52 protein-coding genes and 1 riboswitch are annotated in these 51,425 nt (G+C 59.9%); of the genes, 35 read left to right on the top strand and 17 right to left on the bottom strand.

Going from position 1 to position 51,425, the window contains the following annotated elements; translation table 11 throughout:
• Window positions 1–104: 104 nt before the first annotated feature.
• Entirely contained in the window at window positions 105–1,079 is a 975-nt protein-coding gene (locus tag Q1W40_RS07785; protein WP_300710710.1) for an NADPH:quinone oxidoreductase family protein, read from the bottom strand.
• Window positions 1,080–1,233: 154 nt separating this feature from the next.
• Here Q1W40_RS07785 and surE point away from each other — a divergent pair, with 154 nt between their 5' ends.
• Genes surE through rlmD form a run of 5 tightly spaced genes read left to right on the top strand, consistent with a single transcriptional unit; the run spans window position 1,234 to window position 5,953 of the window.
• A complete protein-coding gene (surE, locus tag Q1W40_RS07780; RefSeq protein ID WP_300710708.1) occupies window positions 1,234–2,004 on the top strand; it encodes a 5'/3'-nucleotidase SurE in 771 nt (256 codons plus the stop codon).
• Window positions 2,001–2,837: a protein-L-isoaspartate(D-aspartate) O-methyltransferase gene (locus Q1W40_RS07775; RefSeq protein ID WP_300710706.1), complete on the top strand. Its 837-nt coding sequence runs from the start codon at window positions 2,001–2,003 to the stop codon at window positions 2,835–2,837. The genes surE and Q1W40_RS07775 overlap by 4 nt, the downstream gene beginning before the upstream one ends.
• Window positions 2,838–2,849: 12 nt before the next feature.
• Window positions 2,850–3,686 carry a peptidoglycan DD-metalloendopeptidase family protein gene (locus tag Q1W40_RS07770; RefSeq protein WP_300710704.1) on the top strand — a complete coding sequence of 279 codons (837 nt, stop codon included), beginning with the start codon at window positions 2,850–2,852 and terminating at the stop codon, window positions 3,684–3,686.
• Between the two features lie 9 nt (window positions 3,687–3,695).
• Window positions 3,696–4,493 carry a 3'-5' exonuclease gene (locus tag Q1W40_RS07765; protein ID WP_300710702.1) on the top strand — a complete coding sequence of 266 codons (798 nt, stop codon included), beginning with the start codon at window positions 3,696–3,698 and terminating at the stop codon, window positions 4,491–4,493.
• Between the two features lie 32 nt (window positions 4,494–4,525).
• Window positions 4,526–5,953 carry a 23S rRNA (uracil(1939)-C(5))-methyltransferase RlmD gene (gene rlmD, locus Q1W40_RS07760; RefSeq protein ID WP_300710700.1) on the top strand — a complete coding sequence of 476 codons (1,428 nt, stop codon included), beginning with the start codon at window positions 4,526–4,528 and terminating at the stop codon, window positions 5,951–5,953.
• A gap of 63 nt (window positions 5,954–6,016) precedes the next feature.
• Here the strand turns inward: rlmD and Q1W40_RS07755 are convergent, their stop codons facing one another.
• Window positions 6,017–6,709, bottom strand: a complete 693-nt coding sequence (locus tag Q1W40_RS07755) for a Bax inhibitor-1/YccA family protein (protein WP_300710698.1) — start codon at window positions 6,707–6,709, stop codon at window positions 6,017–6,019.
• 183 nt (window positions 6,710–6,892) lie between these two features.
• On the opposite strand from Q1W40_RS07755, the gene Q1W40_RS07750 reads away from it, so the two are divergent.
• Window positions 6,893–7,300, top strand: coding sequence for a heme-binding protein (locus Q1W40_RS07750; RefSeq protein ID WP_300710696.1), 408 nt, complete (start codon window positions 6,893–6,895; stop codon window positions 7,298–7,300).
• A 103-nt stretch (window positions 7,301–7,403) separates the two neighbouring features.
• On the opposite strand, the gene Q1W40_RS07745 is transcribed toward Q1W40_RS07750, so the two are convergent.
• The gene (locus Q1W40_RS07745) at window positions 7,404–7,709 is read right to left on the bottom strand and encodes a c-type cytochrome (protein WP_108322803.1); all 306 of its coding nucleotides are present in this window, start codon (window positions 7,707–7,709) and stop codon (window positions 7,404–7,406) included.
• Between the two features lie 190 nt (window positions 7,710–7,899).
• On the opposite strand from Q1W40_RS07745, the gene ilvD reads away from it, so the two are divergent.
• Window positions 7,900–9,756, top strand: coding sequence for a dihydroxy-acid dehydratase (ilvD, locus tag Q1W40_RS07740; protein ID WP_300710693.1), 1,857 nt, complete (start codon window positions 7,900–7,902; stop codon window positions 9,754–9,756).
• 60 nt (window positions 9,757–9,816) lie between these two features.
• Entirely contained in the window at window positions 9,817–10,620 is an 804-nt protein-coding gene (gene lgt, locus Q1W40_RS07735) for a prolipoprotein diacylglyceryl transferase (protein WP_300710691.1), read from the top strand.
• Window position 10,621: 1 nt separating this feature from the next.
• On the opposite strand, the gene Q1W40_RS07730 is transcribed toward lgt, so the two are convergent.
• Window positions 10,622–12,073, bottom strand: coding sequence for an amidase (locus Q1W40_RS07730; protein WP_300710689.1), 1,452 nt, complete (start codon window positions 12,071–12,073; stop codon window positions 10,622–10,624).
• 233 nt (window positions 12,074–12,306) lie between these two features.
• Between Q1W40_RS07730 and Q1W40_RS07725 the strand changes: the two genes are divergently transcribed.
• The 4 genes from Q1W40_RS07725 (at window position 12,307) to Q1W40_RS07710 (ending at window position 17,153) form a co-directional block, all read left to right on the top strand.
• The gene (locus Q1W40_RS07725; protein ID WP_300710687.1) at window positions 12,307–13,011 is read left to right on the top strand and encodes a GntR family transcriptional regulator; all 705 of its coding nucleotides are present in this window, start codon (window positions 12,307–12,309) and stop codon (window positions 13,009–13,011) included.
• Window positions 13,008–14,486: a malonyl-CoA decarboxylase gene (locus Q1W40_RS07720; protein WP_300710685.1), complete on the top strand. Its 1,479-nt coding sequence runs from the start codon at window positions 13,008–13,010 to the stop codon at window positions 14,484–14,486. The genes Q1W40_RS07725 and Q1W40_RS07720 overlap by 4 nt, the downstream gene beginning before the upstream one ends.
• 47 nt (window positions 14,487–14,533) lie before the next feature.
• Window positions 14,534–15,529 carry a tripartite tricarboxylate transporter substrate-binding protein gene (locus Q1W40_RS07715; protein WP_300710683.1) on the top strand — a complete coding sequence of 332 codons (996 nt, stop codon included), beginning with the start codon at window positions 14,534–14,536 and terminating at the stop codon, window positions 15,527–15,529.
• Window positions 15,530–15,590: 61 nt separating this feature from the next.
• Window positions 15,591–17,153 carry a malonyl-CoA synthase gene (locus tag Q1W40_RS07710; RefSeq protein WP_300710681.1) on the top strand — a complete coding sequence of 521 codons (1,563 nt, stop codon included), beginning with the start codon at window positions 15,591–15,593 and terminating at the stop codon, window positions 17,151–17,153.
• A 60-nt stretch (window positions 17,154–17,213) separates the two neighbouring features.
• Here Q1W40_RS07710 and Q1W40_RS07705 read toward each other — a convergent pair whose 3' ends face one another.
• Window positions 17,214–18,524 (bottom strand): ABC transporter substrate-binding protein, encoded by a 1,311-nt coding sequence (locus Q1W40_RS07705; RefSeq protein WP_300710679.1) that lies wholly within the window; start codon window positions 18,522–18,524, stop codon window positions 17,214–17,216.
• A gap of 94 nt (window positions 18,525–18,618) precedes the next feature.
• Window positions 18,619–19,062, bottom strand: a complete 444-nt coding sequence (locus Q1W40_RS07700) for a universal stress protein (protein WP_300710677.1) — start codon at window positions 19,060–19,062, stop codon at window positions 18,619–18,621.
• 106 nt (window positions 19,063–19,168) lie between these two features.
• Between Q1W40_RS07700 and Q1W40_RS07695 the strand changes: the two genes are divergently transcribed.
• The 9 genes from Q1W40_RS07695 (at window position 19,169) to Q1W40_RS07655 (ending at window position 27,049) form a co-directional block, all read left to right on the top strand.
• Complete coding sequence (locus Q1W40_RS07695; RefSeq protein ID WP_300710675.1) at window positions 19,169–21,508, top strand: cation-translocating P-type ATPase; 2,340 nt, start codon at window positions 19,169–19,171, stop codon at window positions 21,506–21,508.
• A 10-nt stretch (window positions 21,509–21,518) separates the two neighbouring features.
• On the top strand, window positions 21,519–21,656 hold the full coding sequence (gene ccoS, locus Q1W40_RS07690; protein WP_089960903.1) for a cbb3-type cytochrome oxidase assembly protein CcoS: 138 nt from the start codon (window positions 21,519–21,521) through the stop codon (window positions 21,654–21,656).
• Between the two features lie 70 nt (window positions 21,657–21,726).
• The gene (ccoN, locus tag Q1W40_RS07685) at window positions 21,727–23,163 is read left to right on the top strand and encodes a cytochrome-c oxidase, cbb3-type subunit I (protein WP_300710668.1); all 1,437 of its coding nucleotides are present in this window, start codon (window positions 21,727–21,729) and stop codon (window positions 23,161–23,163) included.
• 13 nt (window positions 23,164–23,176) lie between these two features.
• Window positions 23,177–23,803 carry a cytochrome-c oxidase, cbb3-type subunit II gene (ccoO, locus tag Q1W40_RS07680; protein ID WP_300710666.1) on the top strand — a complete coding sequence of 209 codons (627 nt, stop codon included), beginning with the start codon at window positions 23,177–23,179 and terminating at the stop codon, window positions 23,801–23,803.
• 12 nt (window positions 23,804–23,815) lie between these two features.
• Window positions 23,816–23,956, top strand: a complete 141-nt coding sequence (locus Q1W40_RS07675) for a cbb3-type cytochrome c oxidase subunit 3 (RefSeq protein WP_108330154.1) — start codon at window positions 23,816–23,818, stop codon at window positions 23,954–23,956.
• Window positions 23,957–23,992: 36 nt separating this feature from the next.
• Window positions 23,993–24,910, top strand: coding sequence for a cytochrome-c oxidase, cbb3-type subunit III (gene ccoP / locus Q1W40_RS07670; protein ID WP_300710662.1), 918 nt, complete (start codon window positions 23,993–23,995; stop codon window positions 24,908–24,910).
• A 72-nt stretch (window positions 24,911–24,982) separates the two neighbouring features.
• Entirely contained in the window at window positions 24,983–26,440 is a 1,458-nt protein-coding gene (ccoG, locus tag Q1W40_RS07665) for a cytochrome c oxidase accessory protein CcoG (protein ID WP_300710660.1), read from the top strand.
• Window positions 26,441–26,463: 23 nt separating this feature from the next.
• The gene (locus Q1W40_RS07660; protein ID WP_300710658.1) at window positions 26,464–26,727 is read left to right on the top strand and encodes a nitrogen fixation protein FixH; all 264 of its coding nucleotides are present in this window, start codon (window positions 26,464–26,466) and stop codon (window positions 26,725–26,727) included.
• A 28-nt stretch (window positions 26,728–26,755) separates the two neighbouring features.
• Window positions 26,756–27,049, top strand: coding sequence for a hypothetical protein (locus tag Q1W40_RS07655; RefSeq protein WP_300710656.1), 294 nt, complete (start codon window positions 26,756–26,758; stop codon window positions 27,047–27,049).
• 69 nt (window positions 27,050–27,118) lie between these two features.
• Here the strand turns inward: Q1W40_RS07655 and fnr are convergent, their stop codons facing one another.
• A complete protein-coding gene (fnr, locus tag Q1W40_RS07650) occupies window positions 27,119–27,841 on the bottom strand; it encodes a fumarate/nitrate reduction transcriptional regulator Fnr (protein WP_108322780.1) in 723 nt (240 codons plus the stop codon).
• Between the two features lie 209 nt (window positions 27,842–28,050).
• On the opposite strand from fnr, the gene hemN reads away from it, so the two are divergent.
• The 4 genes from hemN to Q1W40_RS07630 all read left to right on the top strand — a co-directional run bounded on the left by hemN (window position 28,051) and on the right by Q1W40_RS07630 (window position 30,965).
• A complete protein-coding gene (gene hemN / locus Q1W40_RS07645) occupies window positions 28,051–29,433 on the top strand; it encodes an oxygen-independent coproporphyrinogen III oxidase (protein WP_300710653.1) in 1,383 nt (460 codons plus the stop codon).
• Between the two features lie 51 nt (window positions 29,434–29,484).
• Entirely contained in the window at window positions 29,485–30,162 is a 678-nt protein-coding gene (locus tag Q1W40_RS07640) for a sulfite exporter TauE/SafE family protein (RefSeq protein ID WP_300710651.1), read from the top strand.
• Window positions 30,163–30,239: 77 nt separating this feature from the next.
• Window positions 30,240–30,797 (top strand): SIMPL domain-containing protein, encoded by a 558-nt coding sequence (locus Q1W40_RS07635; RefSeq protein WP_300710649.1) that lies wholly within the window; start codon window positions 30,240–30,242, stop codon window positions 30,795–30,797.
• 12 nt (window positions 30,798–30,809) lie between these two features.
• Window positions 30,810–30,965 (top strand): hypothetical protein, encoded by a 156-nt coding sequence (locus Q1W40_RS07630; protein WP_300710648.1) that lies wholly within the window; start codon window positions 30,810–30,812, stop codon window positions 30,963–30,965.
• 18 nt (window positions 30,966–30,983) lie between these two features.
• On the opposite strand, the gene Q1W40_RS07625 is transcribed toward Q1W40_RS07630, so the two are convergent.
• The 3 genes from Q1W40_RS07625 to Q1W40_RS07615 form a co-directional block, all read right to left on the bottom strand.
• Window positions 30,984–31,799, bottom strand: a complete 816-nt coding sequence (locus Q1W40_RS07625) for a sulfite exporter TauE/SafE family protein (RefSeq protein WP_300710646.1) — start codon at window positions 31,797–31,799, stop codon at window positions 30,984–30,986.
• A gap of 249 nt (window positions 31,800–32,048) precedes the next feature.
• Window positions 32,049–32,375, bottom strand: coding sequence for a cell division protein ZapA (locus Q1W40_RS07620; RefSeq protein WP_300710644.1), 327 nt, complete (start codon window positions 32,373–32,375; stop codon window positions 32,049–32,051).
• The gene (locus tag Q1W40_RS07615; protein ID WP_300710643.1) at window positions 32,372–32,602 is read right to left on the bottom strand and encodes a DUF904 domain-containing protein; all 231 of its coding nucleotides are present in this window, start codon (window positions 32,600–32,602) and stop codon (window positions 32,372–32,374) included. Before Q1W40_RS07615 ends, Q1W40_RS07620 begins: the two co-directional genes overlap by 4 nt.
• Window positions 32,603–32,673: 71 nt before the next feature.
• Window positions 32,674–32,921, top strand: a riboswitch (cobalamin riboswitch).
• Between the two features lie 50 nt (window positions 32,922–32,971).
• Here Q1W40_RS07615 and Q1W40_RS07610 point away from each other — a divergent pair.
• The 7 genes from Q1W40_RS07610 to Q1W40_RS07580 all read left to right on the top strand — a co-directional run bounded on the left by Q1W40_RS07610 (window position 32,972) and on the right by Q1W40_RS07580 (window position 40,220).
• Window positions 32,972–34,939, top strand: coding sequence for a TonB-dependent receptor (locus Q1W40_RS07610; RefSeq protein ID WP_300710641.1), 1,968 nt, complete (start codon window positions 32,972–32,974; stop codon window positions 34,937–34,939).
• 6 nt (window positions 34,940–34,945) lie between these two features.
• Window positions 34,946–35,752, top strand: a complete 807-nt coding sequence (locus Q1W40_RS07605) for an ABC transporter substrate-binding protein (RefSeq protein WP_300710639.1) — start codon at window positions 34,946–34,948, stop codon at window positions 35,750–35,752.
• 67 nt (window positions 35,753–35,819) lie between these two features.
• Window positions 35,820–36,698, top strand: a complete 879-nt coding sequence (locus Q1W40_RS07600) for a helical backbone metal receptor (RefSeq protein ID WP_300710637.1) — start codon at window positions 35,820–35,822, stop codon at window positions 36,696–36,698.
• Window positions 36,695–37,705, top strand: coding sequence for an iron ABC transporter permease (locus Q1W40_RS07595; RefSeq protein WP_300710635.1), 1,011 nt, complete (start codon window positions 36,695–36,697; stop codon window positions 37,703–37,705). Before Q1W40_RS07600 ends, Q1W40_RS07595 begins: the two co-directional genes overlap by 4 nt.
• Window positions 37,702–38,469, top strand: coding sequence for an ABC transporter ATP-binding protein (locus Q1W40_RS07590; RefSeq protein WP_300710633.1), 768 nt, complete (start codon window positions 37,702–37,704; stop codon window positions 38,467–38,469). Before Q1W40_RS07595 ends, Q1W40_RS07590 begins: the two co-directional genes overlap by 4 nt.
• Window positions 38,466–39,956, top strand: a complete 1,491-nt coding sequence (locus Q1W40_RS07585) for a cobyric acid synthase (RefSeq protein ID WP_300710631.1) — start codon at window positions 38,466–38,468, stop codon at window positions 39,954–39,956. Before Q1W40_RS07590 ends, Q1W40_RS07585 begins: the two co-directional genes overlap by 4 nt.
• Before the next feature lie 21 nt (window positions 39,957–39,977).
• Entirely contained in the window at window positions 39,978–40,220 is a 243-nt protein-coding gene (locus Q1W40_RS07580; protein WP_108322769.1) for a glutaredoxin domain-containing protein, read from the top strand.
• Between the two features lie 3 nt (window positions 40,221–40,223).
• Here the strand turns inward: Q1W40_RS07580 and Q1W40_RS07575 are convergent, their stop codons facing one another.
• The 5 genes from Q1W40_RS07575 to nth form a co-directional block, all read right to left on the bottom strand.
• Window positions 40,224–40,838, bottom strand: a complete 615-nt coding sequence (locus tag Q1W40_RS07575; protein WP_300710628.1) for a DUF2894 domain-containing protein — start codon at window positions 40,836–40,838, stop codon at window positions 40,224–40,226.
• On the bottom strand, window positions 40,835–41,470 hold the full coding sequence (locus tag Q1W40_RS07570; RefSeq protein WP_300710626.1) for an OmpA family protein: 636 nt from the start codon (window positions 41,468–41,470) through the stop codon (window positions 40,835–40,837). Before Q1W40_RS07570 ends, Q1W40_RS07575 begins: the two co-directional genes overlap by 4 nt.
• A complete protein-coding gene (locus tag Q1W40_RS07565) occupies window positions 41,470–44,067 on the bottom strand; it encodes a DUF802 domain-containing protein (protein WP_300710625.1) in 2,598 nt (865 codons plus the stop codon). Before Q1W40_RS07565 ends, Q1W40_RS07570 begins: the two co-directional genes overlap by 1 nt.
• Window positions 44,064–44,846, bottom strand: coding sequence for a DUF3348 family protein (locus tag Q1W40_RS07560; protein WP_108322766.1), 783 nt, complete (start codon window positions 44,844–44,846; stop codon window positions 44,064–44,066). The genes Q1W40_RS07565 and Q1W40_RS07560 overlap by 4 nt, the downstream gene beginning before the upstream one ends.
• Window positions 44,847–45,167: 321 nt before the next feature.
• The gene (gene nth / locus Q1W40_RS07555; RefSeq protein ID WP_300710622.1) at window positions 45,168–45,800 is read right to left on the bottom strand and encodes an endonuclease III; all 633 of its coding nucleotides are present in this window, start codon (window positions 45,798–45,800) and stop codon (window positions 45,168–45,170) included.
• 55 nt (window positions 45,801–45,855) lie between these two features.
• Here nth and Q1W40_RS07550 point away from each other — a divergent pair, with 55 nt between their 5' ends.
• Genes Q1W40_RS07550 through Q1W40_RS07540 form a run of 3 tightly spaced genes read left to right on the top strand, consistent with a single transcriptional unit; the run spans window position 45,856 to window position 48,091 of the window.
• Window positions 45,856–47,052, top strand: a complete 1,197-nt coding sequence (locus Q1W40_RS07550) for a PLP-dependent aminotransferase family protein (RefSeq protein WP_300710620.1) — start codon at window positions 45,856–45,858, stop codon at window positions 47,050–47,052.
• Window positions 47,053–47,055: 3 nt separating this feature from the next.
• On the top strand, window positions 47,056–47,871 hold the full coding sequence (locus Q1W40_RS07545) for an alpha/beta hydrolase (protein WP_300710618.1): 816 nt from the start codon (window positions 47,056–47,058) through the stop codon (window positions 47,869–47,871).
• 10 nt (window positions 47,872–47,881) lie between these two features.
• Window positions 47,882–48,091 carry a DUF3820 family protein gene (locus tag Q1W40_RS07540; protein ID WP_300710616.1) on the top strand — a complete coding sequence of 70 codons (210 nt, stop codon included), beginning with the start codon at window positions 47,882–47,884 and terminating at the stop codon, window positions 48,089–48,091.
• A gap of 129 nt (window positions 48,092–48,220) precedes the next feature.
• On the opposite strand, the gene serB is transcribed toward Q1W40_RS07540, so the two are convergent.
• Both serB and mfd read right to left on the bottom strand, forming a co-directional pair.
• Window positions 48,221–48,961: a phosphoserine phosphatase SerB gene (serB, locus tag Q1W40_RS07535; RefSeq protein ID WP_300710613.1), complete on the bottom strand. Its 741-nt coding sequence runs from the start codon at window positions 48,959–48,961 to the stop codon at window positions 48,221–48,223.
• A 32-nt stretch (window positions 48,962–48,993) separates the two neighbouring features.
• Window positions 48,994–51,425: transcription-repair coupling factor (gene mfd, locus Q1W40_RS07530; RefSeq protein ID WP_300710611.1), on the bottom strand; the 2,432-nt coding region annotated here is incomplete at its 5' end.

The raw sequence follows: 51,425 nt of genomic DNA, 5'->3' as shown, positions 1-51,425 counted from the left end.
CAGGATTGTGATTCCTGTTGTCGTGGGTTCGAGCCCCATCAGCCACCCCAAGTAAATCAAGCCCTTGCAGCAATGCAAGGGCTTTTTTCTTGGGTTGGCGAGGATCAGTTGACCATCACCAGCTTGCCCTTCACGCCACGTGAACCCATGTGGGCATAGGCTGCCTTCAGGTCGGCCATGGGCATGGTGCTGTCAATCACGGGTTTGATCTTGCCTTGGCCGTACCACTGGGCCAGCTCGGCCATCATGGCGGCATTGGCATGGGGTTCGCGGCGGGCGAAGTCGCCCCAGAACACACCCACCAAAGAAGCGCCTTTGAGCAAAGGCAAATTCAGGGGCAGGGTTGGAATAGGGCCACCTGCAAAGCCCACCACCAGATAACGGCCGCGCCAAGCGATGGAGCGGAAAGCCGGTTCTGCAAACTCGCCGCCCACCGGGTCGTAAATCACATCGGGCCCTTTGCCTTCGGTCAAGGTCTTGAGGGCTTCGCGCAGGTTTTCGGTGCTGTAGTTGATGGTGGCGTCTGCGCCCAAGGTTTTGCACAAAGCGCATTTTTCATCGGTCGATGCGGCCGCGATCACTTTGGCCCCCATCGCTTTGGCGATTTGGATGGCCGCTGTGCCAACACCGCCTGCAGCGCCCAATACCAGCACGGTTTCTCCGGCTTTGAGGGCGGCGCGATCCACCAGCGCATGGTGCGAGGTGGCGTAGGTCATGATGAACGCGGCCGCATCGACGGCTGGAAAGCCCGCGGGCAGCGGCATGCACAGCTTGGCGGGTGCCAGGGTGTGGGTGCCAAATCCGCCGGTGCCCGACAGGCATGCCACTGATTGGCCGACTTTCAGGTGGGTGACGCCTTCGCCCACGGCTTCGACAACGCCCGCGTATTCAGAACCCGGCACGAAAGGCAGCTCGGGCTTCATCTGGTACTTGTTTTGAACGATCAAGAGGTCTGGAAAGTTGAGGCTGGCCGCCTCAATTTTGAGCAGTACCTGACCCGCCGAGGGTGTGGGGGTGGGCAGCTCTTTCCAGGTCAGCGCGTCAACGCCAATGGGGTTTTCGCAAAGCCATGCGTGCATTCAATGTCTCCTGAGGTGTGTGTTTTGGACTGCGGACGATGGTAGGGATGGCGCTGCTGAATTTATGTCCCCCGAGCGACCGGGATTTCGCTGCGTTTTGTCACATCCGCCGAAGGAGGGCCCTCTACAATCGGAGTCCACACTGGAACCCCACATGAAAATTCTCATCTCGAACGACGATGGCTTTCGCGCAGAGGGGATCGTGGCGCTTTATGAAGCGCTCAAAACCATCGCCGATGTGGAGGTGGTCGCGCCCGAGCACAACAACAGCGCCAAATCGAACGCTCTGACTTTGCACACCCCGTTGTATGTGAACCGCGCTGACAATGGTTTTCGTTATGTCAACGGCACCCCCGCCGATTGCGTGCACATTGCTTTGACGGGTTTGCTCGGCTACCGACCTGATCTGGTGGTCTCCGGCATCAACAACGGTGCCAACATGGGCGATGACACCTTGTATTCGGGTACCGTGGGCGCGGCGATGGAGGGCTATCTGTTCGGCATCCCGGCCATCGCGGTATCGCAAATGGAAAAAGGCTGGGCCCATGTGGATGCTGCGGCGCAAAAGATCAAACAGCTGATCGCCCAAATGCAGTCGGGTGACTTGCTCCATGCACAGCCTTGGTTGTTGAATGTGAACATCCCGAATTTGCCACTGGAGCAGATCCGTGCACCTCAGTTGTGCCGTTTGGGGCGCCGCCACTCGGCAGAGCCTGTGATCACGCAGGTGGACCCCCGTGGCCAGACCATGTACTGGATCGGCAACGCAGGGCCTGCGATGGACGACAGCGAAGGCACGGACTTTCACGCGGCCAAACTGGGGCACATGGTGGTCACGCCGCTGAAGGTGGATTTGACCGAACACCAGTCGCTCGACCTGTGGTCGCGTGCATTTGAACGTTTACATGTGACGGAGCCTGCATGAGTCAGCGCCCCGGTTTCCCTGCCAAATTGCCCGCACTTGGGGCACCACGCACTACCCGTACCCCGGCGCCCCTTGTGGGCACTCAAAGACCTGTGGCCATGCCCACGCCTAAGCCTGTGCCCAGCAAGGCTGTGGCAGGCACTTCACCTGCGCAACGATCGGCGCCTTTGCGCTCGGGCTTGGGCATGGGCATGGATTATGGCCCTTTGCGTGCCCGCATGGTCAGCAACTTGGCCGCTCAGGGTTTGCAAGACCCGATGGTGCTGCAGGCCATGGGCTTGGTGGAGCGCCACCGTTTTGTGGAAACCGCCTTGGCAGTGCAAGCCTATGAAGACACCAGTTTGCCGATTGGCTTAGGGCAGACCATCTCCAAGCCCAATGTGGTGGCCCGCATGATCGAGTTGATGCGTGAGGGCATTTCGGGCAAATTGGGCCGCATTCTGGAAATCGGCACAGGGTGCGGCTACCAGGCTGCGGTGCTCAGCCATGTGGCCACAGAGGTTTACAGCCTTGAGCGCCTGCGTGGCTTGCACGAAAAATCGCGAGAGAATCTGCGTCCTTTGCGCTTGCACAATGTCCATTTGATTTTTGGCGATGGCATGCTGGGCTACCCCAAAGGCGGGCCATACGCAGGCATCATCTCGGCGGCTGGCGGTGAATCCGTGCCCCAGGCTTGGCTGGACCAGTTGGCTGTTGGTGGGCGATTGGTGGCGCCGACGATCACACCGGCAGGCCATCAGGCTTTGGTGGTGATTCTTCGGACCGCCGAAGGATTTGATCGCCAGGTGTTGGAGGCCGTGCATTTTGTGCCTCTAAAATCCGGCGTTGCTTAAATGAAAGAATTCATGATTGAACTTCAACGCATCTCATCCTTTTTTGCATTGACGATCGGTGCCGCTGTATTGGTGGGCTGCTCTTCAGCCCCCCGTGTCATGGCGCCCGTCGAAGACCGCATCGCCAGTTCGCGAACGGGCACCGGCGTTGTCGATGCGCCTGCGGCCCCTGCCAAGGTTTTGCCCGGTGCAGAAAATGCGGGCAAACCGGGCTATTACACCGTTCAACGCGGCGAGACCCTGACCCGCATCGGTTTGGAGCACGGTCAGTCCAGGCGCGATTTGGCGCGCTGGAACAACCTGAGCAATCCCGATGTGATCGAGGTGGGGCAGGTTTTGCGGGTTGCGCCCCCGGGCGCGGCTGTCGAAGCTTCGGGCGTCGTGGTTCGGCCCGTCACTTCGAGCGCAGAAATGCCAGCGGCCACCCCATCCGCCAAGCCTGCGCCTGTCAATCCGTCCGCTGCATCGGTGGTTGCCGACGAGGGCTTGGGTTTCATCTGGCCCTCGAATGGCACATTGATTGGTGGCTTTGACGATTCAAAGAACAAAGGGCTGGACATTGCGGGCAAGGCCGGTGATGCCGTGATGGCATCCGCAGATGGTCAAGTGGTTTACGCCGGTTCAGGTCTGCGTGGCTATGGCAACTTGATCATCTTGAAGCACAACAACACCTTCTTGACGGCCTACGCCCATAACCAGAAACTGCTGGTCAAAGAAGACCAGAAAGTGCGCAAGGGCGAAAAGATCGCCGAGATGGGCAACACCGATGCCGACCGTGTCAAGCTGCACTTCGAGGTGCGCCGTCAGGGTAAGCCAGTCGATCCGGCCAAGTTTTTGCCCGCCCGCTGAAAGTCCTGCATGGCTTGGCCTGTCCTGGTCTTTGACATTGAGACCATTCCCGACATGGCCGGCTGGCGGCGTCTGAATGGCGCATCGCCCGAGCTGACCGATGCCCAGGTGCATGCCCAGTGGAAGGCCGAACGCGCAGCCCAGGGGCAAAGCGATTTCATGCCCCTGTACCTGCAAAAAGTGCTGGCGATCAGCTGTGTTTTTCGCAATGCCGAGGGCTTGCGCGTCCATTCCTTTGTGGACCGCGATGGCCAAAGCGAAGGCCGCATCGTTCAGACCTTCTTCAACGTCATCGAAAAACACGAGCCGCAACTGGTGAGCTGGAACGGCAGTGGCTTTGACCTGCCGGTGCTGCATTACCGTGGCTTGCAGCATGGGGTGGTGGCCGACAAGTACTGGGACTTGGGCGAGGGCACGCATGGCAGCGACCGCGAGTTCAAGTGGAACAACTACATTTCGCGTTACCACATGCGCCATCTGGACCTCATGGACTTGCTGGCCAAGTACACCCCGCGCAACAACGCGCCCATGGACGCGATGGCCAAATTGTGCGGTTTCCCGGGCAAGCTGGGCATGGACGGCTCGCAAGTCTACGAGCAGTTTCTGGCGGGTCAAACCGAAGACGTGCGCCGTTACTGCGAAACCGATGTGATGAACACCTATTTGCTGTATTGCCGCTTTCAAAAAATGCGCGGCGGCCTGACCGAGGCCGAATACATGCAGGAAATCCAGTTCGTCAAAGACAATGTGGCCGCCTTGGCGGGCCAAGAGCCGCATTGGCAGGAATACCTGCAGGCCTGGGTCTGAATTTGCGCCTGGCCCAATGAGACAATCGGGGCATGAGCGAAAAACAAGAACTCTCCATCCCCCAACACGAAGCCCCCAACAGCGACGATTTGCCCGAAGGCTGGTTGCGCGTCGGCTCTCTGGACATGGATGCCCAAGGCATCGCCCGCCGCCCTGACGGCAAAGTGGTTTTCATCGAAGGCGCCTTGCCTTTTGAAGTGGTCTCTGTCCAGGTCGGTCGCAAAAAGAACAACTGGGAGCAGGGCACCGTCACCGAGATCCACTCGGAATCCTCCCAGCGTGTCACGCCTGGTTGCCCGCATTTTGGTTTGCACAGTGGCGCTTGTGGCGGCTGCAAGATGCAACATCTGGAGGCTTCTGCGCAAGTGGCCATCAAGCAGCGCGTGCTCGAAGACAACCTCTGGCACCTGGGCAAAGTCAAAGCCGACACCATGCTGCGTCCGATCGAAGGGCCCACATGGGGCTACCGCTACCGCGCCCGCATGTCGGTGCGCTATGTGATCAAGAAGGGCGAAGTCCTGATTGGTTTCCACGAGCGCAAGAGCCGCTACATTGCCGACATGAAGGTCTGCCGCATTTTGCCGCCCCATGTCAGCGCCATGTTGATGCCCCTGCGTGCCCTGATCGCTCAAATGGAAGCCCGTGAAACCTTGCCCCAGATCGAGCTGGCCTGCGGTGATGAGGTCACCGCCATGGTCCTGCGCCACCTGGAGCCTTTGAGCGAGGGTGATCTGGCCAAACTGCGCGCCTTTGGCGAGCAGCACCAGGTGCAATGGTGGCTGCAGCCCAAAGGGCCGGACACGGTGCATTTGCTCGAGACGGGCGGCCCACAGCTGAGCTACGGCTTGCCCGACTTTGGCATCACCATGCCGTTCCGCCCCACCGATTTCACTCAGGTCAACCCTTTCATCAACCGCGTGCTGGTGGCCCGTGCGCTGCGTTTGTTGCAAGCGCAAAAGAACGAACGCGTGATCGACTGGTTTTGCGGTTTGGGCAACTTCACCTTGCCGATTGCCACGCAGGCAGCCGAGGTGCTGGGCATCGAGGGCGCAGAGACCTTGGTGGCCCGCTCGCGCGACAACTACGCCCGCAACCAGGCCGATCGACCTGAAGGGCAGCCTCTGGCCCCCACGAGTTTTGTGGCGCGCAACCTGTTCGAGATGACGCCTGAGATGCTGGTCGCCGATGGCACGGCCGACAAATGGCTGGTGGACCCACCGCGAGAGGGTGCATTCGCTTTGTCCAAAGCCCTGGCCGAGCTGCACGAGAACCAAGAACTGCGCCAAGGCTGGACCCCGCCCAAGCGCATCGTGTATGTCAGCTGCAACCCAGCCACCTTGGCGCGCGACGCTGGCTTGCTGGTGCACCGCGCGGGTTACCGCTGCGTGAGCGCAGGCGTCATCAACATGTTTGCCCACACGGCGCACGTGGAGAGCATGGCGGTGTTCGAGCTGGCGTGAGGCTGGCGACGAACCATGAAAAAAGGCTCCCTTGGGAGCCTTTTTGCTGTGCGGGAAGGGTGTTCAGTCGCGCTCGCCGCCCATGATGCCCAAGAGGGCCAGCAGGCTCTGGAACACGTTCAAGATGTCCAGGTACAGGGCCAGGGTGGCGCTGATGTAGTTGGTCTCGCCGCCGTCAACGATCTGCTTGAGGTCGTACAGCATGTAGGCGCTGAAGATGCCAATGGCCATGACCGAGATCACCATCATGCCCACGCTGGAGCCGACGAACACGTTGATGATGCCGCCGATCATGATGGCCAAAGCGCCGACCATCAACCATTTGCCCATGCCCGACAGGTCACGCTTGATGGTACTGGCCAGGCTGGCCATGACGAAGAACACCCCGGCGGTGCCCGCAAACGCGGTCATGATCAGGTCAGAGCCGTTTTTAAAGCCCAGCACCATGGCGATCATGCGCGAGAGCATCAAGCCCATGAAGAACGTAAAGCCCAGCAGCACAGGCACGCCAGCGGCAGAGTTCTTGGTTTTCTCGATAGCGAACATAAAGCCAAAGGCCCCAGCCAGAAACACGATCAAGCCCAAACCACCTGTCAGTGTGGCGGTGATACCGGTGGCCACGCCCAGCCAGGCGCCCAAAACGGTGGGCAAGAGGCTCAGGGCCAGCAGCCAGTAGGTGTTGCGTAACACGCGGTTGCGTGTGGCGGCACTGTTGTGGCCCCAGTCGGTGGTGTTCAGTGTGCGAAGGTCGCTCATGTGTGTCTCCTGTTCAAACCCTGCATTCAGGGCCATTACATTGTAGGGTGGGCCAGTCGCAAGCTGGCAATATCCGCGAAGGAATGGGGTTATCCGGGTGAAGCACTTTTGCGCTCAAGTGTGCAATTCGTGCAGGTGAGCCCGTGTATGCTTGCCATTTGTTTTTTCCCTTTCAAACACATCATGAAAACACAATCCGTTCTCGAACTGTCCGACGTGCAAGCCATTGCCGCAGCCGCTCAAGCCGAAGCCCAGAAAAACAATTGGAACGTCAGCATTGCCATCGTCGATGCGGGCGGCCACCTTTTGCACTTCCAGCGCCTGAACGGTGCGCCTCCCATTTCTTCGCACATTGCGCCAGCCAAGGCTCACACAGCAGCGCTGGGTCAGCGCGAAAGCAAAGTGTATGAAGACGTCATCAACGGCGGTCGTTACTCCTTCCTGTCGGCTCCTGCCGTGGAAGGCATGCTCGAAGGTGGCGTGCCGATCATGAAAGACGGCGCTTGTCTTGGCGCAGTGGGCGTGAGCGGGGTCAAGTCCAATGAAGACGCCCAGATTGCCAAAGCCGGTATCGCAGCCATCGGCCTTTGATCTGATCGGGCATGGGGACCCACAGCGTGTGAGTTCCCAAAAACAAAAAACCCGCTGTTTTCAGCGGGTTTTTTTGATGAGGCCAAAGCCAACGGTGGGCTAATTACTTGGCGCTCAAGACCCAAGCGGCCAATTTTTTGGCTTCCGCTTCATTCACCTGAGGGTTGGCTGGCATGGGCACTGCACCCCAAACGCCCGAACCGCCTTTGACGATTTTGGTGGCGAGCTTGTCGACAGCCGACTTGTCAGCTTTGTACTTGGCGGCCACATCTTTGTAGCTGGGGCCCACCAGTTTTTTGTCAACTGCATGGCAAGCCATGCAGTTTTTGGAGGTGGCCAATGCCAGGTCAGCAAAAGCAGGGGCTGCGGCGGCAGCGGTCATGGCCAGGGCAAGAACGAATTTTTTCATGTCGGTACCTTGTGGGTTAAAAGGATCGGGGGGCGAGCCCAAGGAGCTCTTGGCTGCGAGTGTAGCTGGATCCGGATTTTGGGGTGATTGACTTACAGGTGACTGAGTCTTTGTCTTGCGTGACCAGCGCATGCTTGTGCTGGGCCATAATCCGATGACTTTTTTCATGTATTTCCGACAGGAGCCTTGAATGCCCGCTTACCGCTCAAAAACATCCACCGCTGGCCGCAACATGGCGGGTGCCCGTTCCCTGTGGCGCGCCACGGGCATGAAGGACGATGACTTCAGCAAGCCGATCATCGCCATCGCCAACTCCTTCACCCAGTTCGTGCCCGGCCACGTGCACCTGAAAGACCTGGGCCAGCTGGTGGCCCGCGAGATTGAAGCCGCTGGCGGCGTGGCCAAGGAATTCAACACGATTGCCGTGGACGACGGCATTGCCATGGGCCACGACGGCATGCTGTATTCGCTGCCCAGCCGGGACATCATTGCCGACTCGGTTGAGTACATGGTCAACGCGCACTGTGCTGACGCGATCGTCTGCATCTCCAACTGCGACAAGATCACCCCCGGCATGCTGATGGCCGCCATGCGCCTGAACATCCCGGTCATTTTTGTGTCCGGCGGCCCCATGGAAGCGGGCAAGGTGCGCCTGGCCAACCCCCAGACGCAAGTCATGGAGTTCAAAAAGCTCGACCTGATCGACGCCATGGTGATGGCGGCCGACGACAAGGTGAGCGATGCCGACCTGGCCGAAATCGAACGTTCGGCTTGCCCGACCTGCGGTTCCTGCTCCGGCATGTTCACCGCCAACTCGATGAACTGTCTGGCCGAGGCCTTGGGCCTGGCCTTGCCCGGCAACGGCACCGTGGTGGCCACACACGCTGACCGCGAGCAGCTGTTCAAGCAAGCCGGTCGCACCATCGTGGACATGGCCAAGCGCTACTACGAGCAGGGCGATGACACCTTGCTGCCCCGTTCCATGGGCTTCAAGGCCTTTGAAAACGCGATCGCGCTCGACATCGCCATGGGCGGCTCGACCAACACCATCTTGCACCTGCTGGCGATTGCCCAGGAAGCCGAGATTGAATTCACCATGGCCGACATCGACCGCATGTCGAAGATCGTGCCCCAGCTGTGCAAGGTCGCGCCCAACACCAACAAGTACCACATCGAAGACGTGCACCGCGCTGGCGGCATCATGGGCATTCTGGGCGAGTTGGACCGCGCAGGCCGTCTGCACACCGACGTGCCCACCGTGCACGCCAAGACCATGAAAGACGCGCTGGACCAGTGGGACATCGCCCGTAACCCGTCGGATGCGGTCAAGCACTTTTACATGGCTGGCCCTGCAGGCATCCCATCGCAAGTGGCTTTCAGCCAGAACACCCGTTGGCCAAGCCTGGACACCGACCGCGCCGAAGGCTGCATCCGCTCCATTGAGCACGCCTTCAATAAGGAAGGTGGCTTGGCCGTGCTGCGCGGCAACATCGCGCTGGACGGCTGTGTGGTGAAGACCGCAGGCGTGGACGACAGCCTGCTGGTGTTTGAAGGCCCGGCCCACGTGGTCGAGTCGCAAGACGAAGCCGTGGAGAACATCCTGAGCGACAAGGTCAAGGCGGGCGACATCGTGGTCGTGCGCTACGAAGGCCCCAAAGGCGGCCCCGGCATGCAGGAAATGCTGTACCCCACGAGCTACATCAAATCCAAAGGCCTGGGCAAAGCCTGCGCCTTGCTGACCGACGGTCGTTTCTCAGGTGGTACTTCGGGCTTGTCGATTGGCCACTGCTCGCCCGAAGCAGCAGCGGGTGGCACCATCGGTTTGGTGCGCAATGGCGACCGCATCCGCATCGACATCCCTAACCGTTCGATCAACGTGCTGGTGAGCGACGAGGAGCTGGCCAAGCGCCGTGTGGAGCAAGACAAGCTGGGCTGGAAGCCAGCCTTGCCACGCCCACGCAAAATTTCAGCGGCATTGAAGGCCTATGCCTTGCTGGCCACCTCGGCCGACAAGGGCGCTGTGCGCGATTTGTCGCTGCTGGGTTGATACAACTGTGTTGGACAGCATGCTGATGCGTGCCCCACATTGCGGGCACAATCGCTCCCCATGCTGATCCACCCTCAAATCGATCCCGTCGCCCTGCAACTGGGCCCTTTGGCTGTCCATTGGTATGGCTTGACCTACCTGGCCGCTTTTGCGCTGTTTTACTGGTTGGGCACGTGCCGTCTGCACCACTTGCCGTTCTCGCGTTTGTCCGAGTGGACGCGCCAGGATGTAGAAGACATCCTGTTCCTGGGCGTGCTCGGCGTGGTGCTGGGCGGTCGCATCGGTTATTGCCTGTTTTACAAACCCGGCTATTACGCCTCGCATCCGCTGGAAGTTTTGGCGGTCTGGCAAGGCGGCATGAGCTTTCATGGCGGCATGCTGGGCGTGATGGCCTCCATGGTCTGGTTTGCGTGGTCGCGCAAGCGGCCGTTCTTGCAAGTGATGGACTTTGTGGCGCCTTGTGTGCCCACGGGCTTGGCCGCTGGGCGCATTGGCAACTTCATCAACGGCGAACTCTGGGGTCGCGTCGCCGACCCGAGCCTGCCTTGGGCCATGCTGTTCCGTGGTACGGGTGATTTGCCCCGTCATCCCTCGCAGATCTACCAGTTCCTGATGGAAGGTGTCTTGCTGTTTGTGCTGCTGTGGCTGTACGCCCGCAAGCCTAGGGCGCAAGGGCAGGTGGCCTTTGCTTTCCTGTTCGGTTACGGCGTGTTCCGCTTCGTGGCCGAGTATTTCCGTGAACCCGATGCGCATCTGGGCCTCTTGAGCTTGGGCATGAGCATGGGGCAGTGGCTGTGTCTGCCAATGATCGTTTTGGGCGCAGCTTTCTGGTTCTGGTGTGGTCGACGAGCCGCTGCGACTTGAATCAAGAAGGTCGGCGTTGCAGCCAGTCGCTGCGCACGGCTTCGTAGGCCGCTGCCACCTGCAACAAAGCCACATCTCCTTGCGGCTTGCCAATCAGCTGGATACCCATGGGCCAAGGCTGGGTGGGGTGAAAGCCAGCGGGCAGGCTGATCGCGGGCAAACCCGCCAAGGTGGCGTAGATGGTGCACTCCATCCAGCGGTGATAGGTGTCCATCGGGCGTTCGCCGATTTTTTGCGGCCAGCGTTCTTCCAGCGGAAAAGGCCAAGCTTGCGCCACAGGCAGGGCCAGCACATCGAAGCGCTCGAACATCTGAAGCAGCTGGTTGTAGAACCTGGTGCGATGCTGGCTGGCCCGCTGGAAATCCATGTAGGACAGCGTGAGCGAGTTGTCGTATTCCCATAACACTTCAGGTTTGAGTGTTTCACGGGCGCCAGGCAGTTGCATCAGCGCAGCGGCTTTGGGGCCCACCAGCGCACGGCGCCAGACCAGCCAGCATGCCCACAAAGCCTCTGTGTCAAAGCCCGGCGCGGTCGACTCCACATGGGCTCCCGCTTTTTGCATCACACGCAACGCATCTTCGCAGACGTTCAAGATACCGTCTTCCATGGCCAGATGGCGGCCCAGATCTCCCAGCCATCCGACCCGCAATCCCTGGAGTGCATCTGGCGTGTACTGGATGTCCGAGACGTCCAGCGCAGCGTTGATTGACAGCGGCTGACGACGGTCGCGGCCCGACTGTGTGGCCAGGAGCCTTGCCAGGTCTTGCACGCTGCGGGCCATGGGCCCTTCGGTGCCCAGTTGGTCCACCCACACATCGGCACCCGGGCCGTAAGGCACCCGGCCTTGCGAAGGGCGCATGCCAAACAGGTGGTTCCAGCCCGCCGGGTTGCGCAGGCTGCCCATGAAGTCCGAGCCATCGGCCACAGGCAACATGCGTTGGGCCAGCGCCACCGCCGCGCCGCCGCTGCTGCCGCCTGCACTCACGCTGCTGTCCCACGCGTTGGGTGTGGCACCGAACAAGTCGTTGAAGGTGTGTGAGCCCAAGCCCAATTCGGGCATGTTGGTCTTGCCGATCACGATGGCGCCAGCGGCTTTCATGCGTGCGGTCATGATGCTGTCCGCCCGGGGCATTTGCTGTGCCAAAAGCCGACTGCCCAATGTGGAGGGAAAGCCCAGCGCATGCCCTGTGTCTTTGATGGCTTGTGGGATGCCATGCAGCCAGCCTCGGGATTGGCTCTGTGCCAGCTCCTTGTCGCACTGTCGAGCTTGAGCCATCAACGTGTCTGCAGGGGCCAGATTGACGATGGCGTTGTAGCGTGGGTTGAGCTTGTCAATGCGTTGCAGATAAGCCTGCATGACCTCCGTGCAGGAGATTTTTCCCTGGTGGATGCGCTCAGACAGTTCGCTGGCATTGAAGTCGGTGATGTCGGTGATGTCGGTGATGTCGGTCATGGGGGGCTGGTCAATAGGGACGCTGGTGTGACGAACATTTTGAAAGATGAAACCAACCGTGGCTGTCACACAGGGATCTGTGTGTGAACCGCAGAAGCCACCAGACAGCGGTGTGTTGTGGATGGCTTTGTCAGGGTTTTTCTGGATCTTTGGGTGCCGTCTGGCTATCGACAAGGAGCATGGACTTCCGTTGTAATTAGCTGTAATTACAGAAAATTATCCAAAGTCGCGACATGGCAGGACACATCAATTCATTGCACGATCAGGTGGCGCAGCAGTTGCGCGACTTGATTTTTGCGGGGGTCTTGCCACCCGGTGCATTTGTGGACGAGAGCCGCTTGTGCGAGCAACTGGCCATTTCGCGCACGCCGCTGCGCGAAGCGCTGAAAGTACTGACCGCAGAGGGGCTCATCCGGCATGAGCCGCGCCGTGGATGCTTTGTCAACGAGGTCACAGAGCAAGATCTGGACGATATCTTTCCAGTCATCGCCTTGTTGGAGGGGCGTTGTGCTTACGAGGCGGCTTTGCAAGCCAGTGATGCGGACATCCTGGCTTTGGAGGGCCTGCACCGGCAGTTGGAAGACAGCGCAGCGCAAGGCCGCATCCCCGACTATTACGCTGCCAATTTCGCCATCCATGAAGCCATCATCGCCATTGCGGGCAACAAGTGGTTGGCGCAGGTCATTGGGGATCTGCGCAAGATCCTCAAGCTCGCACGTTTGCAGCAACTCAAGGCACCGGGGCGTTTGACGCAGTCTCTGGCCGAGCACATGGCGATTTTCGCGGCCCTCAAAGCACGCGACGCCGAAGGCGCGGAGGCAGCCATGCGCACACACCTGACCCGGCAGCGCGAGGCCTTGCGGCAGCTCGCACGCCAGAACAAAAGCCGCATTGCCACGGTGAACACAGAACACGACAAGCTTGGGGTTCCCACATGAGCACTTCGGAATGGATTGGACGCACGGTGGCAGGTTGGTTGCCTGCGGGCAAGCGAGAAAGCAAGCAGCCTGTTGTGCCAGATGTCCAGCAGGAGGTGAGAGCGGCCAAAGCCGCGGCTGACAAAGGGCCTCCAGCGCGCTCTTCACGAGAACGCCTCAACGCCACTTTGCGTCAAAAAGAAGAGGCCTTGTCGCCGCGTGTTTTGCGGCGCACCCTGACCGAATTACAAGCCATCGTGGACCCCAGCGTGAGCGAGGTGGAAGGTGGCAAGCGGGCCAGGGGGGTGGCCCAGTGGTACAGCAAAGCCACGCCTGAGCAGCGACAGGACTGTTGGTTGCTGATGAGTGAACAATTTGCACCCGATGCGACCAAGGTCAGGGCAGCCCGTGAGCAATACGAGCTGGCTGTGGGCACGCCCGATGAAGGGGTTGCCGAAATCCGCATGCGCAAGGCCTTGGTGTCGCCCCGCACGCGCTTGTTGCAACGTTTTGCGGTGTTCCCGGAGGGCATGCGTTTTCTGGTGGATTTACGCCAGGACTTGATGCCCGCGCTCAAATCGAACAAGCGATTGCTGGCCTTGGAAGCCGAGTTGGAGAACCTGTTCACCACCTGGTTCGACGTCGCCTTTCTGGAGTTGCGCCGCATCAGCTGGGATTCGCCCGCCAGCTTGGTGGAGAAACTGATCAAGTACGAAGCGGTGCACGACATCAAGAGCTGGGGCGATGTGAAAAACAGGCTGGATTCGGACCGCCGTTGCTACGGCTTTTTCCATCCGCGTTTGCCCGATGAACCGCTGATTTTTGTGGAAGTGGCGTTCATGAACGAGATCGCCAGCAGCATCAGTCCTTTGTTGGACGAGTCGGCTGAGGCCGTGGATTTGAGCAAAGCCACGACCGCGATTTTTTACTCCATCAGCAACACGCAGCCCGGTCTCAAAGGGGTGAGTTTCGGGGATTCCCTGATCAAGCGTGTGGTCGAGACGCTGCGCTCGGATTTCCCCAAGCTCAAGACTTTTGCCACCTTGTCGCCCATTCCGGGTTTCCGTGGCTGGCTCAACAAAAACGCCAGCCGCATGCTGGAGGCCACGCCAGAAAAATTGAAATCCCAGTTGGGCCGTGCCGTGGGGTTTGAGCCTGCATCGGCCGAGCATGTGTTGTCGGCGCTGGATCTGATGCCCACTTTGCCGGAAAAGTCGGTCTTGCGTCAATGGCTTTTGGGCTGCGCGGCGCATTACCTGGGCAAAGAGCTGATCGAGGAACGGCCGGCCGATCCTGTTGCGCGTTTCCATTTGGGCAATGGCGCGCGCGTGGAGCACATCCATTGGGCGGCCGACATGTCTGGCAAAGGCGTCAAACAATCTTTTGGCTTGATGGTCAATTACCTGTACGACTTGCGCAAGCTCGATCGCTATCGCTTAGGCTTGGCAAAAGGCCATGTGCCGGTTTCGGACGACGTGGCGCGTTTGTATTTTTAGTTCCGTCATTTTTTCTATGGCAGATATTCATCAAAGAGGAGACAACCATGACAGCATTCAATTTCCAAACGGATCGCCGCGGCGTTCTCAAATACGCCGCTTCGATCGCGGCCACCGGGGCGGGTGTTGCACAGGCCCAAAGCGCCTGGCCTGCCAAGCCCGTGACCTTGATCGTGCCTTTTCCTGCTGGCGGTGGAACAGACGCTTTTGCGCGGCCCATGTCTGCGCAGTTTTCCAAATTGACGGGTAAGCAACTCATCGTTGACAACCGGGGCGGCGCGGGCGGTACTTTGGGCGCCGGGGTTGCAGCCAAGAGTACGCCCGATGGCTACAGCTATTTCATGGGCGCGGTGCACCACACCATTGCGCCTTTCATGTATCCCAAGCTTGACTATGACCTGGAGCGCGATCTGGTGCCACTGATCCTGGTGGCCAATGTGCCGCAGGTGCTGGTGGTCAATCCCAAGAAGTTTCAAGGTGCCGACTTCAAAGCCTTTTTGGACGAAGTCAAGAAGAACCCTGGCCGCTTCAACTATGGCTCGGCCGGTGGTGGCACCTCTCACCATTTGGCAGGCGAGTTGTTCAAGCTTCAAAGCAAGACCTTCATCACCCACATCCCTTACCGTGGTGCAGGCCCTGCATTGCAAGACCTGATCGCGGGCAACGTGGACATGATGTTCGATGGTTTGGGGTCTTCGGCGGCGCACATCAAGGGCGGTCGCATCAAGGCCTTGATGGTGTCGGGCAGCAAGCGCAATGCCGCTTTCCCTGACGTGCCGTGTTCCGCCGAGTTGGGTCTGCCCGACTACACCGTGTCCACCTGGTATGGCATCTGGGCCCCCAAGGGGACGCCTGCCGATGCGCAGACCCGCATGATTGAAGAGGTGCGCCGTGCGTGCATGGCTGACGAAGCCAAGGCCGTGTGGACCGGGCAGGGCGCTGAGTTTCCCAACCTGACGGGTGCGCAATTCGATGGCTTCATCAAGAAAGAATTGGCCAAGTGGTCACAAGTGGTCAAGGCCTCTGGTGCCAAGCTGGATTGATTTTTCAAGGGTTTCAAAGGCCCTTTGATCGGGGCTTTTTCTTCATATTTGCACACCATCCATGAGCTCACACAATTTGTTTTCGGCACTGCGTGCCGCATTTCCCTCTGACCTCCAGGCGACCGCCGTAGAGACCGATGAAGGCCTTCGCTACAGCTGGGCCGACTTGGAGCGTGCCACCGCCATGATGGCCAATTTGCTGAAGTCGCTCGATTTACCCGAAGGCAGTCGCGTGGCGGTGCAGGTCGAAAAATCGGTTGAAGCGATGATGCTTTACCTGGCCACCTTGCGGGCGGGTTATGTGTTCTTGCCATTGAACACGGCTTATCAAAGCGCCGAGATCGAGTACTTCATCGGCAATGCCGAGCCCGCCGTGGTGGTCTGCAGTGGTGCCAATTTCGGTTGGGTCAGCAAGATCGCTTTCAAGGCGGGCACGCAGCATGTCTTCACTTTGAACGACGACCGAACCGGCAGCTTGCTCGACCGTGCGGCGCACCACAGCGATCAGCACAAGACCGTCAGCCGAAAAGCCGATGACCTGGCCGCCATCCTTTACACCAGCGGCACCACCGGCCGCAGCAAAGGCGCCATGCTCACGCACGGCAACATGCTGAGCAACGCGCTGACGCTCAAAGACTACTGGGGCTGGAAGACGACCGGAGGACCTGATGGCCATGGGGACGTGCTGATCCACGCTTTGCCGATCTTCCATGTGCATGGCTTGTTTGTGGCCATCCACGGTGCGCTGATCAACGGCAGCAAGATGATCTGGATGGCCAAGTTCGATCCCAAGCGCGCCATCGCGCACATGGCCAAGGCCTCTGTGTTCATGGGCGTGCCCACGCTGTATGTGCGCATGCTGGCCGAGCCCAGCCTCAACAAGGCGGCGGTCAAGAACATGCGTTTGTTCATTGCGGGCTCTGCCCCCTTGCTGATCGAGACCTTCACCGAATGGCAAGCGCGCACGGGCCACACCATTTTGGAGCGCTACGGCATGAGCGAGACCGCCATGCTGACGTCCAACCCCTACGCGGCAGACAAACGCTATGGACAGCAGTCCGAGCGCCGAGGCGGCACGGTGGGCTTTCCTTTGCCGGATGTTTCGCTGCGCGTGCGCGGCGACGATGGTCTGGATTTGCCGGTGGGGGAGATCGGTGGCATCCAGGTCAAAGGCCCCAATGTGTTCAAAGGCTATTGGCGCATGCCCGAAAAAACGGCCGAAGAATTCACAGCCGATGGGTACTTCAAGACCGGTGACGTGGGCAAGGTCGATGAGCGAGGTTATGTCACCATCGTGGGTCGCAGCAAGGACCTGATCATCAGCGGTGGCTACAACGTGTACCCCGCCGAGATCGAGGGCTACATCAACGAGATGAAGGGCGTGGCCGAAAGCGCCGTGGTGGGCGTGCCGCATCCGGATTTTGGTGAAGTGGGGGTGGCCGTGGTGATCGCCAAGCCAGGCGCTGCTGTGCAGCCCGATGCCATCATCGCCGAGCTGAAAGCCAAGCTGGCCAATTTCAAGATCCCCAAGAAATGCTTTGTGGTGACGGAGCTGCCGCGCAACACCATGAGCAAGGTGCAAAAAAACTTGCTACGCGATCAGTACAGGGGCTTGTTCATCTGAGATCTGCAAGCGCCACAAAAAAGACCGCCTCGGCGGTCTTTTTTGTGGGAACAAGTGCGGTCACTTTTTCAGATACGCGTTCTTTTCGTGAATCCGCTGGATGTGCTCTGCGGCCTGCTCAGCGCTCATCTCTCCATTGATGACTTTCACGTTGACGTACCAGAGTTCTTCTTCCAATGAGGGCCAGACCCGGTTGAGTTTTTCGGCGTTCAATCGGATGGTGTCGTCGCAGCTTTTGCGCCAATCCAGCATCTCCTGGCTCAAGGGATCATTGACCACGACCTTGTGTTTGGACAAGGAAAAGAAGCCACTCAGCGTGTCCGTCAATAACTGGGCGAATTCCGCAGAGGCCAACCAGTCGATGAACAGTTTGGCCGCTTCGGGGTGTTTGGTGCTTTTGTTGATGCCGATCCCAAAGTCTGGGTGCACCGACAGATGACAGCGTTGACCCACAGCCTCCACAGGGGGCTTGAAGACGCCCATGTCAATTTTCTTTTTGTAGGCGAAGCTGGTGTTGCGCAGGAAGTCGATGTCCCATGAGCCTGTGGGGTAGACGGCCGCCAAGCCCGTGGCAAACAGGATCTGGATGTCGCTGTTGGACATCTCACTTTGTTTGGCGTGCATGTAGGGCTTGAGTTGGCCCATCATGCGCCATGCCCTGATGAATTCCGGATCGGTGAATTTCTTGCGGCCCTGAATCAATGCCAGCCGTGATTTTTCACCTTCCCAGAAGTTCGGCCCCAAGCCCGTGAAGATCACCTGGTTTGTTTCCCACATGTCTGCAGTGCCCAAGGCCAATGGGGTGACTTTGCCTGCGGCAGACACTTTTTGGAGCAAGGTCATCCACTCCGCAACGGTGTTGGGTGGCTCCAGCTGCAGGTCTTTGAAGATTTGTTTGTTGTAGAGGATGCCGTGGATCACATAGGCCACCGGCATGCAATACGTTGTTTTGCCATCGTCCGAAGTCCATGCGCGGCGGGCGTTTTGATCGAAATTTTGAAGTTGGGGCTCTGTCAGGGCTTGCAAGTAACCCTTGGCATTCAAGCGCATGCCGCCGTCAAAAGGGCGACAAAACACCAGATCGCCCGCACGTCGGGTGGACAGTCGGGCATCCAGACGCGGGTCGTAGCTGAGCGCTTCTTCGGGGGCAAATTTCAGCCGAATGCCCGGGTGCTTTCTCTGAAAAGCCGGGATCAATACTTTGTCCCAAAAAATCTGATCGTCTTTGCGCCAGCTTTCGATCACCAGCTCCTGCGCCTGGGCGCTGGCGGCCATGAAACTCAAGCTGAGCAAGCACAGGCGCCATGAGCGTTTGAGCGCCCCGCCGAACGCTTGCATCAGGCGTGCGAGGGTGTGTGTGGTTGTTTTCAAAATGGTGATGGCTGTATTTGTTTGAGTACTATTTTATGACGCCATTCAGGCGCCACCCATCACCTGCGGGAGCCCCGAGGGGCTCCCGCACAGATCAGCGCAGAACCAGCACAGGGATGTGCGAATGGGTCAGTACTTGTTGCGTTTCGCTGCCCAGCAGCAAGCGTTTGATGCCTTTGCGGCCATGCGAGGCCATGACGATCAGATCAGCTTTGTGCTTTTTGGCTGTGGCAATGATGGCGTCCGAGACCACATCAGACTTCACCGTCACGCTCTTGCTGACCACGCCTTTGGCTTTGGCTGTTTTTTGGACCGCATCCAGCGCGGCTTTGGCGGCTTCAGTCCACTGGCCTTCGATGCGGCTGACTTCCGAGGCGGACAAAGGAATGCTGCCTTCAAAGTAGGCTTGGGGGTAACGGGGCACGACTTTCAGGGCGACCAATTCGGCGCCGCAGGTGGCGGCCAGCGCGATCGCGTTGGTCACGGCTTTTTTGGACAGGGTGGAACCATCGGTGGCCACAAGAATGCATTTGTACATAAGGTGCTCCTCAGCGTCGTTGAAAACTTCAGTTTAAATCGCAGCGCTGGCCCGCTTCTTGATGCACATCAAGCTTCGTGTCAGGGCCTTGGCTTATCGTTCAGGCATGACTGAAGTCAATGTTTTGCCATCTCCACCTCTTGCCATCGCGCAAGAAGACGCATTGGAACGCGAGCAAGGTCTGAAATTGCTGGACGATCCGCAGGAGTGGGCCGCCTTCAGTCTTCCGGAAAAAACCCAGGCCGGTTGCTGGAGCTCCAGCGTGGTGTTCGAAGGCATGCATTGCGCGGCTTGCGCCATCACCCTCGAGGATGCCTTGCGCGCCGTACCGGGTGTGGGGGCTGTGCAAATCAATGCCGCCAGCCACCGCGGCCGCATTGTGTGGTCGCCGGAGCTCACCCGGCCCTCTGAATGGATGCGCTCGGTTGAGCGCTTTGGCTACAAGGCCATACCCGCCAACGATGCACATGCCCATGAAAGGCGCCGTCAGGAAGGGCGCCGCATGGTCTGGCGCCTGGCCGTGGCCGCGCTGTGCATGATGCAAGTGATGATGTATGCAACCCCGGTCTATGTGACCGAGCCGGGCGACATCACGCCCGAGATGGTGCATTTGCTGCGCTGGGCCTCCTGGGTCTTGTCTTTACCAGTGGTGTTTTTCTCGTGCACCCCGTTTTTGCGCAGCGCCTGGCGCGACCTGCGGCACCGGCAGGTGAGCATGGATTTGCCGGTGGCCTTGGGTATGGTGGTGACCTTTGTGGTCAGCAGCATCGGCACGTTTGAGCCCACCGGTCCTTTTGGGGCCGAGGTCTATTTTGACTCGTTGACCATGTTTGTGTTCTTTCTGTTGACCGGGCGTTGGCTGGAGTTGCGCATGCGCGACCGCACTGCAGGCGCACTGGAGGCGGTGCTCAACCGCTTGCCTGACAGTGTGCGCAAACGCATGCCCGATGGGCTGTGGGCATTGATCTCCATTCGCCGTTTGGCGGTGGGCGATGTCATTGAGGTGCTGCCAGGCGAGGCCTTGGCCGGGGATGGCCTGGTGCTGGCCGGTCAAACGCAGGTGGACGAGGCCTTGCTCACGGGGGAATCGAGCCCCTTATCGCGGCAGGTTGGCGATCGTGTGATTGCAGGCAGCCACAACCTGAGCGGCACGATCGAGGTGAAGATCGAGCAAGTGGGGGCTGCCACGCGTTATGCCCAAATCGTTTCTTTGATGGAGAGTGCTTCTTTGTCCAAGCCCTCCATGGCTTTGCTGGTGGACCGCTGGGCCAAGCCATTTTTGTTGGCCATTTTGTTGGTGTCTTTGGCTTCGGCCATTTATTGGTGGCCGACCGATCCTGCCCATGCCTTGATGGTGGCGGTGGCCGTGCTGATCGTGACCTGTCCTTGCGCGTTGTCTTTGGCGACCCCTGCGGCCATGCTGGCTTCGGCCGGTGCGCTGGCGCGAGGTGGGGTGCTGGTGCGCCGCCTGGAGGCTTTGCAAAATCTGGCGACCATTGACACCGTGATCTTTGACAAGACGGGCACGCTGACCCGTGATGCGTTTGAAGTGGCCAACATCCACACCCGGGTGGGCACCTCGCAGGCGCAAGCTTTGCAGTGGGCGGCAACCCTGGCCCGCCATTCCCTGCACCCGGTTTCGCGGGCCTTGTGGTCAGAAGCCCGTCAACGTGCCTTGGCCGAAGGCAGCCTTTCGAGCTTGGAGTCCGAGACGGCGCAGGCGGTTTCCGAGAAAGCGGGGCAGGGCGTGTCCGGGGTGTTGACCGTTTCGGGTCGCGCTGTGCCTTTGCGCTTGGGCTCGGCCGCTTATTGCCAAGCCCCCATTTATGAAGGCGCGCATTTGCAGGTCAGTTTGGCCGACGATGCCGGCTGGATCGCTACGTTTGAACTGGCAGAAGAGGTTCGGCCAGAGGCTCCTGCGGTGGCAAAGGCCTTGAAACAGCTGGGCTTGCAGCTCAAAGTGCTCTCGGGCGATGCGCAAAGCGCCGTGGCGCAGGTGGCATCCTGCGTGGGCATCGACGATGCCCGTGGGGCTTGCAGCCCGCAGGACAAATTGCAGGCGGTACAGGCTTGGCAAGCCCTCGGGCACAGGGTGGCCATGGTGGGCGATGGCCTGAACGATGGGCCGGTGTTGGCGGGGGCTGATGTGTCTTTTGCCTTGGGGCAGGCGGTCCCTTTGGCGCAATCCAAGGCCGATTTTGTGCTCATGGGGGGGCAGCTTCACGCGCTGGTGCAGACCCTGGTGCGAAGCCGTCAGACCCTGCGGATCGTCAAGCAAAACCTGGTGTGGGCCGCCCTTTACAACGCCGCGTGCATTCCTCTGGCCCTTTTGGGTTGGTTGCCAGCTTGGGCGGCTGGTTTGGGCATGGCACTGAGTTCCTTGCTGGTGGTCCTCAACGCCTTGCGCTTGTCCAAAGATGTGGCGTCCAGCACGCCTGCAGCATGAAAGAACAGCCATGGACATCCTGTATTTGTTGATTCCCCTGTCGGTCGGTTTGGTGTTTTTCATCCTGGCCGGTCTGTGGTGGGCCATTCACCGAGGGCAATTTGAGGACATTGAGGCCGAAGGCGAGCGCATTTTGCGCAACGATTGATTTTGATCAAGTGGGCTGGGTGTATACCCGGTCAAACTCTGGCAGTAGTTTTTAAAAAGAAGAGGTGAAAATGAAATTTGCCAATATGCAGGCGACTTCGTACAACGACACCGTTGTACGGCAGTTCGCCATCATGACGGTGGTCTGGGGTGTGGTGGGCATGCTGGTGGGCGTGATCATCGCGGCCCAGCTGACCTGGCCCGAGCTGAATCTGGGCATTCCATGGCTCAGTTATGGCCGCTTGCGCCCGCTGCACACCAATGCGGTGATTTTTGCGTTTGGCGGTTGCGGCTTGTTCGCGTCGGCCTATTACGTGGTGCAGCGCACCTGCAACGTCCGTCTGTTCAGCGACAAATTGGCCGCTTTCACCTTCTGGGGTTGGCAACTGGTCATCCTGCTGGCGGCCATCACCTTGCCTTTGGGTTACACCAGCGGCAAGGAATACGCCGAACTGGAGTGGCCGATTGACATCCTGATCACCCTGGTCTGGGTGGCGTTTGCCGTGGTGTTCTTTGGCACCGTGGGCACCCGCAAGGTCCGTCACATCTATGTGGCCAACTGGTTCTTTGGCGCGTTCATCATCGCCGTGGCCTTGCTGCACCTGGTCAACAGCGCCGCGCTGCCCGTGGGCATGATGAAGTCCTACTCGGCCTACGCCGGTGTGCAGGACGCCATGGTGCAGTGGTGGTATGGCCACAATGCCGTGGGCTTCTTCTTGACCGCAGGCTTCCTGGGCATGATGTATTACTTCATCCCCAAGCAGGCCGAGCGCCCTGTGTACTCGTACCGCCTGTCGATCGTCCACTTCTGGGCGCTGATCTTCACTTACATGTGGGCCGGTCCTCACCACCTGCACTACACCGCTTTGCCCGACTGGACCCAGTCGATCGGCATGGTCTTCTCGCTGATCCTCTTGGCACCCAGCTGGGGCGGCATGATCAACGGCATCATGACTTTGTCGGGCGCCTGGCACAAACTGCGTGACGACCCGATCCTGCGCTTTTTGATCGTGTCCCTGTCGTTCTACGGCATGTCCACCTTCGAAGGTCCGATGATGTCCATCAAGACCGTCAACGCGCTCAGCCACTACACCGACTGGACCGTGGGCCACGTGCACTCGGGTGCCTTGGGTTGGGTGGGTCTGGTGACCATGGGTTCGATGTACTACCTGATTCCTCGCCTGTTTGGCCAGAAAAAGATGTACAGCACCAAAGCCATTGAACTGCACTTCTGGACCGCCACCATCGGCATCGTGATCTACATCGCCGCGATGTGGATTGCCGGTGTGATGCAGGGCCTGATGTGGCGCGCTGTCAACGCTGACGGCACCTTGACCTACACCTTCGTGGAGTCGGTGAAAGCCACCTTCCCGTTCTATGTCTTGCGTTTGCTCGGTGGCTTGTTGTACCTGGGCGGCATGGTGGTGATGTTGTGGAACGTGATCAAGACAGCGACCCAGGGTCGTTCCGTCGAAGTCCAGATTCCAAGCTTGACAGCCCACGCCTGAGGAGAAATAAAACATGGCTGAAAACCAAAAATCGGGCGGTATGTCCCACGAGAAAATCGAAACCAGCAACTTCTTGATGATCGTGCTGATCCTGATCGTGTTGCTGTTCGGCGGCATGGTCGAGATCGTGCCCCTGTTCTTCCAGAAGTCCACCACCCAGCCGGTGGAAGGCCTCAAGCCTTACACCGCGCTGCAAGTGGCGGGGCGTGACGTGTATGTGCGCGAAGGTTGCTACAACTGCCACTCGCAGATGATCCGTCCCTTCCGTGCGGAGACCCTGCGTTACGGTCCTTACTCGGTGGCCGGTGAGTTCGTCTATGACCGACCATTTCAGTGGGGCTCCAAGCGCACCGGTCCCGATCTGGCGCGTGTGGGCGGCCGTTACAGTGACGAATGGCACCGCATCCACCTGAACAACCCGCGTGATGTGGTGCCCGAGTCCAACATGCCTGCGTACGCCTGGCTCGAAAAGAACCCCGTGGACGGTGCCAGCTTGCCTGCGCACATGAAGGGCCTGCGCACGCTGGGCGCACCTTACAGCGATGAAGAAATCGCCAAGGCCACGGACGACGTCAAGGGCAAGACCGAACTGGACGCTGTGATCGCCTACCTGCAAGGTATGGGCATCCACCGCAAATAAACGGAGCTCACCATGGACATCAATACCCTGCGCTCCATCGTGACCGTGCTCACTTTTGCCATCTTCCTGGGCATCATCTGGTGGGCCATGTCACGCCGTAACCAGGCCAATTTTGACGAAGCGGCGCAACTGCCGTTTCGTCAGGATGACTGAATCGTCCTCAGCACATAACAAATTAAAGGAATCGAAATGAGTGACTTCATCAGCAATTTCTGGCACTTGTATGTGGCCGGCATCACGCTGGTCAGCATCATGGCCTGTCTGATCCTTCTGTGGTTCAGCGGCAAAGCCAAGGCCATGACGGCCAATGACAACACCACGGGCCACGTCTGGGATGGCGACTTGCGTGAAATGAACAACCCGCTGCCACGCTGGTGGGTGGGCTTGTTCATCATCACCATCGTGTTCGCTTTCATGTATTTGGCGATGTACCCCGGTGTGGGCAACCTGGCTGGCAAGTTCGGTTGGACATCGGCCGGTCAGTACGACGCCGAAGTCGCCAAAGCCAATGCCGAAGTGGCCCCTTTGTACGCCAAGTTCTCGGGCATGCCCCCAGAAGAAGTGTCCAAAGACCCACAGGCCATGGCCATCGGTGACCGCTTGTTCATGAACAACTGTGCCCAGTGCCACGGCTCTGATGCACGCGGCAGCAAGAGCTTCCCTAACTTGGCCGATGCCGATTGGTTGTATGGCGGCACGCCCGACATCATCAAGGCGACTTTGACCCAGGGCCGCAACGGCAATATGCCCCCCATGGCCGCAGCTGTGGGCTCGCCCGAAGACGTGCGCAACGTGGCCCACTATGTGCTCAGCCTGTCGGGCAGTCCACATGATTCACTGCGTGCATCTTTGGGCAAGTCCAAGTTCGGTGCTTGCGCGGCTTGCCACGGCATGGACGGCAAAGGCAACCACGCCATGGGTGCCCCCAACTTGACGGACGACATCTGGTTGCACGGCTGGGGTGAAAACGCCATCGTCAACATGATCAACAACGGCAAAGTCAACCAGATGCCTGCACAGGCTTCGAAGTTGACGGAAGGCCAGATCCATGTGTTGGCATCTTATGTCTGGGGCCTGTCCAACAAGACAGTGGCCGCAGCCAAATAAGGTCGCCCATCCATCGTTGACCGATTCAGAACACCCCATTGAGGGTGTTCTGTTCATTTGAAAGCCCGTGTTTTGGACTCCCAAGAAAACCCTTCCCGAAAGATCGTGCCCATCGTCCCGGTGGCAGCTGCTGAGGATGACGTGCAAATGGTGTCGCTGTATGCCGCGACCCAAAAGATTTATCCGCGCAGCGTGCAAGGCATCTTTGCCAAGTGGCGCTGGTTCATGGTGGTCCTGACACAACTGGTTTTTTATGGTCTGCCCTGGATCGAGTGGGGCCAGCGCCAGGCGGTGCTGTTTGATTTGGGTGCACGCCGCTTTTATATTTTTGGTTTTGTCCTGTATCCGCAGGACTTCATTTACCTGACCGCCATTCTGGTCATCTCGGCTTTTTCGCTGTTCTTGTTCACGGCGGTTGCCGGGCGTTTGTGGTGTGGTTATGCCTGTCCGCAAACGGTTTACAGCGAGATTTTCTTGTGGGTGGAGCGCAAAGTCGAAGGCGATCGCAGTGCGCGCATTCGGCTGGACGGCGAAAAAATGTCGCTCGAAAAGCTGTTCAAGAAAGTCTATAAACACATTGTCTGGATGGCCATTGCCATGTGGACCGGCTTCACCTTTGTGGGCTATTTCACGCCCATCAAAGACCTGGGCATGGAGTTCTTCTTGGGCAATATGAGTTCCTGGGAAGTGTTTTGGGTGTTCTTTTATGCTTTCGCCACGTATGGCAATGCCGGCTTCATGCGCGAGCAGGTTTGCAAATACATGTGCCCCTATGCGCGCTTTCAAAGCGCCATGTTCGACAAAGACACCCTGATCGTCACCTATGACGCAGAGCGAGGCGAGCCCCGTGGTGCTCGCTCCAAAAAAGCCGACCTGACCACATTGGGCTTGGGCTCATGCGTAGACTGCAGCTTGTGTGTGCAGGTATGCCCGACCGGCATCGACATCCGCAAAGGCCTGCAATACGAATGCATTGGCTGCGGCGCTTGCGCCGATGTGTGCGACACCGTCATGGACAAAGTGGGGTATCCGCGTGGCCTGGTGAAATACTCGACCGAGCACGCCATGAAAAACGGCTGGACCAAAGAGCAAACCTTGCGCCATGTGTTCCGTCCACGGGTCATTTTGTACATCACCATTTTGGTGGTCGTGGTGGCCGCCTTGTTCACCAGTTTGGGCTTGCGCAAGCCGTTCAAGGTGGATGTGGTGCGTGACCGTGCTTCGCTGGCCCGCATTGTGGCGGGTGGCAAGATTGAAAACGTTTACCGCCTGCAAATCATGAACGCTGCCGAAAAGGCCATGAATTATGAGCTGTCGGTGGACGGTCTGCGCGACATCAGTTTGCTGCTCGAAGGCGATGCGAACGTGGCCGCCACGGAGTCGCGTTGGATTTCGGTGCGCGTCCAGCTGCCCTATGATGCGGCAACCCCCGGCTCACACCCTATCCAATTCAAGATTCGTGCAATCGACGAGGGCGGCCATGCGCAGTCCGAGTTGATTGAAAAGTCTGTTTTTCTCGTGCCACGTTGAGCACAACACACAGGGTTTCCAACATGCCTTCCCACACTTCTTCGCCTTTTCAAGACCGACCTTGGTGGACACACGGTCATGTCTGGTTGATCATTTCAGGCCCCTTGATCGTGGTGATCGCGGGTTTTGTGACTTTTTATCTGGCGGCTCACGGACAAGACCCCGTGTTGTCGACACAAGAGGTCAGCACCCAGACACAAGGCAGCGGCATCACTTTGGCGCCTGCAGTTCAGGCTCGTAACCATGCGGCCACCGGTGAACTGCCTGACCAATCATCCAAAAAATAAGCCCTTTGGGCCAACAAGGAGACGAAACATGAAAGCGCAAAGAATGATGTGGATTGCCTGGCCTGCTTTTTTGGTGGCCGGCTTGCTGGAGTTGGTGGTTTTCGGCCTCGTCGATCCCCAAGACTTGCAGTGGTTTGGTCATCCTTTGGCGCTGTCCAGACAAGGGGTTTACACCGTGGCTTTTTTTGTCTTTTGGGCACTGACCATGGTGTCCAGCGGTTTGACCACGCTCTTGTCCATGTCCCCCTTTGAGGTCAACCGTTGCCCTGTGCCCGCAAACGCGCGTCCGCAAGACTGCGCGCGTGACAACAGCTGCTGCTGACACTGAAAAAGGGGCGTGACGCCCCTTTTTTTATGCAAGTTTTGTAAGGGCTCCCCACCCTTGAAGCCGTCAATGACAATGTGCAGGGTTGTTGACCAGGCGCTGCAAACCATCGGTGTCCAGAATCCGCACATGCCGCTGCTTGACTTCTACAGTGCCATCTTCCACAAACTTTGAAAAAGTTCGGCTCACGGTCTCCAATTTGAGGCCCAGATAACTGCCGATTTCTTCTCGTGTCATGCGCAACACCAATTCGGACTGAGAGAAACCCCTTGCGTGCAAGCGTTGCACCAGATTCAGCAAAAAAGCGGCCAGACGTTCTTCCGCCCGCATGCTGCCCAAGAGCAACATCACACCGTGCTCACGCACGATTTCACGGCTCATGATTTTGTGCACATGGTGCTGTAAAGCGGTCACTTCACGTGACAGCTCTTCGATACGGTCGAAGGGCATGACGCAGACTTCAGCGTCTTCCAGGGCCACCGCATCGCAAGTGTGTTGATCGTGCACGATGCCATCCAGACCAATGATCTCGCCTGCCATCTGAAACCCGGTCACCTGATCGCGACCATCTTCGGTGGCCAGGCAGGTTTTGAAAAATCCGGTACGAATGGCGTACAGCGATGTGAACTTTTCGCCATTGGTGAACAGGGTACCGCCGCGTTTGATTTTGCGACGCACGGCCACCAGATCATCGAGTCGGTTGAGGTCCTGTTCGTTCAAACCCATGGGCATGCACAGTTCGCGCAGGTTGCAGTTGGAGCAGGCGACTTTGATGGCTTGTGGATTCATGGTGTTATCTCGTCGATGACAAATGGTTCTTGCCTTGGATCAAGTCTTGAGCTTAATACGATTTCTTTGCTGCTCTTCGGGGTATACCCGGAAACAGTCAAAAATTGAAGTTAACCATTACGAAGATTGACTTGTGTCAAAACACGCTGCATGACTTGCGGGCAAAGTCGACACCCGTACTGAACACGATTTGATTAAAGGGTGGGCTCATGTCCCTCATCACGCCTGAATTGCTGACACGATTTGATGTCCCCGGGCCTCGCTACACCTCGTACCCCACGGCAGACCGCTTTGTGGAGGCGTTTGGCGAAGCTGACTATTTGCAAGCACTTGACCAGCGAAAATCGGGTGCGATGGGCAAGCCAACGCCTTTGTCCTTGTACGTGCACATCCCGTTTTGCGAGTCACTGTGCTACTACTGCGCCTGCAACAAGATCATCACCAAGCACAAAGACCGGGCTGCAACCTATCTGCGTTACTTGACGCGTGAAGTGCAATTGCACACCGCCCATCTGGGCATGGGCCAGTCTGTCAGCCAGCTGCACTTAGGGGGCGGTACGCCCACCTTTTTGAGTGACGACGAATTGCGTGAATTGATGCACATGCTGCGGCGGCATTTTGAGTTTGTGCCGGGTGGTGAGTATTCGGTCGAAGTCGATCCCCGCACCGTCGATGAACAGCGCTTGGCTGTGTTGGCCGAGCTGGGTTTTAACCGCCTGAGCTTTGGCGTGCAGGACTTTGATCCGGCTGTGCAAAAAGCGGTGCACCGCGTCCAACCCGCTCGGCAGGTGTTTGACCTGGTGGCGGCTGCGCGCCGTCTGGGTTTCGAATCGGTCAACGTCGACCTGATCTATGGCTTGCCCTTGCAGACCCCAGAGTCGTTTGAGCGCACCTTGGCACAGGTCAATGAATTGCGCCCGGACCGCATTGCCTTGTACGCCTATGCGCATTTGCCCGAGCGCTTCAAGCCTCAGCGGCGCATCCATGCCGCTGAGCTGCCTTCAGGTGGTGCCAAAGTGGCCATGCTCTCCAGTTCGCTGGATGCCTTCACTGAGGCGGGCTATGTCTACATTGGCATGGACCACTTTGCCTTGCCCGGCGATGCCTTGGCTGTGGCCAAGCGGCAAGGGCGCTTGCACCGCAATTTTCAGGGCTACAGCACCCAAGCCGATTGCGATTTGATTGCCCTGGGGGTGTCCTCCATTGGCCGTGTGGGAGCCACCTACAGCCAAAACGCCAAGACCATGGAAGAGTATTGCGATCTGCTCGACCAGGGGCATTTGCCCGTGGTGCGTGGCCTGGCGCTGACGCGTGACGACTTGATCCGTCGCGCCGTGATCATGGCCTTGATGTGCCAGGGGCAGTTGCAGTTCGAGTCCATCAACCTGGCTTGGCTGGTGGACTTCAAGAAATACTTCTCAGCCGAATTGGCGCAACTCGATGACATGCAGGGCCAAGGCTTGGTGCAGCTGAGCGACACCGGCATTCAGGTGACCGGCATGGGCTGGTTTTTTGTGCGCGGCGTGGCCATGGTGTTTGACCGCTATCTGCAAGCCGACCGCAATCGGACCCGTTTTTCCAAAATCATCTGAGCTAGGATGGGCAAGATGTCTGCGCAGGAGCGCGGATCAAGCGGGAAAAACATGCAAAGTTCTTTGGCCATCACTGCGTTGATGATGGGTCTCTTGGGTGGTCCTCACTGCGTTGCCATGTGTGGGGCTGCCTGTGCAGGTCTGGGGCAGGCGGCCGGTGAGCACCGTCTGCGTGCGCTTTGGACTTTCCAAGTCGGTCGGATGTTGGGGTATTCATTGCTGGGCGCAGCCGCTGCGTACAGCGTGCAGGGCCTCGGGTGGCTCACCACCCAGTCCGCTGCTTTGCGACCCCTGTGGACCTTGCTGCATCTGTCGGCAATGGCCTTGGGGCTGGTGTTGGTGGTGCAAGCGCGCCAGCCGGTGTGGCTCGAAGCAGGGGCCCGCAGACTGTGGGCGCGTGTTCGTGCTTTTCATCAGCGCTCCGGCGCCGTCGCGCCTTTGCTGGTCGGACTTTTGTGGGCACTGATGCCTTGCGGCTTGCTCTATTCCGCCTTGATGGTCGCCGCTTTGGCGGGCGATCCTTTGAGTGGCGCGAGCAGCATGGCTCTTTTCGCGTTGGGTTCGAGCTTGAGTTTGTGGACCGGGCCTTGGTTGTTGCTGCGCCTGCAAACCCTTGGTGATGGCGCGTGGGGCGTGCGCGTGGCCGGCTTGGCCCTGGTGGGCTTGTCCTCTTGGGCTTTGTGGATGGGCTTGGTGCACGACCAAGCGCCATGGTGCGTTACACCCTGATACGACGTCGAAGTGTCTGATGGCCCGTTGACGGCCCTTGGGCGCTCACAATGGCACCTCATTTTCACGAGGTGTTCATGCGAAATTTCAACAGCTTGTCTGCTGTCATCATTGTGGCGTTGTCCAGCATCACGGCCCATGCACAAAATTCTGTGACCAAGGATCCGCTTGTTGCCTCTTCTCAGATTGTGCATTTGAGCGCATCGGCTTCAGCGCAGGTCACTCAGGATTGGCTGGTCATGACCTTGGCCGTGCAAAAAGAAGGGACCGATGCAGCCGCCGTTCAAAAGCAGATCAAAACGCAGCTGGCTTCTGCATTGAGCTTGGCGCAAGGTTCTGCTCAAGCGGGTTTGCTGGATGTCAGCACAGGCCAATTGTCGGTCTCCCCGCGTTATGGCCGCGACGGCAAAACCAACGGTTGGACCGGTGTGGCCGAATTGGTGTTGCAAGGTCGCGATGTGGAGCGCATCACCGCTGTGGCCGGACGCGTGCAGGGCCTGACCGTCAGTCAGATGCATTGGGAAGTCAGTCCTGAACTCAAGCGCCAGACCGAAAGCCGCATTCAGGGTCAGGCGGTGGCGCAATTCCAGGCGCGAGCCAGTGCATTGGCCTCCAGCTTTGGCTTTGGCACTTAAGGTCTGCGCGAGGTGCGTGTCACCAATCAGGAGACATCGGGTGAGCCGCCTCAGGTACGCATGGCCTCGATGCAGATGGATGCCGCGCCATCTCCCATGCCCATTCCTGCGCAGGCGGGTCAGTCCCGCGTGGTGGTCAATGTTGCGGGCAGCATCCAGCTCAAATGAGCGGACACGCCAAGCGGATCAGGCGCTCAGGCCTTTGTAGAGCATGTAGGCGGCCAGCACATACAAGATGGTGGCGAACACGCGCTTGAGCTGTTTGACGGGCAGCTTGTGTGCCGTGGCCGCACCCACAGGGGCCATGGTCACGCTGCACACCGCAATCACCACCAGCGCTGGCAGCCACAGGTAGCCAAACGAATAGTCAGGCAGGTTCTGCACGTTCTGACCGCTGACGATGTAGCCGGCCACGTTGGCCAAAGCAATCGGAAAACCCAAGGCTGCGCTGGTGGCCACCGCGTTGTGAATGGCCACATTGCACCAGGTCATGAAGGGCACGCTGATGAAGCCGCCACCGGCGCCAACCAGACCCGACAACAAGCCGATCAAGCCGCCGGCACCCAATTGACCGGTAAAACCAGGCATTTGGCGGGTAGGGGCGGGTTTCTTGTCCAGAAACATTTGCGTGGCAGAGAAGCCCACGAATGCGGCAAAGAACAAGGCGAGCGATGCGCCTTTGACGAATGCAAAAATGCCCATGCTGCCGATCAGGCTGCCCAGCACAATGCCGGGTGCCAGACCTTTGACCAGATCCCAGCGCACGGCTTTTTTCTTGTGGTGAGCCCGCACGCTCGACACCGAAGTGAAGATGATGGTCGCCATCGAGGTGGCAATGGCCATCTTCACGGCCAGATCAGGACCCACGCCGCGCTGTCCGAGCAAATAGGTGAGGAAGGGCACCATGATCATGCCGCCACCAATGCCGAGCAGACCGGCCAGAAAACCTGTGCAAAGGCCCAGAATGGCCAATTCGGCCAGCAGCGTTGGTTCAATCATCATGGTGAATTGGAGTGCAAGTGAAGAAGGTGTCTGCGAATGCCACCGGACCGTCATCCTGAACCGGGGGTTCAGGTGGGCGAGGGCAGACTGGCGTTGGGTTCATCTGACGCGAGACGATCACGCTCACCAGCCAATGTACCAAGCCCGTGCTCTAAGAGCATTGGTTCAAGGAAATATAAAGCCCGGCATGCACCGCAGACCATGGGATTGTAGGACTTTCAAAAGACCTGCCACAGAACAACGTCTGCATCAGATCAATTGACCGTCTTGCTCCAGAACATGGTCCAGGCGGTTGAGCAACTGCGACAAGCGCTCTTGCGATGCTTCGGGGACATCGGCCACTGCAGCGCTGGCAGTGGCGCTTGGCGATGGCGCTTCAGCTTGATCAAAAGCCAGGTTCAACGCGGCCAGAACGGCAATTCGGTCACGCGCCTTGATCTTGCCGGCATCGCGGATTTTGCACATGGCTTCATCCACTTTGCGCACGGCAGCCAGCAAGCGGTCTTCACCACCCTCGGGGCAACCGAGGATGTAACTTTGCCCCATGATCTGGACGTCCAATTGTTTGTTGCTCATGCTGAAGCCTCAGGAGATGCGGGGGCGTTGGATGCAGGCAAACGCTCAATCAAGGCATCCACACGGGCTCTGGCTGCCGCCAGTCGGGATTTGAGCTGGTCACGCTCAAGGGTCAGCGCCTGGACTTGCTGGGCCAATAAAGCGTTGGTGCGTTGAAGCTCTTCGTGGCGCAGCAACAAATGATCCACACGCTCGGCAATTTGATCAATGGTGTCGGAATGGGCCATGGCAGACAAAGAAAAAGAGATTTCGCATTGTAGAGCGTGGGCGATTTTGTAGGCTAGGAGACAGTTTGGCGCATAAAATGACCGCTGTTGGTGCTCGCGATGCCGGTTCACGGCGCGCAGTTCAACGGGAAGCAGGAGGGACAAGCCAACTCGGCCCACCTAACCTGCGCTGCCCCCGCAACGGTAAGCAGACGGGTTTTCAGTCAAACGAAAACCCAGCTTTCATCTCAAACCACTGGCCGCCCTGAAACAGACTGCTGGGAAGGTGATGAAGGTCGCTCTGTCAGCCCGGATACCGGCCAACAAGGTGACCTGTCGCAAGACCGGTCGTGAAGCCCATGCACTGTCGGGGAAGGCGGTGAGGGCGTTTTGACTTGTTTATTTATCATGAAGACTCTATTTAGCCCTATCTACATGGCGGTTGTTTCTGTGGCCGCTGGTCACGCGACTTCTTTTGCTCAGAGTGTTTCTACCAGTGCAACCTCTGAAACTGTGATCACTGCTGGTCGTATACCGCAGGACCCATTTTTGTTGCCACAGGGTGTGACGGTCATCACAGCAGAGGATATTCACACATCGGGTGTCACCAATGCCAATGAAGCCATTCGGTTGTTGGGGGGCGTCATCGGTCGCATAGACACTTCGGGTGGCAGAAACCAGACACTGGATATGCGGGGATTTGGTGAAACTGCGGGCAACAATGTGGTGATTTTGATTGATGGAGTTCGCCAAAATGAAGGCGACTCCGGCAGTGCCAATCTTGCTTGGATTCCTCTATCTAGTATCGAACGCATTGAAATCGTGCGCGGCAGTGGGGCTGTTTTGCATGGTGATGGTGCCACTGCTGGAGTGATCAACGTGATCACTCAAAAAGGTCTTGCACAGCCGGGGGGCTCTGTTGGAGTCCTCGCGGGTAGTTTGGGGACGCGAGAAGCCCGATTTTCTCTCCACACAGGCGATGACGCTTGGCGCTTTCAGTTGCATGGCGGCCGTTATGAGACCGACAACCACAGGGACAATTTTGCTCGGCAGGAGAACAACGGGTTGGCCAGAGCCGTCTGGTCTGAGGGCGCAGCGCAGTGGTCTTTTCAATTGGGATCCCAGGACTACAAGGGACGATTGCCTGGTGGATTGACGCTCGAAGACTTTCGCACCAGCCCCCGCAAAACTTATTTCCGAGACGATCACGGCAGTGGGCGCTCTGGCAATGTCCTCGTCAGCGGGGAATTTACGTTGCTCGATTGGCGTGTCGGCTTGGATTTGAACCAACGCTGGAACACCATGGAGTCGGTCTATGTTCGACCTGCATACACATATACAGATGCCAGTGATAGCAGTGCAAAACGTCTGGGCCTAAGAACTTGGCGAGAGTTCCGTTCTGAGGGCATTTTCCAGAAACTGGTGTTGGGATTGGATGCGGAGAACTGGAGTCAAAATCGCAACAGCGGGGAGTCTTTGTTGGACCAGACTTCACGGGCTATTTATGCAAGACATGAAACCAACTTTGTGCCGCAAGGATTGAGTGTGTATGCTGGAGTCCGTAGAACTCAGGCTCAACGCGAGATCACGGGAGGTGCGGTTGGAGTTCTGGATGCGAACAACACATCGTGGGAGCTGGGATCAACTCTGCAACTGAGCGAGACTGCACAAGTCTTTGCCCGGACGGGCACCAGTTTTCGCTTGGCGACGATTGATGAATTTGCTTGCTACCCCTATCCAGGGTACAGCTGTCCAAGCGATCCTAACCGCCTTCGTCCACAGACATCACGTGACCACGAAATTGGCTATCGCAGGTCCCAGTCATGGGGCAAATGGACGGCCCGTTATTACAGCAACGATCTGACAAACGAAATTGGCTACGACGGTAGTGCCAACGTCAACTTTGATCCAACCCGTCGCGAAGGGGTTGAACTCGAAAGCCAGCATCGTTTGTCATCTTCTGTGGATGCGTCAGTTCAAGCGGCGCACCGTAGGGCGGTCTTTCGTTCAGGACCCCATGACGGGCGAGATGTTCCGATGGTGCCGCATGATAGTTTGACGGCTCGGTTGTCTTGGCGCATGTCTAGTACCCAGCAAATCGTCGTATCTGGTCAGTGGGTCGCTCAACAACGTGTAACCGGAGATTGGGACAATGCATGTACAGAAAAAATCCCAAGCTATGGCGTACTGAACCTCCGCTATAACCATCAAATTGATATGTGGACCTATTCTGCTGCTATCAATAATGTGACAGACCACTCTTACTACAACTACCGCTCACGTTGTTCTCCAACTGAGCAGTCGGTGTACCCAGAAGCTGGTCGCTCGGTGTACCTCAGTGCACAACGACGTTTTTAATCTCAGATGATTACTGCCCTCGCCCCCCAACGCATCGTCTGCCTCACCGAAGAGGCGACGGAGTGGCTTTACCTGTTGGGGCAAGAGCAGCGCATTGTGGGCATCTCGGGTTACACGGTGCGGCCGCGCCGTGCCCGCGATGAAAAGCCCAAGGTAAGTGCTTTTTTGAGCGCCAAGATCGACAAGATCCTGGCGCTCAAGCCCGATTGTGTTTTTGGTTTTTCTGACCTGCAGGCCGACATTGCCTCTTTGCTGATCAAGGCTGGTGTGCAGGTCACCATCTTCAACCAGCGCAGCGTGGATGAGATTTTCTCGATGCTCTACCAGGTCGCGGCCATGGTGGGCGAGGCCGAGCAAGGCCTGACCCGGCTGTCGGCCATGCGCGCCGAGCTGGACGCCATCGGCCAAAAGGCGGCCAGCTTCAAGCGCCGCCCCAAAGTGTTTTTTGAAGAGTGGGACGAGCCCCACATCAGCGGCATCCGCTGGGTGTCGGAATTGATGGGCATCGCTGGCGGTGACGACGTGTTCCCCGAGCTGGCCGTGCAGTCGCTGGGCCGTGACCGCATCATTGCCGATGGACAGACCATCGTGGAACGCGCCCCCGACATCATCATCGGCTCGTGGTGCGGCAAGAAATTCCGTCCCGAAAAAGTGGCCGCACGCCCAGGCTGGCAAGACGTGCCCGCGGTGCGCAACGGGCAGTTGTTTGAGATCAAGTCGGCCGACATCCTGCAACCCGGACCCGCAGCCTTGACCGATGGTGTGGCGCAGTTGCACCGCATCATCAGCCAATGGGAGGCTCAATATGCCTGACTTTTGCTGCACGCCAGAGATGAAGCGGGTCCTGCGCCAAGCCCGAAGTGAACGCGCGAGGCTGCACATGCATGGATGGAGAACGCTGCTCGTGTTCCTGGCCTTGTTGCTGGCGAGCGTTTGGGCCTTGGCGGTGACGGTGCAAGACGATCGCCAGCAAAAAATCGAGATCAGCAAAGCACCGCAGCGCATCGTGAGCTTGCTGCCTTCACTGACCGAAACCGTGTGCGCGTTGGGTGCCTGCCAGCGTTTGGTCGGGGTGGACCGTTATTCCAACTGGCCTGCATCGATTGCGCAAGTTTCCCGCGTGGGCGGTGGCATCGATCCGAACATCGAGAGCATCGTCGCGCTCAAGCCCGATCTGGTGTTGGCGGCGGGCTCGACACGTGGCGCAGACCGTTTGCAAGCACTGGGCCTGACGGTGTTGCGCCTGGAGCCGCGCACCCATGCCGATGCGCAACGCGTGCTGCGCACTGTGGGTGATGCCTTGTGGGTGTCCCCATCAGAAAGCGAACGCGTCTGGCGCGAGATCGAGTCGGGCGTGCAAGCCGCCGTGCAGTCACTCAGCCCGCTGGCACGCCAACAGCGGGTGTATTTTGAAGTCAGCTCTGCGCCTTACGGGGCCAGCGAAGCGTCCTTCATCGGCGAAACGCTCACGCGCATGGGGGTGGGCAACATCTTGCCGGCTTCGATGGGGCCGTTCCCACAGGTCAATCCCGAGTTCGTGGTGCGTGCCCAGCCTGACGTGATCATGGTGGGCGACAGCAGCCGCGCCAGCATGGCGCAGCGCCCGGGTTGGCCGGCCTTGCGTGCCATGCAGGCGCAACGCATTTGCGTGTTCAAGCCTGCCGAGTCCGACATGCTGGTGCGTGCCGGCCCGCGCATGGCCGAAGGCGCCAGGCTCATGGCCGATTGCCTGAACAAGGCCGCAGGGGCAGGGCGATGAGCGATCCGTCGCGTGCGCAACGCTGGGCCGTGCTGCTGCTGGTGGTCGGCGTGGTCACGGTGCTGCTGGGCACGGCGGCAGGCAGCCAGGGCTGGCAGGCTTGGTGGTCCGCGCAGGCCGATGCGGTGTCGCGCCAGATTGTTTTGGATATCCGACTGCCGCGGAGCCTGGGCGCCTGGCTGGGCGGCGGCCTGTTGGGCTTGGCCGGTGCCGTGGCGCAGGGCTTGTTTCGCAACCCGCTGGCCGATCCGTATTTGCTGGGCAGTGCCTCGGGCGCATCGCTGGGCGTGGGCACTTTTTTGAGCTTGTTCGGTGGCAGCGCCTGGGCCATGACTGGGTGGATGGGCTTGGGCCTCACGGGCGCGGCCTTTGTGGGGGCTGTGTTGGCCGTCATCCTGACTTTGCTCTTGGCGCGCGGCGTGCAGCAGACCCTGCGTTTGCTGCTGGCCGGTGTGGTAGTGGGGGTGGTTTTGGGTGCAGTCACCTCGATGCTGTCGTTGCTGCAGCCGCAGGTGCTGCAAGCCATGCAGGGCTTCATGCTGGGCTCTACCGCATTTGTCAGCTGGACGGCTTGCATCACCATGGCCCTTGTACTGGTCTTGTGTGTGGGTCTGGCCTGGACCTTTGCCCGCGTGCTGGATGCCTTGACGCTGGGCGAGTCCACGGCGCAAACATTGGGCGTGCCGCTGCGTTCTGCGCGCCTGGTGTTGGTGGGTGTGATTTCTCTGGCCACGGGGGCTGCCGTGGCGCATATCGGTCTGGTGGCGTTTGTGGGTCTGGCGGCACCGCACCTGGTGCGTTCTCTGGTGCGATGCACCCACGCGTGGCGCTTGCTGCTGGCCGCGCTCATGGGCGGCGCTTTGTTGGGCTTGGCCGATGTGCTGGCCCGCGTGCTGTTTGCGCCGCAAGAGTTGCCGGTGGGCGTGCTCACGGCGGTGCTGGGCGGCGGCTATCTGTTGTGGCGCGTGTACCGGGACACGCACCGCAGTGCAGGCGCAGCGCCATGAGCTTCGCCCTGCAAACCCGGCAACTGCAAGTGGACCTGGGCGGCCGCAGCGTGCTCAAAGGCCTTGACCTTCAGATCGCTGCAGGCCGCTGGACCTGCGTGGTTGGCCCCAACGGGGCGGGCAAATCCACTTTGCTCAGAACGCTGGCCGGTTTGTTGCCGCACAGCGGGCAGGTGCTCTGGCAGGGGCAAGCGCTCGAAACCCTGTCTCGCCGTGACCGTGGTTTGCAGCTGTCCTGGCTGGGGCAGGGCGAAGCCAGCACGATGGATTTGCGTGTGTGGGATGTGGCCATGTTGGGTCGCTTGCCACACCAAGGCTGGTTGGGTGCGCCCACCGACCAAGACGCCGAGATGGTAGAGGCCGCCCTGAAAGCCACCCAAGCTTGGGATTGGCGTGAACGCACGCTGGGCGAACTCTCGGGCGGTGAGCGCCAGCGCGTGTTGTTGGCCCGCGCCATGGCGGGCAATGCGCCGCTCATGCTGATGGACGAGCCCTTGGCCAACCTCGACCCGCCGCACCAAGTGGACTGGCTGGAGCAGGTGCATTGCCTGATCGCGCAAGGCACCACCGTGGTGAGTGTGTTGCACGAGATCGGCATGGCCTTGCACGCCGATGAAGTCATTGTTCTGGACGAGGGCCGCGTGCGCCACCACGGCGCTTGCAGCGATCCTGCGACCCACGCGGCCATCGAGTCGGTGTTCAACCACCGCATCCGTATTTGTGCGTTGGATGGCCAATGGGTGGTTTTGCCCCGCATCGCATGACAGCGCGCTGCATCATGGTGCTGGGCACGTCCAGCGGCGCGGGCAAGAGCTGGCTGACCACCGCGCTGTGCCGCCATTACGCCCGCCAGGGGCTCAAGGTCGCGCCCTTCAAGGCGCAGAACATGAGCAACAACGCCCGGGTGGTGGCCCGTGCCAACGGGCTCAGTGGGCTGGGCGAGATCGGCAGCGCGCAATACTTTCAGGCGCTGGCGGCCAGGGCTGAGCCCGATGTGCGCATGAACCCTTTGCTGCTCAAGCCCGAGGCCGACACGCACAGCCAGGTCGTGCTGCTGGGGGAGGTCAGCGAAGCACTGAGCCACACGCCCTGGCACGAACGCAGCGACAAAGTCTGGCCCCCCATTGCGGCGGCGCTGGATGCGCTGATCGCCGAAAACGATGTGGTGGTGATCGAAGGCGCAGGCTCGCCCGCCGAGATCAACCTCATGCACAGCGACATCGTCAACCTGCGCGTGGCCCGCCACGCCAAGGCCCGCTGCCTGCTGGTGACCGACATCGACAAAGGTGGCGCCTTTGCCCATTTGTATGGCACTTGGGCGCTGCTGCCACCTGAGGACCAGCAACGCATTCAGGGCTTTGTGCTCAACAAGTTCCGGGGCGATGCCCGCTTGCTGACCCCGGCGCCCGAGATGCTGCAACAACTGACCGGCGTGCCCACTGTGGCGGTGCTGCCCATGTGGTGGCAGCACGGCCTGCCCGAAGAAGATGGCGTGTTCGACGACCGCAGCCGCGCCAACGGGGTGGTGACGCGCACGGTGGCCGTGATCGCTTACCCGCGCATCAGCAATTTGGATGAATTTCAGCCGCTCAAGAACGTGCCTGGCGTGCGTTTGCTCTGGGCGCGATCGCCTGCCGACCTGGCGGGTTTGCAGGTCAGCGATTGGGTGATCTTGCCCGGCAGCAAACACACCAGCAGCGATTTGGCCTGGCTGCGCCAGCAGGGTCTGGATGCGGCCGTGGCCAGCCACGCTCGCAAGGGCGGGGCGGTGCTGGGCATTTGCGGTGGCCTGCAAATGCTGGGCGAAGCCCTTGTCGACACCCACGGCATTGACGGCAATGCGCCGGGTCTGGGCTTGTTGCCCTTGGTCACGCAGTTCGCACCTGACAAAACCGTGGTGAAAACCCGGGCCGTGTTCGGGCAGGTGCATGGCGCATGGGCTGCTTTGAGCGGGGTTGAAGTCGCGGGCTACGAAATCCACCATGGCCAAACCCAGGGCCACAGCGCCATGCTGGCGGGTGGCGCGGTGCTGCACGAAGTCATGCCTGGGCTGGCTTGGCAAAGCGGTGACGGCCAGTTCAAGGGGCAGATTTTGGGCACCTATCTGCACGGCCTGTTCGAATGTCCGGCGGTGCTGCATGCCCTCTTTGGTGCGCAGGCCCCCACCCTGGAGACGGTGTTCGACGGCTTGGCCGATTTCGTTGAGCAGCACTTTGCGCCACAGGTTTTGGCCCGATTGGCCGCGGCCTGAGGGACCGCTAGAATCTGGCCCATGGAACTCAAAATCGTCGTTTACTCCAAGTCCGCATGCCCCCAATGCGAGTCCGCCAAGATGGTGCTCAAGACCAAGTCGTTGGCTTTTGAAGAAATCAAGATCGACAGCGAAGAAGAGCGCATGGCGTTCTATGAAAAATGCGGTCCATCGGTTCGCCAGATGCCGCAAATTTTCATCAACGACCAGCGTGTGGGTGGCCTGGCCGGTTTGCAAGCTGCTTTGGCGCAGCTCGGCCGCTGAAGCTCACTTTTTGGCTTTCACCACCGAGGGGTTTTTCTTCGGTGATGCTGCGGCCTTGCCTGCCTCCTCCAGGCTGAGCAAGGTGTCCACATAATTGATGAACCGGTTCAGGTAATCCGGTGACGCATCGCGCATCAGACCCAGAGAGCGCAACACCAGCATGTGTGAGTTGATGGGCCCTGCATTTTGCGGCGCCATCGCTATGGCCTGTTTCACCTGTTTTTGCACACTGATCTTGTTCAGCTGTTTTTTGAACTGCTGAATCTTGGTGCTTTCTGCACGCCAAGCGCTGGGCTTGCTGGCCTGCGTGCTCGGCGCAGTCAGTGGTGCTGTGGTGTGCTGCGCCATCTCGCTGAGCAGCGTCGCCAAAGGCGAGGGGGATGTGTCTGAACCCTGGGCTGCTGGTGGGGCTTCATCCAATTTGCGTTTGAATTGCGCCAAAGCCTTGGTCAGCCTGTCGTTGAGCAATGCCTGTGCATGACCGGTTTGCGCGCGTGCGCGCTGACTGAGCACTTCGATGTAATGCCAGCCCACCGCGTCAAAGCGCGCAGCGCCAGCATCGCGCAGGGATGTTTGCAAGGCCTCCAGGGCTGAGCACGCGGACAAGGCTTGGCTCATGGCTTGCTGGCGTTCGAGGATTTGGGCACTGGCGCCATCTCCACGCGGCGGTTCTGGGCGCGTGCTTTTTCGTTGTTGTTGGCCACCAGCGGTTGTTCTTGCCCGAAGGCTGCAGCAAACAGCATGGACGAGGGCATGCCTTCTTCGATCAAGGTCCGCGTCACCGTCAAAGCGCGCTGGGCCGACAGTTCCCAGTTGTCTTCAAACTGCCGATTGCGGCTCTTGATGGACTGGTCATCGGTGAAGCCGCTGACCATCAGCATTTCATCGCGTGACTGCAAATAACTGCGCAAGGGCATGACCAGGCTTTTGAGCAGTTTGCGGCCTTCGGGTTCGAGCTTGTCGGAGTTCAGTTCAAACAAGAGCTTGCCGCTGATGCCGATGCGGCCATTGTTCAAAGTGATGCGCCCACTGGCCAGCGGAACGGCCAAGGCTTTTTCCAGCGACATGCGCTTTTGTTCTTCGATCTGGCGCTTTTGCACCTCGTTTTCGAGCTTGGAGGCCATGTCCAGCTGAGCGGCCATGACGCCCACCAGCAGCAACACAAAAGCGCCCAGCAGGCCAGTCATCAGATCGGCAAACGAGATCCAGACCGGCGAGGTGGACTCGACGTCTGCGTCTTGCTCGAGCATCACGCGGCTCCTTGCGCAGCGTGTTGTTGCAGCGTTTCCAGCACGTCTTTTTGCGAGGTGATGCTCAGGTCAATGATTTCGCGGGCTTGGGCCACGTAATAGGCCAGCTGTTCGTCGCTGCGGGTCATGGACTTGTCCATGGCTTGCTCGATGCGCTGCAGGTTGTTCATCAGCTTTTCGTTGGTCTCGTTGAACGATCTCACCGCAAAGGCGAAGGTCTCGCCCAGGCTGGCCACGTCCACGGCGCTGGCCGTCACTTGCGCTGCGATGTCGCCCAGCTTGGCCGACTCACTGCTCACATGGGCGATGAACTGGCTGTTGGCCTGGTTCAGGGTGGCGGCCGATGAGCTGACCAAGCTGTCGATCACGCTGCGCTGCTCGGTCGATGCATGGTTGATCGCATTCAGCAAATTGCTGAGGGTGTCCATGATGCGGGTGCGCTCTTCCAGCAGCGCGTTGTCGCGGGCCACGCTGACCGAGATTTCCTGGCGCAGCTGGCCAATGACTTCAGCTGCGGCCTTGGGCGCTTCGGATGCGGTCTCGATCAGGCGGGTGATCGGGTCTTCCAGCGCGGTGCCCAAAGTGCTCAGGTGTGCGGTCACGGCGGTTTGCAACTCGCTCAAGCGGGCCACGGCGGCTTCGCCGCGCGCGTCTTCCGCTTCGCGCAGGGCCGACAGTTCGGTGCGCAGCAGGGCGCTGAGTTCTTCCGAGCGCTGGGTGTGTTGGGCCGCCCATTGCGCTTCGGAGGCGATGCGCGCACGCATGAGCTCTTCGCTGCTGGTGATGAGGCGAGTGACCTCGGACAGGGTTTGCGTGGCTTGCGTCTGGGTGTGCGTGGTGATCGCTTGCGCGGTCTGGCTCAAGGTGTCGCAGATGGCTTGCTGTTGTGCCAGCGTCTGTGCCCCTGAGGTTTGCCATTGCTGGCCCAGTGCGGCGGCGGTGCTTTCCAAGGAGGCCGTGAAGGCGTTCAGACGCGCCTGATCGGCGGCTTCGCGCTCGCTGTGCACACGTTGGATGTCGGCCAGGGTCTGGCTGGTGCGGGCCTGTACCTGTTCGGTGACCTGCGTGGCGGTGTGTGTGAGCGTGTCGCAAATTTGCTGTTGCTGCGCCAGTGTCTTGTCGCCCGCGCTTTGCCATTGGCTTTGCAGCGTGGCGGCCATGGCGTCGAGCGAGGCCTTCCAGGCGTCCAGCCTTTGCTGGTCTTGGCTGGCGTGTTCGGTCTGCACGCGCTGGATGTCGGCCAGCGTCTGGCTGGCCTGGCTTTGCACCTGGGTGGTGATGGCTTGGGCCGTTTGGGTGAGGGTGTCGCAAATGGCCTGTTGTTGGGCCAGTGTCTGGCTGCCCGAGGCTTGCCATTGGCTGCCCAGCGATGTGGCCAGGCTCTCGAGCGAGGCTTTCCAGGCGTCCAGGCGCTGCTGGTCGGCATGGCCTTGCTGGTTCTGCTGCTCGGCCTGAGCGGCCTGTATCTGGGCCAGCAGGGACTGGCTGCGCTGCTCAAATGTCTGGCTGAAGCCGTCCAGCGTCTGGCCCACGCGCTCGAGCATGGCGGTGCTGCTGGCCTCGTGTTGGGCCAGGGCTGTGCTGTAGGTTTGCGCCACACCTGCCGCCGTGGCACTGAACTGGGCATTGAGTTCGGCCAGTTGCTGCTGTGTGCTCTGCTGCAATTGGGCGTTCATGCTTTGCGCCTGCTCGGCCATCTGCGTCATGGTCGCCTGCACCACAGGGCGGATGCCATCGCTGGCCACTTGCATGCTCTGGCTCAAGCTGGTGCGCAGCGATTGGTCCACCGATTGGGCCAGGCCTGTGTAGGCGGTGTGGACTTCCTGGTGAAAGCTTTTTTGATTGGCCATCAAGCGTTCATTGATCTGCTCGCTGGTCTGGGCCATCTGCTCCATCATGGCCTGCAGTTGCGTGACCACTTGGGGCAAGGCTTGCGATTGTTGTTGCAAGGCCTTGAAGGTTTCCTGGCGCTGGTGCGTCAGCGAGAAGCCGCGCAGCTGCGTGGCGATGCAGCTGTCCAGTGTTTGGCTTGCTTGGGCACGCTCGCGCCGCGCCAAACTGCTCATCAGGCCCAGCATGGCCGATGTGGCCACACCTGCGACCGAGGTGCCAAAGGCCAGGCCCAGGCCTTTGATGGGTTCAGAAAATGCGGCGCGGATGCCCGCCACGTTGCTGGAGCCCTCGAGCGCAAAGACCGCACCATTGAGCGTGACCACCATGCCCAAAAACGTGCCCAGCATGCCCAGCATGACCAAGAGACCCACTAAATAGGGCGTGAGCGCCGGACCTGGCAAACCTTGGCGTTCGCCTTCAACGCGTTGGCGCACGGCGTTTTGCAGCGAGGCGGGCAGGGTGATCAGCCAGTCGCTCAGGTGTTGCAAATCGGCCGGGATGTCGCTCAGGGCCTGGTTCAGTGCAGCAGTGGTGTCGCGGTAATGGCGCAGCTCCAGTGCCGCAAACACATACACCGCGCCAATGACCGCTGTCATCACCAAGACCAGAAAGTGGCTGCTGGCCACCGCCGCAGCCACCCAGAGGACGGCCAATGCGCCAAGTGCAAATGCGATCAGGAACGAATGTCGACTCAGACGGTTCATGGAGAGGGAGTGCTTTCTTGGTTGAATGCTTCAAGCAGGCCCAGGGCCGGTTGCAGCCGGGTGTCCAGCTCGGCCAGCAAGGCGGTGCGCATTTGCTGGCGCCAGGGCAAAAGCCAGGCGTCGGGCTTGAGGCGGGGGGCATTGACGTCTTCCGCCAAGGCTTCGGCCTGCTTCTTGAGGTGTTGTTTGAGGGCTTGCGTGAAGCGTTTTTCCAGCAGCTTTGGCACTTTGCCCAGCAGCATCGCTTCGCGCTCGCTGAGGATGTTTTCAAAACTGGCGTCCAGCGCTGCCAATTGCTGCAAGGCGGGCGAGCTTTTGGCCAGCTGGCCTCGCAGTTGCGAGCGCAGGGTGCGAACTTGGTTTTCCATCTGGCGCTGGTGCGCCGCATAAAACCGCCGGTAGGGCTCAAAGGCGATCTTGGGCTCGATCGGCTCATCGAGTGTGGCCGGTGGCATGTCGATGCGGGTCAGCCCGGTGCCCGAGGGGGCGCCTTGCGCGATGGACTGCTCCAGCGCGGCTTTGAATTTCTCGACGTGTCGGCCCAAGGCCTCGGGCGTCATCAGGCCTGCGCGGCGCTGGTGTGCAGGCAGCGTGGCAGGCGCTTGCGGCTCGGGGTTCAGCAGGCCGTGCAAGGCAATGGCCTGGCGAAAATCCAGCCAGTCGCCCAGTTTTTGGCCCACATCTTCCGTGGCTTGGACGGCCTCGATCATGGCGTTCTCGGTCAGAAAACGCACAAGTCTGGAACTGTTGAGGTGGGCACGCGGCAGGGCTCGCGTCATGGACGGGTGTGTTTGGGGTTGGGGTTCAAAACAGAGCTGCTCACCGTTGGCGCGACGCTCACAGAGCGCAGGGCTTGGTGCAGTCAATTCAGCAAAATTGTGATTTTACCCGCCGAAAGTATGGACCCCCGATCAAGTCGGGGGTGACGATTTGGGGGGCGACGCCTCGGAATAGGGGGGAATGTCGCTCGGTGGGCGTGACGTCCCGCTGGGGTGATGCTGCGGGGGAGGGCTGACGGGGGTGCTGGCGTTCAAGCTTGGCTGATCCGAATGTGTCATACCCGGCTTGACCGGGTATCCATGAACCCTGCACCTTGAATTTCAAGTTGTTTTGGGCTTGAAATCGCAAAACGCCGACACCGAGCACTGCCCGCACATCGGCTTGCGCGCTTGGCACACATAGCGGCCGTGCAAGATCAACCAATGGTGCGCGTCCACCAGGTACTTGGCCGGGATGCGCTTGAGCAGTTTGAGTTCCACTTCCAAAGGCGTTTTACCCGGTGCCAGGCCCGTGCGGTTGCCCATGCGGAAGATGTGCGTGTCCACCGCCATGGTCGCTTCGCCAAAGGCCGAGTTGAGCACCACATTGGCCGTTTTGCGGCCCACCCCGGGCAGTGCTTCCAGGGCTTCACGGCTGCGGGGCACCTGGCCGCCGTGCTGCTCCACCAAAATGCGGCAGGTCTCCATCAGGTGTTTGGCTTTGCTGCGGTACAGGCCAATGGTCTTGATGTAGCCCTCCAGCCCCTCCAGCCCGAGGTTCAGAATTTTTTGCGGCGAGCCTGCTACCGGGAACAACTTGCGTGTGGCCTTGTTCACGCCCACGTCGGTGGCCTGGGCCGACAACAGCACGGCGGCCAGCAGCTCAAAGACGCTGGTGTATTCCAGCTCGGTCACAGGCATGGGGTTGGCGGCTTGCAGCGTGGCAAAAAAAGATTCGATCTGTGCGGGCTTCATGGTCTTTGGATGTTGGCAAAATGAGGGCCAATTCAACCCGGGAAGATACACCACCATGTCTTTGCAATTTGCCGACCGCCTGAACAACGTCGAAACCTCCGCCATCCGTGAGCTGTTCAAGCTCTTGGGCAAGCCGGGCATCATCAGTTTTGCGGGCGGCTTTCCTGACAGCGCCATGTTTGACGTGGAGGGCATCCGCGAAGCCAGCAACGCGGCTTTGGCGCAAGACCCGGGCGCTGCCCTGCAATACGGCGCGACCGAAGGCTTTGGTCCGCTGCGCGAGCAACTGGCGCACTTCATGGGCCAAAAAGGCGCGAAAGACGTGACGGCTGAACAGCTGATCGTGACCACCGGCAGCCAGCAAGCGCTGGATTTGATCGGTAAAACCATGATCAGCCCCGGCGACAAGGTGATCGTGGAAGGCCCGACCTTTTTGGCCACCATCCAGTGCTTCCGTTTGTATGGGGCCGAACTCATCAGCGCCCCGGTGGACGGCCATGGTGTGAAGACCGACGAGCTCGAAAAGCTGATCGCCGAGCACAAGCCCAAGTTCGTTTATTTGATTCCCACCTTTGGTAACCCGAGTGGTGCCTTGCTGAGCGCCGAGCGCCGCCAGCAGGTGCTTAAGATGGCCGTCAAACACCAGACCCTGATCGTCGAAGACGACCCTTATGGCGATCTGTTTTTTGGCGAAGCGCCGCCGCCCAGCTTGTTGGCCATGAGCCCATCGGTGCCCGGCAGCCGCGAGCTGCTGGTGCATTGCGGCTCGCTGTCCAAAGTCTTGTCGCCTGGCCTGCGCGTGGGCTGGATGATCGCCCCGGCCGAGTTGCTGGCCCGAGCCACCATGTGCAAACAGTTCAGCGATGCCCACACCAGCACCTTTGCCCAGGCCACTGCTGCGCAATACCTGAAGGCTGGCCGCATGCCCGCCACGCTGGACAAGGTGCGCGCTGTGTACGCCAAGCGCGCTCAAACCATGGGCGATGCGCTGCGCCGTGAATTGGGCGATGCGGTCGAGTTTGTGCAACCTCAGGGCGGCCTGTTCGTCTGGGCGCGCCTCACAGGCGCAGGCGGTAAGGTGGCTGACGGCAATGTGTTCGCCAAGCGCGCCATCGACAACGGCGTGGCCTTTGTGCCCGGTGCGCCTTTCTTCTGCGCCAACCCCGACCACGCCACCTTCCGCCTCAGTTTTGCGACCGTAGGCGAAGACAAGATCCTTGAAGGCGTTGCGCGTTTGGCCAAGGCCTTGTAAGCCATGGCCGCCAGCACCGAACTGTGCATCGACGTCAAGGGCACCGAAGTCTGGCTGCAAGGGCAGGGCGATGAAGTTGTGCTCATGCTGCACGGCTGGCCCGACACCCGTGCCCTGTGGGACGGCACCGTGGCCGCACTGCAAGACCGCGCCACCTGCGCCCGCCTGACGCTGCCCGGCTTTGAATCCGGCCCTGCAGCCACGAGCCTGGACGACATGTGCCAGCTGCTGCGCCAGGTGGTGGACCGCATCAGCCCCGACCAGCCCGTCACGCTGATGCTGCACGACTGGGGCTGCATTTTTGGTTACGAATTCGCCATGCGCCACGCTGATCGGGTGGCCCGCGTGGTGGCGGTGGACGTGGGCGACCACAACTCGAGGGCTTTGCTGCGCAGCTGGGGCGCGAAGGCAAAACTGTCGGTCATGGGCTACCAAGTGTGGCTGGCCCTGGCCTGGAAGCTGGGGCACAGTTTCAGCGAAAGCTTGGGCACCCGCATGACCCGCGCCATGGCCCGCTGGCTGCGCTGCCCCACCGATCCTGCCGCGATCACCCACAAGATGAACTACCCCTACGCCATGCAGTGGTTCGGCACGGCGGGTGGGTTCAAAGGTGCGGCTCAAATCAAATTACCGATGCCGCTGCTGTTTGTCTATGGCGAGCGCAAGCCCTTCATGTTCCATTCTTCCCGATGGTTGGAGCAAGTCGCCGCCAAGCCCGGCAGTGCGGTGCAAGGCCTGCCCAGTGGGCATTGGGTGATGATTTCGCGGCCTGAAGCGTTTCATGCCCGGGTGCGTGAATGGCTCTGGGGCAAGGTGTGAGGGAGAAGATATGCAAGCCGATGACCTGATGAAACTCGTCAACACGCCCATGCCCTTTGGCAAACACAAGGGTGTGCTGATCGCCGACTTGCCAGGCAACTACCTCAACTGGTTTGCCCGCGAGGGCTTCCCCAAAGGCGAGATCGGCCGCTTGCTGCAGCTGATGCAGGAGATCGACCACAACGGTCTGAAGGACCTGCTGCGGCCCCTGCGCCGCTGAGGCTGCCTGTAGGAGCGGCGCCCTCGCCGCGAAAGACTGCTCGCAGTTCACAACCCATCGCCCCGAGGGCGGGGCTCCCACAAAGCTGTAGGAGCAACGCCCCGTCGCGATAGAGCCTCGGTAAAACGCTCAGGCCTTAACGACTTCCAGCAGGCGGTCCAGCCCACCTTCGTTGATCGCCACCATGGCCTGCTCACGCACCTTGGGTTTGGCGTGATAGGCCACAGACAAACCGGCGGCCCCCATCATGGGCAAGTCGTTCGCGCCGTCGCCCATGGCGATGCATTCATGCGCCTCTATGCCCAGCAACGAAGCCACTTCCAGCAAGGTACGGCGTTTCTCGGCCCCATCGCAAATGTCGCCCCAGCTTTGCATGACCAGGCCGCCCGTGAGTTCACCGCCCTCGATTTCCAGTCGATTGGAGCGGGCAAAGTCGATCTTCAGCCGGTCTTTGACGCGGTCTGCGAAGAAAGTGAAACCGCCCGACACCAGCAGCACCTTCATGCCTGCCTTCTGACAGGCGGCGATCAAGTCGGCTGCGCCGGGGTTGATCTTCAGGCGCTCGGTGTAGACGCGCTCCATGTCGGCCAGCGTCACGCCCTTGAGCAGCGCCAGACGGCGGCGCAGGCTGTCTTTGAAGTCGGTGATCTCGCCGCGCATGGCGGCCTCGGTGATGGCCGCCACCTCGGCCTTGCGGCCCACGGCATCGGCGATCTCGTCCACGCACTCGATGCTGATGAGCGTGGAGTCCATGTCAAACGCGATGAGTTTGAACTGAGACAACGAAATGGGGGCTGTGAAGCCCTGAATAACGAGGCCGGGGGCAAACTCGGTGGGGGATGAGTTGGGGCGGGAGGTGGCGGTGGTCATGGGTCAGGATTATCGAAGATCGTTGAAGGGTCTCAGGCCGTAGCTGTTTCGGTCTTGGGCTGGCCCAATGAGCGAAGCACATCGCGCACCATTTGCGCACGCGCCTTGGGGTCGGGCAGTTCGCGTTCGATGCGCAGTTTGTCGTTGCCCGCCAGCTTGATGTGTTTGTTTTTCTGGATCAGGCCAATGATGGCCATGGGGTCCACGGGTGGGTTGGGTTTGAAGGTGATCTGGATGACGCCCGGGGCGGCATCGACCTTGATGACGCCATAGGGCTGGGTCAGCACGCGCAGGCGGTGCACGTCCACCAGGGTCTGCGCTTGTGCGGGTAGCTTGCCAAAGCGGTCCACGATTTCTTCGAGCAGGGCGTCGATCTGGTCGGTGGTTTTGGCGGTGGCCAGTTTTTTGTAGAAGCTCAGGCGCAGGTGCACGTCGCCGCAATAGTCGTTGGGCAGCAGGGCGGGGGCGTGCAGGTTGATGTCGGTGGTGACCGTCAGAGGGTTGAGCAAATCGGGCTCTTTGCCCGCCTTGAGGCTGCGCACCGCTTCGGACAGCATTTCGTTGTAGAGCTGAAAGCCCACTTCGAGCATGTTGCCGCTCTGGTTTTCGCCCAGCACCTCGCCTGCGCCGCGGATCTCCAGGTCGTGCATGGCCAGGTAAAAGCCGCTGCCCAGTTCTTCCATCTGCTGGATCGCGTCCAGCCGCTGGGCGGCTTGTTTGGTCAGGCCTTCGATCTCGGGCACCATCAAATAGGCATAGGCTTGGTGGTGCGAGCGGCCCACGCGCCCGCGCAGCTGGTGCAGCTGGGCCAGGCCGAACTTGTCGGCGCGTGAAATCACGATGGTGTTGGCCGTGGGCACGTCGATGCCGGTCTCGATGATGGTCGAGCACAGCAAGATGTTGTAGCGCTGGGCCACAAAGTCGCGCATCACGCGCTCCAGCTCGCGCTCGGGCATCTGGCCGTGGGCCACGGCGATGCGGGCTTCGGGCAGGATTTCTTCGAGCTTCTGGCGGCGGTTTTCGATGGTCTCGACTTCGTTGTGCAAAAAGTAGCACTGGCCGCCGCGTTTGAGTTCGCGCAGTACCGCCTCGCGGATGACGCCCGTGCCCTCATTGCGCACAAAGGTCTTGATGGCCAGGCGGCGCTGCGGCGCGGTGGCGATCACGCTCAAATCGCGCAGCCCTTCGAGCGCCATGCCCATGGTGCGGGGGATGGGGGTGGCCGTGAGCGTCAGCACATCGACCTCGGCACGCAGGGCTTTCATGGCCTCTTTGTGCCGCACGCCAAAGCGGTGTTCTTCGTCGATGATCAAGAGGCCCAGGTTCTTGAAGTGGGTTTTTTCGGACAGCAGCTTGTGCGTGCCGACCACGATGTCCACCGTGCCGTCCTCGATGCCTTTCATGGCCGCCGTGACTTCCTTGCCCGAACGGAAGCGCGAGACCTCGGCCACCTTGACGGGCCATTTGGCAAAGCGGTCTTTGAGCGTCTGGTAATGCTGCTCGGCCAGCAGCGTGGTGGGGGCCAGCAGGGCAACCTGCTTGCCGCCCGTCACAGCCACAAAGGCGGCGCGCAGGGCGACTTCGGTCTTGCCAAAACCCACGTCGCCGCAGACCAGGCGGTCCATGGGGCGGGGGCTGATCATGTCTTGAATGACGCAGTGGATGGCGGCCTTTTGGTCGGCGGTTTCCTCAAAGCCGAAGTCGTTGGCAAAGGTCTCGTAGTCCTGCGGGCTGTAGCGGAAAGGATGGCCCTCTCGTGCGGCGCGGCGGGCGTAGATGTTGAGCAACTCGGCGGCGGCGTCGCGCACCTGTTCGGCGGCGCGGCGTTTGGCCTTTTCCCATTGGCCACAGCCCAGCTTGTGCAGGGGCGCTTCATCGGCGCTCACGCCGGTGTAGCGGCCAATCAGCTGCAGCTGGCTCACGGGCACATAGAGCGTGGCCTTGTCGGCGTATTCCAGGTGCAAAAACTCTTGCAGCGCAGGCGTGCCATCGTGGTTTTTCTGGCCCATGTCCATGTTGACCAGACCGCGATACCGGCCAATGCCGTGTTGGCTGTGCACCACCGGGTCGCCCACGTTCAGCTCGCTCAGGTCCTTGATCAGCGCTTCCACGTCGCTGACCTGTTCCTGCTTTTTGCGGCGGCGCGTGGTGGGGCCTGCGGCAAACAGTTCGGTTTCGGTGACCAGGTCGATGCCGTGCTCAAACCAATGAAAACCACTGACCAGCGCGGCGGTGGCCATGCCGATTTTTTCGTCGCTGGCCAAAAAGTCTTGGAGACTGTCAAACACCGGGGGCGTGAGGCCGCTGGAACGAACGAAGTCCATCAGGCTTTCGCGGCGGCCATCGCTCTCGGCCAGGATCAGCACGCGGCTGGCACTGCTGCGGATGTGCGCTTGCAATCTGGCCAGGGGGTCTTCGGCACCGCGCACCACCGTCAGCTCGGGCAGGGGCTGGGCCAGGGTGT

The sequence above is a fragment of the Limnohabitans sp. genome (assembly GCF_030158565.1).
In the GTDB taxonomy this organism is placed as follows: domain Bacteria; phylum Pseudomonadota; class Gammaproteobacteria; order Burkholderiales; family Burkholderiaceae_C; genus Limnohabitans_A.
The sequence above is the reverse complement of the archived record's forward strand: the minus strand, read 5'-3'. Positions and strand labels throughout refer to the sequence as shown.

Bases quoted from the DNA above. Each gene is read 5' to 3' on its own strand.
- Q1W40_RS07785 (WP_300710710.1), bottom strand. From the start codon at position 1,079: ATGCACGCATGGCTTTGCGAAAACCCCATTGGCGTTGACGCGCTGACC.
- surE (WP_300710708.1), top strand. From the start codon at position 1,234: ATGAAAATTCTCATCTCGAACGACGATGGCTTTCGCGCAGAGGGGATC.
- Q1W40_RS07775 (WP_300710706.1), top strand. From the start codon at position 2,001: ATGAGTCAGCGCCCCGGTTTCCCTGCCAAATTGCCCGCACTTGGGGCA.
- Q1W40_RS07770 (WP_300710704.1), top strand. From the start codon at position 2,850: ATGATTGAACTTCAACGCATCTCATCCTTTTTTGCATTGACGATCGGT.
- Q1W40_RS07765 (WP_300710702.1), top strand. From the start codon at position 3,696: ATGGCTTGGCCTGTCCTGGTCTTTGACATTGAGACCATTCCCGACATG.
- rlmD (WP_300710700.1), top strand. From the start codon at position 4,526: ATGAGCGAAAAACAAGAACTCTCCATCCCCCAACACGAAGCCCCCAAC.
- Q1W40_RS07755 (WP_300710698.1), bottom strand. From the start codon at position 6,709: ATGAGCGACCTTCGCACACTGAACACCACCGACTGGGGCCACAACAGT.
- Q1W40_RS07750 (WP_300710696.1), top strand. From the start codon at position 6,893: ATGAAAACACAATCCGTTCTCGAACTGTCCGACGTGCAAGCCATTGCC.
- Q1W40_RS07745 (WP_108322803.1), bottom strand. From the start codon at position 7,709: ATGAAAAAATTCGTTCTTGCCCTGGCCATGACCGCTGCCGCCGCAGCC.
- ilvD (WP_300710693.1), top strand. From the start codon at position 7,900: ATGCCCGCTTACCGCTCAAAAACATCCACCGCTGGCCGCAACATGGCG.
- lgt (WP_300710691.1), top strand. From the start codon at position 9,817: ATGCTGATCCACCCTCAAATCGATCCCGTCGCCCTGCAACTGGGCCCT.
- Q1W40_RS07730 (WP_300710689.1), bottom strand. From the start codon at position 12,073: ATGACCGACATCACCGACATCACCGACATCACCGACTTCAATGCCAGC.
- Q1W40_RS07725 (WP_300710687.1), top strand. From the start codon at position 12,307: ATGGCAGGACACATCAATTCATTGCACGATCAGGTGGCGCAGCAGTTG.
- Q1W40_RS07720 (WP_300710685.1), top strand. From the start codon at position 13,008: ATGAGCACTTCGGAATGGATTGGACGCACGGTGGCAGGTTGGTTGCCT.
- Q1W40_RS07715 (WP_300710683.1), top strand. From the start codon at position 14,534: ATGACAGCATTCAATTTCCAAACGGATCGCCGCGGCGTTCTCAAATAC.
- Q1W40_RS07710 (WP_300710681.1), top strand. From the start codon at position 15,591: ATGAGCTCACACAATTTGTTTTCGGCACTGCGTGCCGCATTTCCCTCT.
- Q1W40_RS07700 (WP_300710677.1), bottom strand. From the start codon at position 19,062: ATGTACAAATGCATTCTTGTGGCCACCGATGGTTCCACCCTGTCCAAA.
- Q1W40_RS07695 (WP_300710675.1), top strand. From the start codon at position 19,169: ATGACTGAAGTCAATGTTTTGCCATCTCCACCTCTTGCCATCGCGCAA.
- ccoS (WP_089960903.1), top strand. From the start codon at position 21,519: ATGGACATCCTGTATTTGTTGATTCCCCTGTCGGTCGGTTTGGTGTTT.
- ccoN (WP_300710668.1), top strand. From the start codon at position 21,727: ATGAAATTTGCCAATATGCAGGCGACTTCGTACAACGACACCGTTGTA.
- ccoO (WP_300710666.1), top strand. From the start codon at position 23,177: ATGGCTGAAAACCAAAAATCGGGCGGTATGTCCCACGAGAAAATCGAA.
- Q1W40_RS07675 (WP_108330154.1), top strand. From the start codon at position 23,816: ATGGACATCAATACCCTGCGCTCCATCGTGACCGTGCTCACTTTTGCC.
- ccoP (WP_300710662.1), top strand. From the start codon at position 23,993: ATGAGTGACTTCATCAGCAATTTCTGGCACTTGTATGTGGCCGGCATC.
- Q1W40_RS07660 (WP_300710658.1), top strand. From the start codon at position 26,464: ATGCCTTCCCACACTTCTTCGCCTTTTCAAGACCGACCTTGGTGGACA.
- Q1W40_RS07655 (WP_300710656.1), top strand. From the start codon at position 26,756: ATGAAAGCGCAAAGAATGATGTGGATTGCCTGGCCTGCTTTTTTGGTG.
- fnr (WP_108322780.1), bottom strand. From the start codon at position 27,841: ATGAATCCACAAGCCATCAAAGTCGCCTGCTCCAACTGCAACCTGCGC.
- hemN (WP_300710653.1), top strand. From the start codon at position 28,051: ATGTCCCTCATCACGCCTGAATTGCTGACACGATTTGATGTCCCCGGG.
- Q1W40_RS07640 (WP_300710651.1), top strand. From the start codon at position 29,485: ATGCAAAGTTCTTTGGCCATCACTGCGTTGATGATGGGTCTCTTGGGT.
- Q1W40_RS07635 (WP_300710649.1), top strand. From the start codon at position 30,240: ATGCGAAATTTCAACAGCTTGTCTGCTGTCATCATTGTGGCGTTGTCC.
- Q1W40_RS07625 (WP_300710646.1), bottom strand. From the start codon at position 31,799: ATGATGATTGAACCAACGCTGCTGGCCGAATTGGCCATTCTGGGCCTT.
- Q1W40_RS07620 (WP_300710644.1), bottom strand. From the start codon at position 32,375: ATGAGCAACAAACAATTGGACGTCCAGATCATGGGGCAAAGTTACATC.
- Q1W40_RS07615 (WP_300710643.1), bottom strand. From the start codon at position 32,602: ATGGCCCATTCCGACACCATTGATCAAATTGCCGAGCGTGTGGATCAT.
- Q1W40_RS07605 (WP_300710639.1), top strand. From the start codon at position 34,946: ATGATTACTGCCCTCGCCCCCCAACGCATCGTCTGCCTCACCGAAGAG.
- Q1W40_RS07600 (WP_300710637.1), top strand. From the start codon at position 35,820: ATGCATGGATGGAGAACGCTGCTCGTGTTCCTGGCCTTGTTGCTGGCG.
- Q1W40_RS07595 (WP_300710635.1), top strand. From the start codon at position 36,695: ATGAGCGATCCGTCGCGTGCGCAACGCTGGGCCGTGCTGCTGCTGGTG.
- Q1W40_RS07590 (WP_300710633.1), top strand. From the start codon at position 37,702: ATGAGCTTCGCCCTGCAAACCCGGCAACTGCAAGTGGACCTGGGCGGC.
- Q1W40_RS07585 (WP_300710631.1), top strand. From the start codon at position 38,466: ATGACAGCGCGCTGCATCATGGTGCTGGGCACGTCCAGCGGCGCGGGC.
- Q1W40_RS07580 (WP_108322769.1), top strand. From the start codon at position 39,978: ATGGAACTCAAAATCGTCGTTTACTCCAAGTCCGCATGCCCCCAATGC.
- Q1W40_RS07575 (WP_300710628.1), bottom strand. From the start codon at position 40,838: ATGAGCCAAGCCTTGTCCGCGTGCTCAGCCCTGGAGGCCTTGCAAACA.
- Q1W40_RS07570 (WP_300710626.1), bottom strand. From the start codon at position 41,470: ATGCTCGAGCAAGACGCAGACGTCGAGTCCACCTCGCCGGTCTGGATC.
- Q1W40_RS07565 (WP_300710625.1), bottom strand. From the start codon at position 44,067: ATGAACCGTCTGAGTCGACATTCGTTCCTGATCGCATTTGCACTTGGC.
- Q1W40_RS07560 (WP_108322766.1), bottom strand. From the start codon at position 44,846: ATGACGCGAGCCCTGCCGCGTGCCCACCTCAACAGTTCCAGACTTGTG.
- nth (WP_300710622.1), bottom strand. From the start codon at position 45,800: ATGAAGCCCGCACAGATCGAATCTTTTTTTGCCACGCTGCAAGCCGCC.
- Q1W40_RS07550 (WP_300710620.1), top strand. From the start codon at position 45,856: ATGTCTTTGCAATTTGCCGACCGCCTGAACAACGTCGAAACCTCCGCC.
- Q1W40_RS07545 (WP_300710618.1), top strand. From the start codon at position 47,056: ATGGCCGCCAGCACCGAACTGTGCATCGACGTCAAGGGCACCGAAGTC.
- Q1W40_RS07540 (WP_300710616.1), top strand. From the start codon at position 47,882: ATGCAAGCCGATGACCTGATGAAACTCGTCAACACGCCCATGCCCTTT.
- serB (WP_300710613.1), bottom strand. From the start codon at position 48,961: ATGACCACCGCCACCTCCCGCCCCAACTCATCCCCCACCGAGTTTGCC.